This window comes from Isoptericola sp. AK164 (genome assembly GCF_029643425.1).
Taxonomy (GTDB): domain Bacteria; phylum Actinomycetota; class Actinomycetes; order Actinomycetales; family Cellulomonadaceae; genus Isoptericola; species Isoptericola haloaureus.
Genome location: NZ_CP119106.1, coordinates 2388421 through 2446091, shown reverse-complemented (window position 1 = coordinate 2446091; position 57671 = coordinate 2388421). Strand labels below are relative to the sequence as shown.

Annotated in this window: 36 protein-coding genes and 3 rRNA genes (2 of these 39 only partly in view); 33 read left to right on the top strand and 6 right to left on the bottom strand. The window is 71.1% G+C overall.

From position 1 onward, the window contains the following. The 12 genes from glp to PO879_RS11330 all read left to right on the top strand — a co-directional run. Positions 1-247, top strand: partial view of a gephyrin-like molybdotransferase Glp gene (gene glp, locus PO879_RS11385; protein ID WP_278235013.1) — the end only. It extends 1043 nt beyond the left edge of the window; the window shows 247 of its 1290 coding nt (coding positions 1044-1290); the start codon falls outside the window, past its left edge; its stop codon occupies positions 245-247. Positions 248-302: 55 nt separating this feature from the next. Next, a complete protein-coding gene (locus PO879_RS11380) occupies positions 303-755 on the top strand; it encodes a helix-turn-helix domain-containing protein (RefSeq protein ID WP_278235012.1) in 453 nt (150 codons plus the stop codon). Positions 756-758: 3 nt separating this feature from the next. Next, positions 759-1355 (top strand): PIN domain-containing protein, encoded by a 597-nt coding sequence (locus PO879_RS11375; RefSeq protein ID WP_278235011.1) that lies wholly within the window; start codon positions 759-761, stop codon positions 1353-1355. 74 nt (positions 1356-1429) lie between these two features. Beyond that, a complete protein-coding gene (gene moaC, locus PO879_RS11370) occupies positions 1430-1909 on the top strand; it encodes a cyclic pyranopterin monophosphate synthase MoaC (RefSeq protein ID WP_278235010.1) in 480 nt (159 codons plus the stop codon). Continuing rightward, on the top strand, positions 1906-2958 hold the full coding sequence (locus tag PO879_RS11365; protein ID WP_278235009.1) for a molybdenum cofactor biosynthesis protein MoaE: 1053 nt from the start codon (positions 1906-1908) through the stop codon (positions 2956-2958). Before moaC ends, PO879_RS11365 begins: the two co-directional genes overlap by 4 nt. A 124-nt stretch (positions 2959-3082) precedes the next feature. After that, the gene (locus tag PO879_RS11360) at positions 3083-5326 is read left to right on the top strand and encodes a PhoX family phosphatase (protein WP_278235008.1); all 2244 of its coding nucleotides are present in this window, start codon (positions 3083-3085) and stop codon (positions 5324-5326) included. A 310-nt stretch (positions 5327-5636) separates the two neighbouring features. Further along, complete coding sequence (locus tag PO879_RS11355; RefSeq protein WP_278235007.1) at positions 5637-6884, top strand: cysteine desulfurase family protein; 1248 nt, start codon at positions 5637-5639, stop codon at positions 6882-6884. Beyond that, on the top strand, positions 6881-8029 hold the full coding sequence (gene mnmA, locus PO879_RS11350) for a tRNA 2-thiouridine(34) synthase MnmA (protein WP_278235006.1): 1149 nt from the start codon (positions 6881-6883) through the stop codon (positions 8027-8029). The genes PO879_RS11355 and mnmA overlap by 4 nt, the downstream gene beginning before the upstream one ends. After that, positions 8026-9063, top strand: a complete 1038-nt coding sequence (locus tag PO879_RS11345; protein WP_278235005.1) for a hypothetical protein — start codon at positions 8026-8028, stop codon at positions 9061-9063. The genes mnmA and PO879_RS11345 overlap by 4 nt, the downstream gene beginning before the upstream one ends. Positions 9064-9257: 194 nt before the next feature. Continuing rightward, positions 9258-11987: a bifunctional acetaldehyde-CoA/alcohol dehydrogenase gene (gene adhE, locus PO879_RS11340; protein ID WP_278235004.1), complete on the top strand. Its 2730-nt coding sequence runs from the start codon at positions 9258-9260 to the stop codon at positions 11985-11987. Positions 11988-12135: 148 nt separating this feature from the next. After that, positions 12136-12876, top strand: coding sequence for an HAD-IA family hydrolase (locus PO879_RS11335; RefSeq protein WP_278235003.1), 741 nt, complete (start codon positions 12136-12138; stop codon positions 12874-12876). Continuing rightward, positions 12873-15350 carry a glycosyl hydrolase family 65 protein gene (locus tag PO879_RS11330; RefSeq protein WP_278235002.1) on the top strand — a complete coding sequence of 826 codons (2478 nt, stop codon included), beginning with the start codon at positions 12873-12875 and terminating at the stop codon, positions 15348-15350. The genes PO879_RS11335 and PO879_RS11330 overlap by 4 nt, the downstream gene beginning before the upstream one ends. Before the next feature lie 18 nt (positions 15351-15368). Here the strand turns inward: PO879_RS11330 and PO879_RS11325 are convergent, their stop codons facing one another. Next, the gene (locus PO879_RS11325; protein WP_278235001.1) at positions 15369-17540 is read right to left on the bottom strand and encodes a prolyl oligopeptidase family serine peptidase; all 2172 of its coding nucleotides are present in this window, start codon (positions 17538-17540) and stop codon (positions 15369-15371) included. Positions 17541-17693: 153 nt separating this feature from the next. Between PO879_RS11325 and PO879_RS11320 the strand changes: the two genes are divergently transcribed. From PO879_RS11320 to PO879_RS11300, 5 genes are read left to right on the top strand one after another with little or no spacing between them, the layout of a single operon-like run. Next, the gene (locus PO879_RS11320; RefSeq protein WP_278235000.1) at positions 17694-19091 is read left to right on the top strand and encodes an ATP-binding protein; all 1398 of its coding nucleotides are present in this window, start codon (positions 17694-17696) and stop codon (positions 19089-19091) included. Further along, complete coding sequence (locus tag PO879_RS11315) at positions 19069-19491, top strand: roadblock/LC7 domain-containing protein (RefSeq protein ID WP_278234999.1); 423 nt, start codon at positions 19069-19071, stop codon at positions 19489-19491. Before PO879_RS11320 ends, PO879_RS11315 begins: the two co-directional genes overlap by 23 nt. Before the next feature lie 11 nt (positions 19492-19502). Next, the gene (locus tag PO879_RS11310) at positions 19503-19856 is read left to right on the top strand and encodes a DUF742 domain-containing protein (protein WP_278234998.1); all 354 of its coding nucleotides are present in this window, start codon (positions 19503-19505) and stop codon (positions 19854-19856) included. After that, positions 19837-20466, top strand: coding sequence for an ATP/GTP-binding protein (locus PO879_RS11305; RefSeq protein WP_278234997.1), 630 nt, complete (start codon positions 19837-19839; stop codon positions 20464-20466). Before PO879_RS11310 ends, PO879_RS11305 begins: the two co-directional genes overlap by 20 nt. After that, positions 20463-21692 carry a hypothetical protein gene (locus PO879_RS11300; RefSeq protein WP_278234996.1) on the top strand — a complete coding sequence of 410 codons (1230 nt, stop codon included), beginning with the start codon at positions 20463-20465 and terminating at the stop codon, positions 21690-21692. The genes PO879_RS11305 and PO879_RS11300 overlap by 4 nt, the downstream gene beginning before the upstream one ends. Positions 21693-21702: 10 nt before the next feature. Here PO879_RS11300 and PO879_RS11295 read toward each other — a convergent pair whose 3' ends face one another. Both PO879_RS11295 and PO879_RS11290 read right to left on the bottom strand, forming a co-directional pair. Further along, positions 21703-23199, bottom strand: a complete 1497-nt coding sequence (locus PO879_RS11295) for an NAD(P)/FAD-dependent oxidoreductase (RefSeq protein WP_278234995.1) — start codon at positions 23197-23199, stop codon at positions 21703-21705. A gap of 93 nt (positions 23200-23292) precedes the next feature. Beyond that, positions 23293-24069 carry a hypothetical protein gene (locus PO879_RS11290; protein WP_278234994.1) on the bottom strand — a complete coding sequence of 259 codons (777 nt, stop codon included), beginning with the start codon at positions 24067-24069 and terminating at the stop codon, positions 23293-23295. 151 nt (positions 24070-24220) lie between these two features. Here PO879_RS11290 and PO879_RS11285 point away from each other — a divergent pair, with 151 nt between their 5' ends. Together PO879_RS11285 and ligA are read left to right on the top strand one after the other, a co-directional pair. Further along, positions 24221-33859, top strand: a complete 9639-nt coding sequence (locus PO879_RS11285) for a SpvB/TcaC N-terminal domain-containing protein (RefSeq protein ID WP_278234993.1) — start codon at positions 24221-24223, stop codon at positions 33857-33859. 40 nt (positions 33860-33899) lie between these two features. Continuing rightward, on the top strand, positions 33900-36332 hold the full coding sequence (gene ligA / locus PO879_RS11280) for an NAD-dependent DNA ligase LigA (protein ID WP_278234992.1): 2433 nt from the start codon (positions 33900-33902) through the stop codon (positions 36330-36332). A 36-nt stretch (positions 36333-36368) separates the two neighbouring features. Here ligA and PO879_RS11275 read toward each other — a convergent pair whose 3' ends face one another. After that, positions 36369-37517, bottom strand: coding sequence for an ROK family protein (locus tag PO879_RS11275; protein WP_278234991.1), 1149 nt, complete (start codon positions 37515-37517; stop codon positions 36369-36371). A gap of 178 nt (positions 37518-37695) precedes the next feature. Between PO879_RS11275 and PO879_RS11270 the strand changes: the two genes are divergently transcribed. The 5 genes from PO879_RS11270 to PO879_RS11250 all read left to right on the top strand — a co-directional run bounded on the left by PO879_RS11270 (position 37696) and on the right by PO879_RS11250 (position 43834). Next, on the top strand, positions 37696-39216 hold the full coding sequence (locus tag PO879_RS11270) for a sugar ABC transporter ATP-binding protein (RefSeq protein ID WP_278234990.1): 1521 nt from the start codon (positions 37696-37698) through the stop codon (positions 39214-39216). A gap of 71 nt (positions 39217-39287) precedes the next feature. Next, positions 39288-40247: an ABC transporter permease gene (locus PO879_RS11265; RefSeq protein WP_278237512.1), complete on the top strand. Its 960-nt coding sequence runs from the start codon at positions 39288-39290 to the stop codon at positions 40245-40247. 73 nt (positions 40248-40320) lie between these two features. Next, on the top strand, positions 40321-41391 hold the full coding sequence (locus PO879_RS11260; protein ID WP_278234989.1) for a substrate-binding domain-containing protein: 1071 nt from the start codon (positions 40321-40323) through the stop codon (positions 41389-41391). A gap of 111 nt (positions 41392-41502) precedes the next feature. After that, positions 41503-42681 carry a Gfo/Idh/MocA family oxidoreductase gene (locus PO879_RS11255; RefSeq protein ID WP_278234988.1) on the top strand — a complete coding sequence of 393 codons (1179 nt, stop codon included), beginning with the start codon at positions 41503-41505 and terminating at the stop codon, positions 42679-42681. Between the two features lie 151 nt (positions 42682-42832). Further along, positions 42833-43834: a sugar phosphate isomerase/epimerase family protein gene (locus tag PO879_RS11250; protein ID WP_278234987.1), complete on the top strand. Its 1002-nt coding sequence runs from the start codon at positions 42833-42835 to the stop codon at positions 43832-43834. A 10-nt stretch (positions 43835-43844) separates the two neighbouring features. Here PO879_RS11250 and PO879_RS11245 read toward each other — a convergent pair whose 3' ends face one another. Then, positions 43845-44426 (bottom strand): N-acetyltransferase, encoded by a 582-nt coding sequence (locus PO879_RS11245; protein WP_278234986.1) that lies wholly within the window; start codon positions 44424-44426, stop codon positions 43845-43847. Positions 44427-44958: 532 nt separating this feature from the next. Between PO879_RS11245 and PO879_RS11240 the strand changes: the two genes are divergently transcribed. From PO879_RS11240 to PO879_RS11210, 7 genes are all read left to right on the top strand, one after another. Further along, positions 44959-46484 (top strand): 16S ribosomal RNA (locus PO879_RS11240). A 507-nt stretch (positions 46485-46991) separates the two neighbouring features. Then, positions 46992-50104: ribosomal RNA gene (locus PO879_RS11235) — 23S ribosomal RNA — on the top strand. Positions 50105-50228: 124 nt separating this feature from the next. Further along, positions 50229-50345 (top strand): 5S ribosomal RNA (rrf, locus tag PO879_RS11230). Together the 16S, 23S and 5S rRNA genes form the textbook arrangement of a ribosomal RNA operon. A 235-nt stretch (positions 50346-50580) precedes the next feature. After that, positions 50581-50877: an Asp-tRNA(Asn)/Glu-tRNA(Gln) amidotransferase subunit GatC gene (gene gatC, locus PO879_RS11225; protein WP_278234985.1), complete on the top strand. Its 297-nt coding sequence runs from the start codon at positions 50581-50583 to the stop codon at positions 50875-50877. A gap of 1 nt (position 50878) precedes the next feature. After that, positions 50879-52399 carry an Asp-tRNA(Asn)/Glu-tRNA(Gln) amidotransferase subunit GatA gene (gene gatA, locus PO879_RS11220; RefSeq protein ID WP_278234984.1) on the top strand — a complete coding sequence of 507 codons (1521 nt, stop codon included), beginning with the start codon at positions 50879-50881 and terminating at the stop codon, positions 52397-52399. Between the two features lie 16 nt (positions 52400-52415). Then, positions 52416-53918 (top strand): Asp-tRNA(Asn)/Glu-tRNA(Gln) amidotransferase subunit GatB, encoded by a 1503-nt coding sequence (gene gatB, locus PO879_RS11215; protein WP_278234983.1) that lies wholly within the window; start codon positions 52416-52418, stop codon positions 53916-53918. Then, on the top strand, positions 53915-54490 hold the full coding sequence (locus PO879_RS11210; protein WP_278234982.1) for a GNAT family protein: 576 nt from the start codon (positions 53915-53917) through the stop codon (positions 54488-54490). The genes gatB and PO879_RS11210 overlap by 4 nt, the downstream gene beginning before the upstream one ends. 9 nt (positions 54491-54499) lie before the next feature. Here PO879_RS11210 and PO879_RS11205 read toward each other — a convergent pair whose 3' ends face one another. Beyond that, positions 54500-55873 (bottom strand): deoxyribodipyrimidine photo-lyase, encoded by a 1374-nt coding sequence (locus PO879_RS11205; RefSeq protein WP_278234981.1) that lies wholly within the window; start codon positions 55871-55873, stop codon positions 54500-54502. A gap of 70 nt (positions 55874-55943) precedes the next feature. Between PO879_RS11205 and PO879_RS11200 the strand changes: the two genes are divergently transcribed. Together PO879_RS11200 and ilvD are read left to right on the top strand one after the other, a co-directional pair. Beyond that, positions 55944-57461 (top strand): peptide MFS transporter, encoded by a 1518-nt coding sequence (locus PO879_RS11200; protein WP_278234980.1) that lies wholly within the window; start codon positions 55944-55946, stop codon positions 57459-57461. Positions 57462-57569: 108 nt separating this feature from the next. Continuing rightward, on the top strand, positions 57570-57671 hold the 5' portion of the coding sequence (gene ilvD / locus PO879_RS11195) for a dihydroxy-acid dehydratase (RefSeq protein WP_278234979.1). 1761 nt of this gene lie beyond the right edge of the window; the window shows 102 of its 1863 coding nt (coding positions 1-102); its start codon is at positions 57570-57572; its stop codon lies off the right edge, out of view.

Sequence of the window (57671 nt, the reverse complement as noted above, 5' to 3'; positions counted from 1 at the left end):
CACCGGCGCGGTGCCCGCGCACCGGCCCCCCGGCCGGGCGCCGCTCGCCGAGGCGGTCGACTCACCCGAGCATCTGCACCAGGTCCGCCGGGGCCGCCTCGACGCCGACGGCCGTGTCGAGATGGTCGGCGGGCCGGGATCCCACCTCCTGGCCCACCTCGCGATGGCTACGCTGCTGGTACACGTGCCACCCGGCGTCGCGCACGTCGACGCGGGGGACGACGTCGACCACTGGGAGATTCGCTGATACCGACCGCTCCACAGGACTACTGGTTTCGTTTTGTTCGAGTTAGACTCGTGTCATGACTGCAGTGGTTGAGCACACCGTCCTCCCGCCGCGGCAGGAGAGTGAGCTCGTCGGCCTCCTGGAGGTGCTTGAGTCGACCGATCAGGGAGCGTTGGTCGCGCCCGACGGCACGCAGGTCTCCTTGCCCGGCGAGGTCTACGAAGTCCTCCAGGACGTCGTGCGCGCCATGGTGAGGGGTCAGGCGATCACCGTCGCGCCGCACCACACCGTGATGACGACGCAGGCAGCAGCGGATTTTCTGGGAGTCTCGCGACCCACGTTGGTGCGGATGCTCGAGGAGGGGCAGATCCCCTACACCCAGCCCAGCCGCCACCGTCGTGTCTTGCTTGCCGACCTCGTGGAGTATCAGGAGCGGACTCGCCGAGACCGGCGTGAGCTGCTGGACGAGATGACCCGGGAGTCGGCCGGCGACGCGAACCTCGGTAGCGGGTTCGTCTCAACGCGATAGCCCGTGCCGTTCGCCGTCGTCCTGGACGCCTGTGTCCTCGTTCCGCTCGGTCTCTGCGACTCGCTGCTGCGTCTCGCAGAGACCGGGCTGTACCGGCCGCTATGGTCGGACGAGATCCTCGAGGAAGTGCGTCGCACGCTCGCCAACAAGCTCGGTCTGGGTGACGATCGCGCTCGGCGGCGCGTCGACGCGATGCGTCGGGCCTTCCCGGATGCCCTCGTCGAGAACCACGAGAGCCTCATCGCCGCGATGACCAACGACCCGAAGGACCGGCATGTCTTGGCGGCGGCAGTTCGAGCAGATGCGGCACTGCTGGTGACAGCGAACGTCAAGGACTTCCCGCCGGCCTCCGTCGACCCGTACGACATCGACGTCGTCCATCCGGACGACTTCCTGCTCGACCAGCTCGAGCTCGATCATTCGGGTGTCTTGACCTGCCTCCGCGAGCAGCGAGCGGCCTACCGGGACCCTGCGATGGACGTCCATCAGTTCTACGAGATGCTCTCCGGGACCGTTCCCCTGTTCGCTCGTGCTGCGCGGTCTATCGAGCAGCAACGTCATTCTGCGGACGTCGAGGAGCTGGGGCGTCGAGAACCGTAGGCTGGCGTTGCGCACGTGCCACCCGACGTCGGGCACCTCGGCGCGGGGGACGACGTCGACTACTGGGAGATCCGATGAGCGACCTGTCCCACTACCGCGACGACGGTGCCGCCCACATGGTCGACGTCACCGCCAAGGACGTGACCAAGCGCCGCGCGACCGCCCGGGGCGTGCTGCGCACCCGGGCCGACGTCGTCGACCGGATCGCGTCCGGCGATCTCCCCAAGGGGGAGGCGATCGCCACCGCCCGGATCGCCGGGATCATGGGCGCCAAGCGCACCCCGGACCTCGTGCCGCTGTGTCACCCGCTGCCGCTCTCCGGTGTCGACCTCGACCTCACGCCCATCGGCGACCACGTCGAGATCACCGCGACCGTGAAGACCACCGGCCGCACCGGCGTCGAGATGGAGGCGCTGACCGCCGTCACCGTCGCCGGGCTCACGCTCTACGACATGATCAAGGCCGTCGACAAGGCCGCCGTGCTGACCGACATCGAGGTGGTGGCCAAGTCCGGCGGGAAGTCGGGCGACTGGACCCGGGAGGAGCAGGCATGAGGGTCGCGATCGTCGTCGCCTCGCAGCGCGCCGCCGCCGGCGTCTACGAGGACCGTTCCGGACCGGCCGCCACCGAGTGGTTCACCGCTCGGGGCTGGGACGTGCTGCCCGTCGTCGTCGTGCGTGACGGCGAACCCGTCCGGGACGCCCTGCTCGAGCTGGTCGAGGGGGACGACGCCGCCCCGGACGTCATCATCACGTCCGGTGGGACGGGGATCTCGCCGACGGACGCCACCCCCGAGGCCACCCGCGCCGTGCTGGACCGCGAGGTGCCCGGCATCGCCGAGCTCGTGCGCGCCCGGTCGCTGGCGCCCACGGACCCGGCGAAGAAGGTCGTCCCCGGTGCCGCGCTCTCGCGGGGGATCGCCGGGGTCGCCGACCGCACGCTGATCGTCAACCTGCCGGGGTCGGTCGGGGGTGTGGTCGACGGGCTCGACGCCCTGGCCGACGTGCTGCCGCACGCCGTCGAGCAGCTCGCGGGGCGCGACCACGAGCGCCCCGGGCACGACGGGCACCACGGGCACCATGAGCGGCACGGGCACGACCCGCACGACGAAGAGGTCGCGCACCCGGAGCATCAGCCCGCCGAGACGTCGACGAGCAACGCGACCGTCCTGCGCGCCGACGTGCTCGACACCCCGCTGGACGGCCTGCTCGTCGAGCTGAGCGACCTGGTCCGCGACGACACGTGCGGCGCCGTCGCCACGTTCGTCGGGCACGTCCGCGACCACGACGAGGGGCGCGGCGTGACCGCGCTGCACTACGAGGCGCACCCGCTGGCCGCCGAGGTCCTCCGCGAGGTCGCCGAACGGGTGACCACCCGCACGGCCACGGTCACCGGCGACACCGTGCGCACCGCCGTCGTGCACCGCATCGGCGACCTCCAGGTCGGCGACGTGGCCGTCGTGGCCGCCGTCGCCTCCGGGCACCGCCAGGCCGCGTTCACGTGCGCGAGCGACCTGGTCGAGGAGTTGAAGGCCGAGGTGCCCATCTGGAAGGAGCAGGGGTTCACCGACGGCTCCAGCGAGTGGGTGGCGTCGCTCGGCTGACCCGACAGGTCACCCGGGCACTCATCTGCTGTTCACCCGGGTGACAGGTGGGCGACGCCGTGCCGCCACGGAGCGTTCCTAGCGTCGGGGCTGGTCATGCCCCCTCTGCCTCAGGAGAGCTTCGATGACGATCACGCCCGAGTCTCGCCCGCAGCTTCCCGTGGTGGCCACGCCCCACTACGCCCGGGGCAAGCGTGCCGCGGCGACCTGCCACTTCAAGTGCGCCGACGCCTGCGCGCACCCCGCGCCGAACCTCAGCGCCAACGAGTACTTCCGTGACGTGGCCTCGCAGGCCCTGAGCCGCCGCGTGATGCTGGGCGGTGCCGCCGCCGCGGCCGCCGCCGTCGTCGTCGGCGCCCAGGTCATCGGTGCCCAGTCCGCCGCGGCCGCCCCCGTCGCCGGCAAGAAGCCGGTCAAGGGCCTCGCGTTCGGCGCCATCGCCGCGCAGCCCATGGAGCAGGACGACGTCATCGTGCCCGAGGGCTACGAGTGGTCGCCGATCATCCGGTGGGGCGACCCGATCCTGCCGGGCGGACGCGCCTTCGACCCCGCGCACCAGACCCCCGAGCAGCAGGCCAAGCAGTTCGGCTACAACTGCGACTACCTGGACATCCTGCCCGAGGACCCGAAGCACATCCGGTCCATGGTGGAGACCCGCCGTGGCACGAAGGGTGTGCTCGTGTCCAACCACGAGTACACCAACCCGCACATCATGTTCGACGCCTCGTACGACGACGTCACGCGGCGGGCGATCGAGCGGGCCGCGCACGGCATGTCCGTGGTCGAGGTGACCCGCGAGAAGACCGGCATGCCGTGGGAGTACTCCCGCATCGCGCCGCTGAACCGCCGCATCCACCTGGGCACCGAGTTCACGATCGACGGCCCCGCCGCCGGCGACGACCTGCTCAAGACCGTCGACGACCCGACGGGCACGAAGGTCTTCGGGACGCTGAACAACTGCGCCGGCGGCACGACCCCGTGGGGCACCGTCGTCTCCGGCGAGGAGAACTTCCACGGGTACCTGCGCGTGAACGGCCAGGACCCCCGCGACGCCCGCTACGGGCTGCGCGACGCGGCCACCCGCTACGGCTGGGAGCTGGACGACCCGCGCTTCGACGGCAACAATCCCGGCTACGAGAACGAGAACCGCCGCTTCGGCTGGGTCGTCGAGATGGACCCGTACGACCCGACCGCCGCGCCCGTGAAGCACACCGCGCTCGGCCGGTTCAAGCACGAGGGCGCGAACGTCATCATGGCCGACGACGACCGCGCCGTCGTCTACATGGGCGACGACGAGCGCTTCGACTACGTCTACAAGTTCGTCTCGACCGACCGCATGCGCCACGGCAACAGCGACGCCGCCCGCGCGCACAACACCACGCTGCTCTCCTCGGGCGACCTGTACGTCGCGCGGTTCGACGGCGACTCCCCGGCCTCGGAGATCGACGGCTCGGGCGCGGTGCCCTCCGACGGCGCCTTCGACGGCACCGGCCAGTGGCTGCCGCTGGTGCTCGACGGCGCGTCGCAGGTGGACGGCATGTCGCTGGCCGAGGTGCTGGTCTTCACCCGCGTGGCGGCCGACACCGTCGGTGCCACCAAGATGGACCGCCCCGAGGACGTCGAGCCGAACCCGTTCACGGGCCGCATCTACGTCGCCTGCACCAACAACTCCAACCGCGCCCGCGACGGCTACCCGGGCGTCGATGAGGCCAACCCGCGCGGCTCCAACCGCGACGGCCACGTCGTGGAGATCATCGAGGACGGCGGCGACCAGACGGCGACCACGTTCACCTGGAACCTGCTCATCGTGGCGGGCGACCCCGAGGTCAACGACTCGACCTACTTCTCCGGCTTCCCGGCCGACAAGGTGTCGCCGATCTCCTGCCCGGACAACGTCGCCTTCGACGCTGACGGCAACCTGTGGATCTCCACGGACGGCCAGCCGTCGTCGATCCAGAAGAGCGACGGGCTGTTCAAGGTGACGCTCGACGGCGCCGAGCGGGGGCGGGTCGAGCAGTTCCTCGCTCTGCCGCGACGTGCCGAGACCTGCGGACCGGTCGTCGACGTGCGCGACTCGATGGCGTACGTCAACGTCCAGCACCCGGGCGACGACGGCAGCTGGGGCGCGCAGACGTCCTACTTCCCGGACTACCTGGCCGAGGGCGAGACGGTCCCGGCCGGTGCCTGGCGCGGGCCGAGACCGTCGACGATCCAGGTCTTCCCGGCCGGTGCCGGCGAGCACCCTGGTCGCGGGAAGGACTCCGAGCACCAGGGTCCCGGGCCGTTCCCGTCCTCCCGCGGGGGCCAGGGCCGTGGCTCGCAGAACCGCCCGACGTTCGCCGAGACCGGCGAGCAGTTCCGCGGCTGACCGCGAGGTAGGCAAGTTCTCGCCGAGGTAGGCAACCTTCCGCCGAGGTAGGCAACCTTCCGCCGAGGTAGGCAACTCTGCGGCGAGGTAGGCAAGTTCCCCGCGAGGTAGCACGCCCCGAGTGCTACCTCGCGGGGAACTTGCCTACCTCGGCCGGGTCTTGCCTACCTCGGCCGGAACTCGCCTATCTGGGCCCGAAGTTGCCTACCTCGGCCCGAGGTTGCCTACCTGGCCGGGGAGTTGCCTACCTCGGCCAGGAGGTGCCTACCTCGCGGAATGCGGGGCGGGGTCCGCGCGGTTCGTAGACTTGATGACCGTGACAGTCCCCCAGGCGCCCGGCGCCTACCTCGACCACGCCGCCACGACACCCATGTCGTCGGCGGCGCTCGAGGCCTACGTCGCCGAGGCCTCCCGCACCGGGAACGCCTCGTCCCTGCACTCGGCCGGCCGTGCCGCCCGCCGCACCGTCGAGGAGTCGCGCGAGACGGTCGCCGCCGCCCTCGACGCGCGCCCCAGCGAGGTGATCTTCACCGGCGGCGGCACCGAGTCCGACAACCTCGCCGTCAAGGGCATCTTCTGGGGGCGGCGCTCGCAGGACTCCCGCCGACGCCGCGTGCTGATCTCCGCCGTCGAGCACCACGCCGTCCTGGACCCGGCCTTCTGGCTGGCCGGGCACGCCGGCGCCGAGATCACCCTGCTCGACGTCGACGACACCGGCCGCATCGACCTCGACGCGCTCAAGGCGGAGCTCGCCGTCGGCCCCGAGGAGATCGCGCTCGTCTCGGTCATGTGGGCGAACAACGAGGTCGGCACCGTCCAGCCGATCCGCGACGTCGTCCGTCTCGCCCACGCCCAGGGCATCCCGGTGCACACCGACGCCATCCAGGCCGTCGGGCAGGTCGAGGTCGGCTTCGCCGCCTCGGGCGTGGACGCGCTGACCGTCACGGGGCACAAGCTCGGCGGTCCGGTCGGCGTCGGCGCGCTGCTGGCCCGCCGCGACCTGCCGCTGGAGGCCGTCTCCCACGGTGGCGGCCAGGAGCGCGGCGTCCGCTCCGGCACGCTCGACGGTGCCGCCATCCGCTCCTTCGCCGTCGCGCTGCACGACGCCGTCACCCGCCGCGCCGAGCGTGCCGCCCGGTTCGCCGGGCTCCGCGACGCGCTGGTCGAGGGTGTCCGCGCAGCCGTGCCCGACGCCGTCCTGCGCGGCCCCGACCCGGCCGCGGTCACGCCGTCGGGCGCCCCGGCGCGGCTGCCCGCCAACGCCCACTTCACGTTCCCCGGCGCGGAGGGCGACTCGCTGCTGTACCTGCTCGACTCCGCCGGGGTGCACGCCTCCACCGGGTCGGCCTGTCAGGCGGGGGTGCCGCAGCCCAGCCACGTGCTGCTCGCCATGGGTGTCGACGAGGCCGACGCCCGCGGCGCGCTGCGGTTCTCCCTGGGTGACACCTCCACGCGCGCCGATGTCGACCGGCTCTGCGAGGCACTGCCCGGAGTCGCGGACCGTGCTCGCGCCGCCGGGCTCGTCTCGACCCGCCCGCTGACCGGAGGTACCGCATGAGGGTTCTGGCCGCCATGTCCGGGGGAGTGGACTCCGCCGTCGCCGCAGCGCTCGCCGTGGAGGCCGGGCACGAGGTCGTCGGGGTGCACATGGCCCTGAGTCGCAACCGCGACCAGTTCCGCACCGGCTCACGGGGCTGCTGTTCGATCGAGGACGCCGGGGACGCCCGCCGCGCCGCCGACGTGCTCGGCATCCCGTACTACGTGTGGGACCTGTCCGAGACCTTCGAGGAGACCGTCGTCGCGGACTTCCTGTCCGAGTACTCGGCCGGCCGCACGCCCAACCCGTGCGTGCGCTGCAACGAGCACATCAAGTTCACCGCCCTGCTGGACAAGGCCACCGCACTGGGCTTCGACGCCGTCGCCACCGGCCACTACGCGCGCATCGAGCACGGCCCGGACGGCCCCGAGCTGCACCGCTCGCCCAACGACGCCAAGGACCAGTCCTACGTGCTGGCCGTCATGGGGCCGGACCGTCTCGCCCGCTCGGTGTTCCCGCTGGGCCACTTCGCCTCCAAGGACGAGGTGCGCGCCGAGGCCGAGCGTCGCGGGCTGTCCGTCAGCGCCAAGCCGGACTCGTACGACATCTGCTTCGTGGCCGACGGCGACACCAGCGGGTTCCTGCGCGACCGGCTCGGCGAGCAGCCCGGCGACGTGGTCGACACCGACGGCACGGTCGTCGGGGAGCACCGCGGCGCCTACGCCTACACGATCGGCCAGCGCAAGGGCCTCGGACTGGGCCGCCCCGCCGCCGACGGCAAGCCCCGCTACGTCGTCGACGTCGACACCACGTCCAACACGGTGGTCGTGGGCCCGTCCGAGCTGCTCACCGTCGACCGCATCGACGCGGCCCGGGCGACCTGGCTCGTCCCGGCCCCGAGCGAGTGGACCGACGTCACCGTCCAGGTGCGCGCGCACGGCCGCGCCGTCCCCGCCCAGGTCCGGGCCACGTCCGACGACGGCGACCCGGCCCTGGAGGTCCGCCTCGGCGAGCCGCTGCGGGGGATCGCGTCGGGGCAGTCGATCGTCGTCTACCGCGGCACGCAGGTGCTCGGACAGGGCACCGTCGCCGGTGCCCGCCGCGAGCGTGCGTCAGCCGCTGCCACGTCGTCCGCGGAGCCCACGGCCGCCGCGGCGCGCGCATGACGGCGGTCAGCGGGCACGGGCCGTGGCCCGGGGGAGAGTGCGACGTGCTGGAGGCCCAGCAGACCGTGCTGGGCGACCTGTCCGAGCTGCCCACCGGCGTCCAGGCGGTCCCGTTCCTCGTCCAGCTCACCGGCCGCGGTCCGGGCACGGGGGCGACCGCCCGCACCGCGCTGCTGCTCGCCGAGCACGCCGTCGAGCTCGGTCCGCACGGCTGGAAGCTCGCCGACCACGAGGGCGTCGACGCCCGGCGTGCCCGCTCGCTGCTGGCCGAGGACCTCGCCACCCTGGCGATCGCCGCCCACGGGTACACCGGACCGTTCACCGTCGAGGTGACCGGCCCGTGGACCCTGGCTGCCGAGCTGTGGTCCGCGCGGGGCGACCGCGTGCTGGCCGACGTCGGCGGTCGGGCGGCGCTGGCGGAGGCGCTGGCCGTGGGCCTGGCCGACCACGTCGCCCAGGTCCGCGACCAGGTGCCCGGCGCGGACGTCGTCGTGCAGCTCGCCGAGCCGCTGCTGGGACAGGTGCACGCCGGGGTGCTGCCGACGTTCTCGGGCTACTCGCGCCTCCGCGAGGTGCCGGGTCCGGAGATCGTCGAGGGTCTGCGCCCGGTGGTCCAGGCGGTGCACGACGCCGGTGCCCGGGTCGTCGTGCACCTCGGCGGCACGTGGGTGGGGATCCCGCCGGTGGTGCTCGCCGGTGCCGACGCCGTCGGGCTGGACCTGGCCGAGATGGGCCCCGAGGGCTGGAACGAACGGGCCTGGGAGCTGGTCGCCCGGGCGACCGAGCGGGAGGTCGGGCTCTGGGCCGGGCTGCCGCCGGCCACTGTGTCGCAGTGCGCGGGGCCGGAGCTGGGCGGGCTCGTGCGGCTCGTCGCCGAGCCGTGGCGCCGCATCGGGCTGCCCGCCGCGGGCCTCGACGGGGTCACCGTGCTGGCCGCACCCCGCCGCACGCTCGCCTCCGTGGACGACCACCGGGCCGGCCTGGCGAACCTCGGCCGGGTGGCCGAGACGCTGGCGGAGCGCGCCGAGTCCTGACCGGGGGTGCTGACCGAACCCACGGGTGACGGTTCCGGATCCTCGTCGTTCGCAACGCCCTGACCAGCCCGGAAACAGGCAATGTGTTCTGCGTCTCACCCTCTCCCCTTGTGGTCTGACCACACTTGTGAAAACCTTCACTTGTCAGCACAGGAGGCCGGGAGAACGGCCACAGCCCCTCAGGGGAGGGCGACATGAGCACCGACACCACTACGAGCACCGTCGCAGAGGTCGCGCCGACCGACGTCCCGGCACCTGAGAGCGACGCCCCCGCACCGGAGGTCGCCGTCGACGCGATGGTCCAGCGCGGACTGAAGGCACTGGCCGCCTACGCGGCACTGACCCAGGAGGACGTCGACCGGATCGTCAAGAAGGCCTCCGTCGCGGCGCTGCACGAGCACGGCAACCTCGCCCAGCTCGCCGTCACCGAGACCGGGCGAGGCGTCTTCGAGGACAAGGCCACCAAGAACATCTTCGCCTGCGAGCACGTCACCCACTCGATGGCCGACCTCAAGACCGTCGGCGTCGTCGGACGCGACGAGCTGCGCGGCATCGTCGAGATCGCCGAGCCGGTCGGCGTGGTCGCCGGCGTCACCCCGGTGACGAACCCGACCTCGACCGCGATCTTCAAGAGCCTCATCGCGCTCAAGACCCGCAACCCCATCATCTTCGCGTTCCACCCGAACGCCCAGCACTCCTCGTCGGAGGCAGCGCGCATCGTCCGTGACGCGGCGATCGAGGCCGGCGCCCCCGAGGACTGCATCCAGTGGGTCACCGAGCCCAGCCTCGCGGCGACCAGTGCGCTCATGCACCACGACGGCGTCTCGCTCATCCTGGCCACCGGCGGCAACGCCATGGTCCGCGCCGCCTACTCGGCCGGCAAGCCCGCTCTCGGCGTCGGCGCCGGCAACGTGCCCGCCTACATCGAGTCCACCGCGAAGATCGGCCGCGCGGTCAACGACGTCGTGCTCTCCAAGGGCTTCGACAACGGCGTGGTCTGCGCCTCGGAGCAGGCCGCGATCGTCGACGACGAGATCTACGACGAGGTGATGACCGAGTTCCAGCGGATGCACGCCTACGTGGCCACGCCCGCGGAGAAGGCCCTGCTCGAGGAGTACCTCTTCGGCGCGTGCGCGGACTCGGCGGCGTGCAGCGGGGCGAAGCTCAACGCCGCCGCGGTGGGGAAGTCGGCGTACTGGATCGCCGAGCAGGCCGGCTTCTCGGTCCCCGAGGACACCTCGGTGCTGCTGGCGGAGATCTCCGGCGTCGGCCCCCAGGAGCCGCTGAGCCGGGAGAAGCTGTCGCCCGTGCTCGCCGTGCTGCGCTCGCGCAGCACCGACGAGGGCGTCCGCCTGGCCGAGCAGATGGTGGAGTTCGACGGCCTCGGGCACTCCGCGGCGATCCACACCACCGACGCCGCGCTCGCCGAGCGGTTCGGGCACGCCGTCAAGGCGGTCCGCGTGCTGTGGAACCAGCCGAGCGCCCTGGGCGGCATCGGCGACATCTACAACGCGCTGGTGCCCTCGCTGACGCTCGGCTGCGGCTCCTACGGCCGGAACTCGGTGTCCAACAACGTCAGCGCCGTCAACCTGGTGAACATCAAGCGGGTCGCGCGGAGGAACAACAACATGCAGTGGTTCAAGGTGCCGCCCAAGACCTACTTCGAGCCGAACGCGATCCAGTACCTGGTCGACATGCCCGAGGTCGAGCGCGTCACCGTCGTCACCGACCGGGTCATGTCCCAGCTCGGCATCGTCGACAAGGTGCTCGACGTGCTCCAGCGCCGCGCCACCAAGGTCGCCGTGCAGATCATCGACACCGTCGAGGCCGAGCCGAGCGTCGAGTGCGTCGAGCGCGGCGCGCTCCTCATGCGGGACCACCGCCCGGACACGATCATCGCGATCGGCGGCGGCTCGCCGATGGACGCCGCCAAGGTGATGTGGCTCAAGTACGAGCACCCCGAGGTCGCGTTCAGCGACCTGCGCGAGAAGTTCTTCGACGTGCGCAAGCGGGCCTTCCGCTACCCGCAGCTCGGGGAGAAGGCCCAGCTGGTCTGCATCCCGACCTCGTCGGGCACCGGGGCCGAGGTGACGCCGTTCGCCGTCATCACCGACAACTCGACCGGGTTCAAGTACCCGCTGGCCGACTACGCGCTGACCCCGTCGGTGGCGATCGTCGACCCGGTGCTCACCGCCACGATGCCCGCGAGGCTCGCCGCGGACTCCGGCATGGACGCCCTGACCCACGCCACCGAGGCGTTCGTGTCGGTCTACGCGAACGACTTCACCGACGGCCTGGCGCTGCACGCCATCAAGCTGGTGTTCGAGAACATCGCCGCCTCCGTCAACGAGGGCGGCGAGGCGCCCGAGGCGCGGGAGAAGATGCACAACGCCGCGACGATGGCCGGCATGGCCTTCGGCAACGCGTTCCTCGGCATCGTGCACGCGATGTCGCACACGGTCGGGGCCACCTTCAAGCTGGTCCACGGCCGCACCAACGCGATCTTCCTGCCGCACGCGATCCGCTACAACGGCCTCATGCCGGGCAAGGTCACCGGCTGGCCGAAGGCGGAGAAGTACGTCGCCCCGGAGCGGTACCAGCAGATCGCGCAGCACCTGGGCCTGCCGGCCGCGACCCCGGCCGAGGGCGTCGAGTCGTACGCCCGGGCCGTCGAGGAGCTGACCCGGAGCATCGGCATCGAACCGTCCTTCCAGGCGCAGGGCGTGTCCGAGCAGGCGTTCGTCGGAGGCCTCGACACCCTGGCGATGCGGGCCTACGAGGACCAGTGCGCCCCGGCCAACCCGCGCCTGCCGATGCTGCAGGACATGAAGGACATCATGGTCGCGGCGTACTACGGCACCACCCAGCAGGCGGCCGCCGAGGCGCGGAAGTCCGACGGCGGGTACACCTCGCTCGGTCGCTGACCGGGTCCGCCGCCCTCGTGGCGGGGACCGGCCCCGTGCCGGTCCCCGCCACGAGGGCGTCCGGGCGGCTTCGCTCGCCGGTGCGACCGCCGGTGCATAGCCTGGTGCGAGGGCCGAGCGGCCCCGGTGCCGACCTGAAGGAGTGCGGATGCCTGCCCTGCGTGCCGTCCTGTTCGACCTCGACGGGGTCCTCACCCCGACCGCCGAGGTGCACATGCGGGCCTGGGAGCGGCTCTTCGCCCCGTGGACCGCGCAGCACGGCCTGGAGCCCTACACGGCGGCCGACTACTTCGCCCACATCGACGGCAAGCCGCGCTACGACGGCGTGGCGGCGTTCGTCGGGTCCCGCGACGTCAGGCTCCCGTGGGGCGCGGACGGCGACGCTCCGGGCGAGGGCACGGTGTGCGCGCTCGGCAACCGCAAGGACGAGATCGTCAACCGGATGTTCGTCGAGGAGGGCATCGAGCCGTACCCCGGGTCGGTGCGGTTCCTCGACGCCGTGACCGGCGCGGGCGCGCAGGTCGCCGTCGTCTCGTCGTCGCGCAACGCGGCGGCCGTGCTCGCCGCCGCGGGCCTGGCCGACCGGTTCGACGTCGTCGTGGACGGCAACGTCGCGACCCGGGAGGGCATCGCGGGCAAGCCGGCTCCCGACACGTACGTGCGCGCCGCCGAGCTGCTCGGTGTGCCCGTGGGGGAGTCGGTGGTCGTGGAGGACGCGATCTCCGGCGTCCGGGCCGGTGCGGCCGGCGCCTTCGGTCTCGTCCTGGGCATCGATCGCGGGGTGGGGGCCGACGTGCTGCGCGCGCACGGTGCCCACCTGGTCGTGGCCGACCTGGACGAGCTCGACGCGTCGGTGCTCGACGCGCCGCGGGCCGGGGGCGCCGCGTGAGCCCGAAGACCCCCGACGAGCAGAGCACCGTCGACCGGCGGCGATTCCCCGCGGACCCGTGGCGGCTCGTCGAGACGCGGTACTCGAGCGAGGACCTCGGCGTCACGGAGACGATGTTCTCGGTCGCCAACGGCTACCTCGGCATGCGGGGGAACGTCGAGGAAGGGCGCGAGTCCCACGCGCACGGCACGTTCGTCAACGGTTTCCACGAGACCTGGCCGATCCGTCACGCCGAGGACGCCTACGGTTTCGCGAAGGTCGGCCAGACGATCGTCAACGTGCCCGACACCAAGGTGATCCGGCTGTACGTCGACGACGAGCCGCTCCTGCTGCCCGTCGCCGACCTGCTCGAGTACGAACGGTCGCTCGACCTGCGCGACGGGATCCTGCGCCGTGAGCTGCTGTGGCGCACGCCGTCGGGCAAGCGGGTGCGGGTCCGCTCGGACCGCATGGTCTCGTTCGTCGAACGGCACCTCGCCGTGATGTCCTTCGAGGTCACGCTCCTCGACGCGGCGGCACCGGTCGCGATCTCCTCGCAGATCCTCAACCGGCAGGACGGTGAGGACGAGTACCACGTCCCCTCCGCCGCGCTCGGCGAGGGCTTCGACCCGCGCAAGGCCGAGGACTTCACCGGGCGTGTCCTCCAGCCCCGCGGACACTGGGGCGACGACGAGCGCCTGGTCCTGTCCTACCGCTGCACCGACTCCGGGATGACGCTCGCGGTGGCGGCGGACGACCGGCTGGAGACCGAGAACGCGTGGGACGTGCGCACCCAGGTCGAGGAGGACCTCGCGAAGCACGTGTTCCGCATCCGGGCGGAGCCGGGACGTCCGGTGCGCCTGACGAAGACCGTCGCGTACCACACGTCGCGCGGCGTGCCCCCGCGCGAGCTGGTCGACCGGTGCCGACGGACGCTGGACCGGGTGGCGGACGGCGAGCTCGAGGAGCCGTACGCCGACCAGCGGGCCTGGCTGGACGCCTTCTGGGAGCGGTCGGACGTCGAGGTCGGCGGCCAGCAGGAGATCCAGCAGGCGGTGCGCTGGAACCTCTTCCAGCTCGCCCAGGCGACAGCGCGGGCCGAGGGCAGCGGAGTGCCGGCCAAGGGACTGACCGGGTCGGGCTACGGCGGGCACTACTTCTGGGACACGGAGATCTACGTCCTGCCGTTCCTGACCTACACGAGCCCGCGGTTCGCCCGGAACGCGCTGCGCGTGCGCTACCACATGCTCGACGCGGCGCGACGGCGGGCCACCGAGCTGTCCCAGCGCGGGGCGCTCTTCCCGTGGCGGACGATCAACGGCGAGGAGGCGTCCGCCTACTACGCGGCCGGCACGGCGCAGTACCACATCGACGCCGACATCAGCTACGCGCTGATGCAGTACGTCGTGGCGACCGACGACACGGACTTCCTGCGCCGTGAGGGGGTGGACGTCCTCGTGGAGACCGCCCGGCTGTGGGTGGACCTGGGTTTCTGGCGCGCCAACGGCGACCACTCCTTCCACATCCACGGCGTCACGGGGCCCGACGAGTACACGACGGTCGTCAACGACAACCTGTTCACGAACGTCATGGCACGGTTCAACCTGCGGGCCGCGGCGCGCGTGGTGGACGCCCTGCGCGACCGGTTCCCCGAGGACCACGCCCGCCTCGTCGAGCAGCTCGGGCTCGAGCCCTCCGAGCCGGTCGCCTGGGCCCGGGCCGCCGAGCGGATGGCCGTGCCCTTCGCGGACGAGATCGGGATCCACCCCCAGGACTCGCACTTCCTCGAGCGAGAGATCTGGGATGTCGGACGCACCCCTCCGGACCGGCGGCCGCTGCTCCTGCACTACCACCCGCTGGTGATCTACCGCTTCCAGGTGCTCAAGCAGGCTGACGTCGTCGCCGCCCTGGTCCTGCAGGGCAACCACTTCACGCCGGAGCAGAAGCTCGCCGACTTCGAGTACTACGACCCGCTGACGACCGGGGACTCGACGTTGTCCGGCGTCGTGCAGTCGATCGTCGCCGCCGAGGTCGGCTACCAGGAGCTGGCGCTCGAGTACTTCCGGTCGTCGGTGTACGTCGACCTCGCGAACCTGCACGGCAACGCTGCCGACGGCGTGCACGTCGCCTCGGCCGGCGGGTCGTGGGGAGCGGTCGCCTTCGGTTTCGGCGGCACGCGGGACCACGACGGCGATCTCACGTTCGACCCGAGACTCCCGTCGGGCTGGGACTCCCTGACGTTCCGCATCACGTGGAAGGGGTCCCGGCTGCGGGTCACCGTCCTGCCCTCGTCGCTCGAGCTCGTGGCGGAGACGGGCGAGGGGGCGACCGTCGGTGTCCGGGGCGAGCGGGTCACGGTCCGGTCCGGCGAGCCCGTGACGGTCCTGCTCGACGGTCAGGGCCCCGTCCGCGCAGGGCGACCGGGCCTCCGGGCCCTGTCGGGCAACCGCCGCGAGGACGGCACCCTCATCACGGCGATCGTCCCGCACCCCTGACCCCGAACCCGCCGGGCGTCAGGTGATCCGGCCGCGCAGGAACGTCCAGGCGAGGGCGGCCATGTGCGCGGCCTGGGCGTTGTTCGCCGCGCCGCCGTGGCCGCCCTCGACGTTCTCGTAGTACGTGACGTCCTGACCGGCGGCGAGCATCTTCGCCGCCATCTTGCGCGCGTGGCCCGGGTGCACGCGGTCGTCCTTGGTCGACGTCGTCAGCAGCACCGGCGGGTACCGGCGCTCCGGGTCGTGCAGGTGGTACGGGGAGAACGTCCGCAGGAAGTCCCAGTCCTCGGCCACGTCCGGGTCGCCGTACTCGGCCACCCACGAGGCGCCGGCCAGCAGACGCGAGTACCGCCGCATGTCCAGCAGCGGGACCTGGATCACCACGGCGCCGAACAGCTCGGGGTACTGCGTGAGCATGTTGCCGGCGAGCAGGCCGCCGTTGGACCCGCCCTGGACGCCGAGGTGCTCCGGGGTGGTGATCCCCCGCGCGACGAGGTCGCGTGCCACGGCGGCGAAGTCCTCGTAGGCGCGGTGCCGCTTCTCGCGCAGCGCGGCCTGGTGCCACCGCGGTCCGTACTCGCCCCCGCCGCGGATGTTGGCCACGACGTACACCCCGCCGCGGGCGAGCCACGCGCTGCCCACCGTGCCGGAGTACCCCGGCAGCAGCGGGATCTCGAACCCTCCGTAGCCGTACAGCAGGGTGGGCGCGGCGCCCGGTGCGGAGTCGTCCGCCGGTCGCACGAGGTCGGCGCGGCCGACGACGAAGTACGGCACGCGCGTGCCGTCGTCGGACGTCGCGAAGTGCTGGGCGGCGACCATGCCCGCGGCGTCGAAGAAGGCGGGAGCGGTCTTGAGCACCTCGGGCTCACGGGGCGCGTCACCGGGGCCGACGACGGTCGTCACGGCGAGCGTCGACGGCTCCAGGTAGCCGCTGCGGGTCACCCACACGTCGTCGCTGTCGACGGCGGAGACCGCGCCGACGCCGATCGTCAGCAGCTCGCCGCCCACGGGCAGTTCGCCGCGGGCCCAGGGCGCGCGGGCGTCGGCGCCGTCGGTCAGGTCCGGCGGGGTCAGGACGTGCGCGGCGTGCGCGACGTCCTCGAGCACCGTGACGACGAGGTGGTGCCGCGTCCACGTCGCGCCGACCAGCGAGGTCGACGGCGTGGGCTCGAAGAGCACCGTGAGGTCGCGCGAGCCGGCGAGGAAGTCGTCGAGCACCACGCCGAGCAGGGAGCCGCCCGGATAGGTGCGTCCGCCGGTGTGCCAGTCCTCGCGCAGCTCGACGGTCAGCCACTCGCGGTGCAGGCCGACCTCGGCGCTCTCGGGCACCTCGAGCCGGACCAGGCGCTGCTCGGGGATGCCGACGTCGTCGACGAGGAACACCTCGGAGCGGTAGAAGGCGATCGAGCGCCGCACGAGGTCGCGCTCGAAGCCCGGCGTCCGGGAGCGGCTGCCCATGATGTACATGTCGTCGACCGAGCCCTCGTACACGACCGGGGCCGACGCCAGCGGCGTCCCGCGCCGCCAGAGCACGACGGTCCGGGGGTAGCCGGACGACGTCGTGGTCCCCTCGCCGAGGTCCGTGAACGCGTACACGGTGTCCTCGTCGGCCCAGGCGAGCCCGCCCTTGGCCAGCGGACGGTGGAAGCCGCCCTCGGCGGGCGGCACGAACCGCTTCTCGACGAGGTCGAACTCCCGCGTGACGTCCGCGTCCGAGCCGCCGGGGGAGAGGTCGACCAGCGCCCGGCGCCAGGGCTCGCCGGCCGCGAGCTGCTCCGGCGTGGGACGCAGCACGGACGCGCCGTGCCAGACCCAGGACTCGTCCTCGTCCGCCGCCAGGGCGTCCAGGTCGAGCACGGTCTCCCACGCCGGCTCGGCACGGCGGTACGAGTCCGGGGTGGTCCGTCGCCAGAGCCCGCGCTCGTGGTCGGCGTCCCGCCAGAAGTTGTACAGGTGGTCGCCGATCCTCGAGACCGCCGGGATGCGGTCGTCCGAGTCCAGCACCTCCCTGATCGCCGCCCGCGTCGTGACGAGGTCGTCCCCGCCGAGGGTCTCCTGGGCGTGCTCGTTGCGCTGCCGGACCCAGTCCAGCGGCTCGTCGCCCGAGACCTCCTCGAGCCAGCCGAACGGGTCCGCGCCCTGGGTCGGCAGGTCGGCGTCGGACGGGGGCAGGAGCGGGTCGGCACTCATGCCGGGACCCTATCCCGGCCCCCGTCCACGCCGGTGGCCCGCCCTTTCGCCACGGGGTGCGCTGTGGTAGAAACTCCTGGTCAGGGCCACGATGCCCGCGTCACGCTGTCCGAGGGTCCGCAGGACCCACCAGAGCCTGCCGACGGGGGTGCGGTGAGCACGACGACCTCAGCCAGACCGCCCGCGGTCGGCCGCGCCCTGCCCTGGATCTGCGTCGCCGTCATGGTGCTCTGCGTCGCGGCCCTGCCCGTGCTCGGACAGCGCGGACCCACCTGGTCCGTCTGGGTCGTGGCCGCCGCGGCGCTGGTGCTGCCGGTCGTGGCCGCAGCCCTGCTCTCCCGCGCCGCGCGCCGCGAGGAGGAGGCGTTCCGTGCCCTGGTGATCGAGCGCGACGGCCTCGCGGCCGGGCTCGCCGAGGCGTCCCGCGCCCTGGAGGACGCGCACGCCGACCGTCAGCGCACGCAGGATGAGCGGGCCGACGAGCGCGCCGCCGTCGAGACGGCCGTCGTCGCGCTGAGCCGCAAGGTGCAGGCGTCCGCGCACCGCGTCCAGGAAGAGGCGACGCGCATGGCCCAGCGCCACGCCGCCGACCATGACGTGCTCGAGACCTCGATGCGCATCGACCACGCGGCCGCCCAGCACGCGCGGCAGGCGCAGAGCCTCGTCGCCCTGTGCGGCCGCCGGCCCGGGCAGACCTGGGACGCCCCGCTCGCCCTGCCCGACGTGGTGCGGGCCGCCGCCGGACGCATCACCGCCTACGGACGCGTCGAGGTCTCCGGTGACCCCGGCCTGGCCGTCACCGGCCGGGCCGTCGAGCCCCTCGTGCACGTCGTGGCCGAGCTGCTCGCGAACGCCACCCAGTGCTCCCCGCCGAACACCCAGGTGCTGGTCGTCATCCGGCAGGTCCAGCGCGGGGCCGTCGTCGAGATCGACGACTGCGGGGTGGGGATGGACCCGCGCGAGCTCGCCCGGGTGCGACGCATCGCCGCCGGTGAGGACCCGGTGACGATCTCCGACCTCGGGGAGGTGCCGCAGACGGGCCTCGCCGTGGTGGGGACCTACGCCCGGTTCCTCGGTCTGCACGTCGAGCTCACGGACTCCGTCTACGGCGGGCTGCGGGCGGTCGTCCGCATCCCCGGGGAGATCACGGAGACCGCCGCCGGCGTGCCCGACACGCTGGCGGCCGGCGTGGAGGAGGCGTCGCCGGTGCCCGCGCCGACCGGTGCCGAGCCGCGCGACCCGCTGACCGCGCCCGTGCCGGCGCCCGCCGTCGACCCGGCGTCGGGCCCGCCCGCGCTCCCGCAGCGCCGGTCACGACGGGCCGCGATGGACCGCACCCCCACGGCCGGCCACGGCACGCCCCGCGTGCCCGAGCCCTCCGCAGGACTGTCGGAACCCCGGCGCCCGGAGCAGACGGCCGAGGAGGCGGGGGCGTGGATCGGCGCGTTCTTCGCCGCTACCGACCCCGCACCGCCGCACGACCCGGACACCCATGACCCGTCCGTCGGGACGGGACCTCGGAGGACAGATGACGACGCAGACCAGCGGTGACGCACCGCTCGCCACGGACCACCCGGACAGCTGGATGCTCGACCTGGTCGCCGGCGTCCGCGGCGTCCGCCACGCCGTCGTGCTCAGCTCGGACGGCCTGGTCAAGGTCCGCACCGACGTCACCGACCCGGACACCGCCGACAAGGTCGCCGCGGCCTGCGCCGGGCTGGTCGCGCTCGGGATGTCGATGGGCCGTGAGTTCGGAGAGGGCGACCGGCTGCGCCAGGTGGTCGTCGAGTTCGAGGGCGGGTTCCTCTTCGTGCGCGGCGCCGGCGACGGGTCGCGGCTCGCCGTGGTGACCGACGCCGGGATCGACCCCGGTCTGGTCGCCCAGCAGATGCAGGCCCAGGTGCTCATGATCGGCGAGCGGGCGCTCGGCACGGATCCGGTCGAGGACTGAGGGGAGGGGCGATGACCGCCGAGGGGTACCACGACCACCCGGTGCGCTCGTACGTCCTGACCGGCGGGCGGTCGCACCCCACCCGCAACACGCTGCGTCCCGAGACGCTGCTGTGCACCGTCGACGACGGCCGTGAGCTGCCCGGTCACGCCGGCCGCCACCAGCACGCGCTGCTGCGCACCTGCCGCGGGACGCTGGCGCTGGCCGAGGTCGCCGCCTACCTGCGCCTGCCCGTCAGCCTGGCCGCCGTGCTCGCCTCCGACCTGCTGGACGACGGCTACCTGGCCCTGCGGTCCACCCCGACGCACGGCCTGCCGGACACCACGCTGCTCGAGGAGGTGCTCGATGGACTCCGCCGTCTCTGAGCCCCAGGGCCGCGGCGCCCACCGCGCGCGGCACCTGGCCGCGGCCGTCGACCGGTCGGTCAAGGTGCTGGTGGTCGGCCCCTTCGGCGTGGGCAAGACGACGCTGATCGAGGCGGTCAGCGAGATCCCGATGCTCCGCACGGAGGAGACCATCACCACGGCGAGCGTGGGGGTCGACCCGCGCGTGGGCGACAAGCGCACGACCACCGTCGCGATGGACTTCGGCCGGCTCACGGTGGGCGGGGACACCGCGCTCTACCTGTTCGGCACCCCCGGCCAGCGCCGGTTCTGGGACCTCTGGTCTGGTCTGGCCGACGGCGCGGTGGGCGCTCTCGTGCTCGTCGACACCCGGCACCTCGCGGACAGCTTCGAGGTCCTGGACCAGCTCGAGGAGCACACGCAGCTGCCGCTGACCGTCGTGGTCAACGAGTTCCCGGACGCGCCGCGGCACAGCGTCGACGAGGTGCGCACCGCCCTGGACCTGCCCGCCGACACCCCGGTCGTCGCCGGGGACGTCCGGGGGCGCCCGCAGGCCGTCGAGGCCCTGACCACTCTCGTGGCCCACGCGCTGCGGCAGCGGGAGCGGGCCGACGAGGAAGCCGCCGCATGAGCATCACCGCCGCCGGACGTGTCGTGCGGCTGGAGGACGTCGCCGACCGGCCGCTCCTGGCCGACCTCGCCCAGGCCGCCGACCCGCACGCCCGCTACGACGCGCTGCGCTCGCGCTGGGGCGCCGTCGCGCCGGTCGACCTGGAACCCGGCGTCCCTGCCTGGCTGGCGCTCGGGTACGACGAGGTCAGCGCCGTCCTGCGCGACGAGGTGCACTTCACGCGCGAGTTCGGCCGGTGGAGGTACGAGGCGGAGCGGCTGATCGCCTGGCGCTCCCCGGTCCGCGCCGTGCTCGCCGCGCGCGACGCGCTGCTCGACCGCGACGGCGCCGAGCACCGCCGCCTGCGCGGACCGGTGCAGGACGCGCTGGCGACGCTCGAGGACAAGCGCCTCACACGCACCGTGGCGGTAGCGTGCACCTCGGCGCTCGACCGGGCGGCGGCGCGCGGCTCGGCGGACCTGATCGCCGACTACGCCGTCGACGTCCCCGTCCGGGTCCTCGCCGACCTGCTGGGGATGAACCTCGCCGACGCGCGCCGGATGCACGAGCTCAGCGTCGTGCTGGGGGCGGGCGGCGACGACGCCGCGGACGCGGCCGACGAGACCGAGAACCTGCTGGCGACCTTCGTCGCGGCCCGGCGGGCCGAACCCGGCGACGACCTCGCCTCGGGCCTGATTGCCGACCCACGGCACCAGCACGACCTGGAGGTCATGGGTGCCGTCGGAGCGCTCTTCCGCACCGCGCACGACGCCACGATCGCGGCCTCGGCGACGGCGATCCACCGGATCGTGACCGACCCCGGGTTCGGCTCCCGGCTGCACGGCGGGCGCCTGTCCCTGGAGGACGCCCTGGACGAGATCGCCCGCCGCGATCCGCCGATGCCGCACCTGCTGCCGCGGTACGCCGTGACGGACACGGTGCTGGGGAACCAGCCGATCGCGGCGGGCGACGCCGTGGTCCCGGCGGTGGCCGCCGCCAACGCGGACGGCGCCGTGCAGGCCGTCGACCCGTGGGAGCAGGTCGACTCCCGGTTCCACCTGACGTGGGGGCTCGGCGCGCACTCCTGCCCCGCGCACCGCACGGCGCCGCTGATGACGCGGCTGATCGTCGGCCACGTGGTGGCACGGGTCGGCAGCATCGAGACGGCCGCGGCACCGGACCGGGTGCCGTTGGTGCGGTCCGCTTGGTTCCGCTACCCGCGCGAGCTCCCGGTCCGGTTCCGCTGAGCCGACGTCCTCAGACCGTCGCCGCGACCCGGTCGCGCACCGTGGTGGACACCCGGCGGTAGGCGGCCGGGTCCACGGGCAGCAGCCACTGGGCCACCTGCGTGCGGCGGGGCAGCGCGACGTCGAGGTCGCGCATCATCTCGTCGATCTGGTGCAGCGAGAACGGGATGACGTTGGTGCCGCGGGCGTGCCGGCCCTCGGTGCGCTTCTCCATCCAGTCCACGCGGTCGGCGACGTGCTCGCGCCGGACCTCGTCCGGCGGCAGGTCCAGCGCTCCAGCCAGGTAGGCGGCGGTCCAGACGGCGGCCATCTCGGCCGACAGCGGGCTGAACAGCGACGAGTTGTACCCGGCGAACGTCAGGTGCGGCACGTCGTGCGGCAGCACCTGACGGTAGAGCTGGAAGTTGCCGCGCTCGTCGAGCAGCCGCGCGGTCAGGTCGGCGTCGAGGAACGGCACGCGCTGGTGGAACCCCGTGCCGCACACGACCAGGTCGGCCCGCACGGTGTCACCGTCGCTGAGCACGGCGACCGGGGCGCCGTCGTCGTCGGTCGCGAACCGCTCGATCTCGGTGTCGCGGTGCACGGTGATGGCGCCGTCGGCCACCTGCTCGTAGAAGCCGTCGGTGGCCAGCGACACCGTCGACCGGGCGATGTCGGAGAACTCGCCGCGCGGGACGAGGCCGAGGTCGTCGAGCCGGAGCTGCTTGCGCGAGACGGCGCCGACGCTGGAGACCATCGAGCGGCGGACCGGGTCACCGGGGCCGTGCAGGAAGCGCTCCGCCGAGCTGTCGAGCGTCTGGTACCGGAACAGGGCCTCGCCGAGGCGCGTCAGCAGCAGGTACTTGTAGTTCAGCGCCTTGCCGAGCTTCTTGGGCAGCTTCCACAGCAGCTGGCGCGCCACGACGGACGTCGAGGCGGCGACCGGCGCGACCTCGGCCGCGACGTCGCAGGCGGACTTGCCGTAGCCGACCACGACGACGTGCTTGCCCCGGGCGTCCTCGACCGACCCGAGCTGGCCGGAGGCCACGACCTTCCCCCCGGCGCGCAGCAGCGTGGCCATGCCCTCGAACGGGGGGATCACGGGGTCGGAGAAGATGCCGTTCGCCACGACGAGGTGGTCGAACCGCTCGGGGTCCCGCACCGCCTCACCGGAGCGGCGTGCGGTGACCAGCCAGCCGTCCTCGGCCTCGGTGAGCTCGGCGCGCACCACCTCGGTGGACAGTCGCAGCGAGTCCGCCAGCGCGTTCACCTCGACGTACTGCTCGAGGTAGGCCTGCACCTGCTCCCCGCTGGGCCACTCGGGGAAGTGCTTCGGCATCGGCAGGTCGGTGAACGAGTACGAGTCCTTGTTGTTCTGGGTGTACAGACCCTGGTACCGCCGCGTGGAGCTCCAGACGCCGCCGACGTCGGGCGCCTTCTCGAACACGGCGACCTCGTGGCCGAACTCGCGGAGGGTCTTCGCGCTGGCCAGTCCTGCGAACCCGGCCCCGACGACGGCGATCTTCATGTGTGTCCTTGGTGTCGATCGATTCGGTCTCAAACGCCTGAATCGTAGCGGGGCGGACACACCCGGCGATAGGTCTGACCTGGGACGATCCGGTCAGGCGGCGGGGTCGAGCCACTCCAGCCCGGTGTCGACGACCCGGTCGCGCTCGATGAGATGGGCCCGGACGCGGTCGCGCAGCCGCTCGTCCCCGGCGAGCCGGCGCGCGACCTCGCGGTGGCCCCCGCGCCCGGTCAGCGCCGCCAGCGCGGAATCGAGGTGGAGCAGCTCCCACAGCTCGGACTGGGTGCCGAGCGGCAGGGCCGACCCGTCGTCGCCGGAGATCGCGCCGATCTCCGAGACGTAGAGCGACCACGCGCCGTCGTGCCCCGCCAGGTGCAGGCCGTCGGTGCCGGTGCGACGCACGTAGCTGTGCTCGGTGACGTCGAGCGCGGCGACCTGGTCGGGCGTGAGCAGCGAGACGACGACGGCGCTGCGGACGTCGGGCGCGGACCGGGGGACCGCGGCGACGTACCCGGCGGGGTTGACGCGGGGGATGTGGCCGACCGACACGTCGGTGAGGGTGCCGTGCACCATGGGCACCGTGGTGCTCACCCCCAGCCGGGTGAACTTGCGGTGCATGACGCCCGGCGCGGCGTTCGAGCCGATGGCGACCACGGCCTGGCGGTCCTGCGTCCCGGCGACCCGGGCGCGGTGCAGCAGCTCGTCCAGGGTGGTGCCGTCGTCGGACACCCACGTGCCGCCGTCGTGCTGCAGCACGCCGAACGTGCCGCCGTGCAGCAGGCCCGACGTGGGGGCGACGGGGCCCGGGTAGCGCCACGGCGTGGCGCGCAGGTCGACGTCGATCTCCAGGTCGGCGAGCGTCGTGGACATGTCCTCCATCGTGGCAGAACCGTCGGACGGCCGGTCTTCACCCGGGTGAGAACCGTGGATCCGCCCCAACTTGCCTGGCAGTGGTGCAGATCACACCCCTAGGTTGAAAGACGGTCGGGCAGGGCGTTCGGCCGTGCAGAAGGGGATTCCCATGCTCGCAGGCACCGCCCGGCAGGAGACGCGCACGGTCGCGCGTCGGTGGACGACGGCGACGGCGATGATGGCCTCGGCCGCGCTCGTGGTGACGCTCAGCGCCGCGCCCGGTACCGCCGAACCGCTCGCGGACCCCTCCGTCGGTGCGCTCGACGACGTCCCCGGCACCTCGCCGGACGACCTCGGCGGCGTCGACCTGACCGACCTCGACGACGGCGACCCCACCGAGGCGCTCTCGCTGGTCACCGAGCCCGAGCCCACCAACGCCGGCTCCGTGCAGACCTCCATCCCCGTGCTCGTGCCGCCGGGCCGGGCCGGCATCGAACCCGATCTCGACCTCGCCTACGACTCCTCGGGCGGCAACGGCTGGCTGGGCCTGGGCTGGGACCTCGACGCCGGGGCGATCGCGGTGGACCCCACCTTCGGTGCGCCGCGTTTCTCGGCCGACGTCGAGACCGAGACGTACACGCTCGACGGTGCGCGGCTGTTCCCGCACTCGATCGTGCCCGGCGGTGACTACGGCGCGCGCCAGGACGGCCCCCGCAGCGACTTCGTGCGGCAGACCGAGACCGAGTTCGAGCGCGTCGTCCGGCACGGCGACGGCCCCGGCGCCTACTGGTGGCAGGTGACCGACAAGGACGGTACCGACCGCTGGTACGGCGGCGACCCGGACGGCCAGGGCCAGGTGCTCTCCACGGTCGGCGGGAACGCGTTCCACTGGCCGCTGACCTACGTCGAGGACATCTCCGGCAACGTCATGGAGTACGAGTACGACACGGCGACGGGTGTCGGGTTCGGCGGTTCGTCGACCGGCCCGGGCCTCGAGATGTACCTGCGCGAGATCACCTACACCGGGTTCGACGTCGAGCCCGGCTCGACCGGCGTCGTCGACGAGCCGCCCTACAGCGTGTACTTCCTGCGCGACAGCGACGTGGGCGTCAGGACGGTCGCCTCCGGCGGCTCGGTGAGTGCCCGGCCCGACGCCCTGGTCGACGCGTCCGGCGGCGCACCGGTGGTCACCGCTGACCTGCTGCGCGAGATCCAGGTGCGGCACTTCCCCGCAGGCGCTCGCACGGACGACGCGCCCGGCGCGATCGACCAGACCAATCTCGGCGAGCTGCTCGGCGGGTACGTGCTCGAGTACGAGACCAACCCGTTCGACAAGTCCCTGCTGAAGCGCCTCGGCCAGTTCGGCGGCGACGGCGCGGTCGCGGCCACGCACGCCCTGCGCTGGTACGACGACGTCCCCCGCAAGGACAACGGTGGTCTGGACCTCTTCGGCGACCCCGTGCGGTGGGGTGCGAGCGACGACAGCACGGGCTCGAACGTCTCCGCCTCGAGCGCGCTGTCGACGTCCTTCCGCGGTGGGGCCGAGGGCGGTGCCTACATCGGTTTCAACCCGGTGGCGCCCAGCAAGATCGGGTCGTTCGGAGGGTCCTTCAACCTCTCCGGCGGCAACAGCGAGGACGTGACGACCCTCATGGACATGGACGGCGACAGCCTGCCGGACCGGGTCTGGGTCGACAACGGGGCCGTGAAGTACGCCCGCAACCTCTCCCAGCCCGGTGACGACCTGTCGGTCGACGACACCCGGTTCGGGTCGGAGCGGACGATCGACGAGGCCAAGCTCGGCACCGGGACCGACTTCGGCGTCGACCTGCACGCCGAGTTCTACCCGTTGGTCTCCATCCAGGTCGGCGGTTCCTTCGGGTTCGACTGGGCCGACCGCTACTTCTCGGACGTCAACGCGGACGGGCGGCCCGACCTCATCAAGCAGGGGTCCGACGGGTGGCAGGTGTTCTTCAACATCCTCGACCCCTCGGACGGGTCGATCGAGTTCGTCGCCTCCTCCGCGGGCACCGCGGTGCCGATGGGCGACTTCTCCTCCGAGCTCGCCGCCGCCGAACCGGAAGGGGTCGCCGAGCTGCTCGAGGCCTCGGCGCCCCGCTACGACAGCGTGCGCCGGTGGGTCGCGCCGTTCGACGGCACGGTCGACGTCACCGGCACCCCGACCCTCGCCGCCGGCAGCTACGACGGTGACGGCGTCCGCGTCATGATCGAGACGCTGGACACCACCCCGAAGCGGCCGTTCGACGAGACGCTCGACGGCGGGAGCACGAGCGCCGCCCACGACGTCTCGGTGACCGTCGACGCCGGCGACGAGATCTTCTTCCGCACCCACGTGATCGACAACGGCCAGCGCGACCTCGTCGACTGGGCGCCGGCGATCGTGTACACCTCCGTCTCCTCGGGCGTGTCCACCAGCGCCCCCCTGCTGGACGCCCAGGGCCGCGACGTCTTCTCCTACGACGCCGCCGAGGACTTCACCCTGTTCGGACGCGACGGCGGCCGGACGGCGCTGTCGAACCCGGGCGAGGCGACGCTGACCGTCACCCTGGAGCGCACCGGGCTGCTCACCGACGACGTGAAGGTCGTCGCGAGCCACGGGGTCAACGCCGGGTTCATCGAGGGCACGTCCGAGGTCCTCACGCTCACCCCCGACGGGGCGGACACCGAGGAGCTGCTGGGGGCCGGACCGGCACCCGGGGACGAGCCCGTGGCGGCCGAGGGCGAGGACCCGATCGAGATCGCCCCCACCTCGGTCGAGCTCACCTACACCTTCGACGTCTCCGAGGTCGGCAAGGTCGCCGAACCGTTCGGATGCTACGACGACGGCGACGCCGAGGACTGCGACTCCGTCACGGACAACCCCGACTGGCTCGCGCTCGACATCGTCTCCGACTCGCCCGTCGACCCGCGCTCGGTGGCCCTCGACGTCCAGCTCGAGGTGGCCGACCCGGCCACGGAGTCGGGTCCGAACGGCGAGGCCACCCCGGACGACCTGCCCGCCGACGCGGTGCTGCCGTCCTCGACGGGCCCCGTGGTCATCCCCTCGGTCCGTGTCTTCTCCGTCTCCGACGAGGTCGCCGGACCGTACGTGCCGTGGTCGCCGGACGCCGACGGGACCTTCTCCCTCGAGGTCGACGTGGTCGCCGACAAGATCTGGAACTATCTCGAGGTGGAGCCCGACGACGAGGCCTGGGCGTCCTCCTCGGCCGTGGTGACCGTGAAGAGCGAGGACGAGCACGGCATCGTGGGCGTGGTCGCGAGGTCCGCGGAGTTCACCGTCGAGCACAACCACGACGACGGACCGTTCACGCTGCCGGCCGAGTACCAGGTCGAGGGCTCCACCGCCCTGGACTTCGACGCCGTGACCGGCCAGGACTACTGGGTCGAGGTGTCCCTGCACGACGCCCCGCTGGCGGCACACGTGCTCGAGAAGGGCGGCGTGAGCGTCCAGGCGACGTCGGACGACGACGAGGACGACAAGGGCGCCGACGACCTGACGGCCCGCCTCGTGGCCCCGGACGTCCAGTCCGTCTTCGCCTCCGGCAACCGCGGGTGGACCGCGGCCGGCTACGACGCCGACCACCCCGACGTCCCCCGCGACGAGGCCGACGAGCCCCGGGGCGACGCCCTGCTCCAGCGCGAGCACTTCGAGCTCGAGCCGGAGGGGGTCGACGACTTCGACGAGGACACCGAGATCCCCGACGCGAAGCCCGCGACGGACGTCGTCGGGGAGCCCGGCGACCTGTCCGGGTCGGCGGACGAGGTGGCGGACTCGTTCGACAAGGCGCTGCCGTACTTCCCGCTGCCCGGTCCGGACGGCGGACCGGCCGACCGTTGGCGCGCGGCGAGCGAGGAAGGGCTGTTCGTCACCGCCACCGGCATCCGGTCGACCCGGATCGGCGAGGAGATCGCCGTCCTCGACCCGAAGCCCGAGGAGGGGTCGACGAGCGCCGGCAGCAGCGGCGACGCCCGCCCGGCGCCACGCGTGCTGACCATCGACGGCGACTTCAACGCCGCACTCGGTCTCGGACCGGCCAGCCTGAGCGGCGCCATCGGCGGAGGCCGGACCGTCACCGACTTCCAGGACCTCAACGGCGACGGGTTCCCGGACATCCGCTCCGAGTCCGACGCCGACTACACCGGACCCCGCGGAGGCAGCCTCGACAGCGGCTCCGAGCTCGAGAACACCGTCTCGACCGCGGTGTCGGTCGGGGGCGGCCTGGGCGGCTCGCCGGTCTCGATCGAGGGCAGCGAGCAGACCAAGACGTCCGCGGGCAGCGCCACCGTCGGCGCGGAGAACGGGACCTCCAAGAACAAGTCCCGTGGCATGAGCATCGGTCTGGGCTTCACCGTCCAGGGTCAGTGGACCAACCCGTTCGGGGACAACACCGAGGGTCTCGACGGCGGGGTGTCCGACCTGCTGCCCGACGACGAGAGCACCGGGCAGGGCGTCCAGGTCAGCGTCGACCTCGACGACGTCAACGGCGACGGCGTGACCGACCTCGTGGAGACCTGGTCCGGGTCCGGCGTGCAGGTGGCGCTGGGCACCGGGTACGGGTTCGCCGACCCCGTGAAGTGGTCCGACGGCGTGTTCGAGGCCTCCGAGAGCGTCTCCGGCGCGCTCTCCGGCGGGTTCCAGCTCAACGCCTACGAGTTCGGCGGCGGTGTCGGCGGGTCCGAGGGCGGCTCCCTCGCCGAGGCGTCCTGGGCGGACGTCGACGGCGACGGCGTCCTGGACCGCATGGTGTACGCCGACGGCAACGAGAGTGCGCCGACGACGATCTTCGGCGCGGCCGAGGGCAACGACCGCGACCCCGAGGTGCTGGGGACCTACGCGTCGCCCGACTTCGGCGTGGGGGACCTGACGATCGACAACCGCGCCGACCTCGGTCGCAGCACGTCGGTGAACGGCGGGTTCGACTTCACGGTCTCCGTGGGCCCGATCTGCCTCGTGGCCTGCTACATCATCATCAACCCCGGCGTGCACGGCGGCTACGAGCGCTCGCGGACCGTGGTCGACATGGTCGACATGAACGGTGACGGCTACCTCGACGTCGTCGAGAGCCTGAACGAGGAGCACGTCGAGGTCCGCCTCAACCAGGCCGGGCGCACCGGCCTGCTCAAGGCGGTCGAGAACCCGCTCGGCGGCACGATCCGTGTCGACTACGAGCGCACGGGCAACATCGAGGAGCAGCCGAACTCGCTGTGGGTCATGAGCGAGGTGGAGTACGACGACGGCCGCCCCGGCGACGGCACCGACGTCCAGCGGCGCGAGTTCTCCTACGACGGCAACGCCTACGACCACCTGCACCGCACGACGCTCGGCTTCTCCGAGGTGGTCCAGCACGAGATCGACGTCGACGCCGACCCGGCCGTCCCGGGAGCGGAGCTCCTGCGCATCACCCGGTGGGACTACCGCAACCAGAGCCCGTTCGACGCGGGCCTGCTCGAACGCACCCGGCTGCTGGCACCCCACGTCGGCGGGACACCCACCCTCCTCGAGCTGACGGAGACGACCTGGGAGCACGCGCACGTCGTCGTCGGCGATCCCGGCTCCGGCCCCGCCAACGGTGACGTCTTCACCGACGTGGTGCCCGACGTCGGCGACCCGGCGCGGACGGCGCTGTTCGACCTGGCGCTCGCGCCCCGGCTGGCGACGGAGACGTTCACCCGCTACGACGGCGACGGGGACGCCCACGCCCGCACCACGGACTTCACCTACGACGGGCTGGGCAACACCGTCCAGGTCGTCGACCACGCCGAGACGGGCACCACCGACGACGACACGACCACGGTGACGACGTACCCGCCGTGCACCACGGCCGACCGCGACGCGGACACGTCCTGGGTCCAGGTGTCCGCCACAGTGGCGGTGCACGCCGGCACCGACGACTCCGGCGAGCTGCTCAAGTACCGCGACGGCAGCCTCGACCTGTGCGCCAACGCCGTCCCGGTCCGGATCGTCGAGACCCAGGGCCAGGACGTCTGCGGTGACGACATCCTCGCGGTCACCGAGCTGGCGTTCGAGCCCTACGGCAACTACGACGCCGTGCGGTACCCCGCGAACGTGCTCACCGGCGAGACCGACGAGTCGGCCTGCGGCGGTGCGCCGCCGGCGCTGCCCGACGAGCCCGTGTTCGACGGCTGCGTGCCGGCGTCCGACGCCCCGGACGCGGAGAAGGCGGCCGCCCAGCAGGCGGCCGACGAGCAGCGCTACTGCGTGGACTACGTCTACGACGACCACCGCGTGACCGACATCGCGCAGGTGACGGACTCCCACGGGGTGACGTCGACCGCGACGTACGACCACACGGTCGGCCTGCCGGCGACGACCACGGACGCGAACGGCCACACCACCGAGTACTGCTACGACGCGCTCGGGCGCATCGCCGCCGTGGCGACGCCGCGGGAGTCGGGCGACTTCGCCTGCGACGGCAGCGGGTCCGGACCGGCGACCGTCACCTACGCCTACGGAGGTCTGCGCATCGGCACGAACGCCTCCGACGGGCACGCGTGGGCCGTCGCCCGGCACCACGACGCCGTGCGCGCCGACGGGACGCCCGCGGCCGACACCCTGGACACCGCCACGTTCGTCGACGGCATGGCCCGGGTGGTCCAGCGCAAGCGGGACGCCCAGGTCGTCGCGCTCGGCGACACTCCCGCCGTCGTCGTCGAGGGCGCGGTCGACTTCGACGCCCTGGGCAAGGAGGTGCGGGAGTGGTACCCGGTCGTGGAGGAGGCCACCTACCCCGGCGGAGGCGACCTGCCGCCGCACCTGACGACCTACAACACGTTGAACTCCTCGATGGACCCGGCCGACACGCACGTGCCGCGGACGGCCCCGACGATCCGTGAGTACGGGTTGCTCGGCGGCCCCACGCGCACCGAGCTGCCCGACGGCAGCGTGGTGACGTGGACCTACGACACGACCGAGCCGCCGCACCTGGACTTCAAGGTGCCCAGCACGACCGTGACCGACCCGCTCGGCCGCGCCGTGCAGCGCTTCTCGGACGTGCGCGGCGCGGTGCTGGCCGTGGTCGAGAACCCGGCACCCACCGAGGGCACGACCGACGGGCTGCTGGACGCCCTGCCGGCCGCGGGGATCGGGGACTCCCGGATCGTGGAGTCCGCCCGCACCGGGACGGACCCGTTGATCACCACGTATGCGTACGACCCGATCGCCCGGCTGACCCAGGTCACCGACACGGCGGGAGCGGTGACCGGCTACGAGTACGACATGCTCGACCTCGGCACGGCGGTCGAGACCCCCGACTCGGGTCTGCTGGAGCGGGCGTGGACCCCGGCCGGCGACGTCGCCGAGACCGTCGACGAGGTGCGGCGTGCCGACGGCACGTCCGTGGCCTACGCCTACGACTTCGACCGGCTGCGCAGCATCACCTACCCGGACGACACCGGCGACGTGGAGTACACCTACGGTGACGAGCTGGGCGCCGCGGCACCGGGCAACAGCCAGGGCCGGGTCGCGCGCGAGGCCACCCCGGCCGTCGCTCGGGAGTACGCCTACGACGTCGACGGCAACGTGTCCACCGAGGCGGTGACCCGCGGCGTCGACCCGTTCGGGATCGGGCAGGACGAGCCGCAGCCCACCTGGGCCACGCGGTGGCAGTACGACTCGCTGCAGCGTCTCGTCCGGCTCACCTACCCGGGCGACGACGGCGGGCACGGGGAGGTGCTGCACCACGAGTACGACCTCGGCGGTCAGGTCTCCGGGCTGTGGTCCGAGGCCCCGCAGCACGACGCCTACACGGTCGAGGGCGACCCCGTGCCCCGCGAGGACCGCGAGATCGAGTACGTGGCGCACGCCGGGTACGACGAGTTCGGCGACCTCCGCACCGTGACCACCGGTACCGGCGTCACCACCGAGCACGACTACGACCCGGACCGCCGGTTCCTCACCGGGGTCGCCACCGACGTCGCGGCGCAGGAGCAGTGGGACGGCACAACCTCGGTCGCCCGCGAGCTGCAGGAGCTGCGCTACTCCTACGACGTCGTCGGCAACGTGATCGACGTCGCCAACGCGCTCTACGACGGCGGCTCGGCCGGCACGCTGGACGAGCTCGACGACATCCCGGCGAACAACCTGCCCGGTCCGGCGCAGCAGTCCTACACCTACGACCAGCACTACCGGCTGGCCGCGGCGGAGGGCCGCTACATCGACCGGCAGGAGGACCGCAGCTACACCTACGCCGCGGACCGGACGCCGAACGGCAACCTGGTCGACGTCTCCCAGGCGACCGTCACCGAGTCGACCACCGGCAAGGGCGGCGGCAAGGGCCCGGGCCGGTCGCAGCAGAAGACGAACTCCAAGAAGGGCGACGGTTCCCTGCCCGAGGACGGCTCCACGGACGAACCGCAGTGCGACCCGTACAGCGGGTCCGGCGGCGGCTCGGACAACCAGGACCCGGAGTCGACGCACGCGTGGCTGGACCAGCAGTTCGACCCGGACCACCCGCACCGGGTGGTACAGGCGGGCGGCCGGACGTACACCCACGACGCCAACGGCAACATGACGGGCTGGACGGAGCCGTGCGCGAGCTCGGACTCCTCCGAGCTCGACCGCCGCATGGTGTGGGACGCCGAGGACCGCCTCGTCGAGATCGGCGAGGACGGCAACGACACCGAGTACCGCTACGACGCCGACGGCAACCGGGTCCTCGAACGGGGCCCCGGAGGCACCTACTTCTTCGTCAACGAGACCTGGCGGCTGCACAACGACGGCCACCGGTACGCGGAGATCTACCTGGGCACCACGAAGGTCGCCAGCCACCGCACGGCCCCGGCCCCGGAGCCGCCGGTGGGCTGCGACCCGCTGGTGGACGAGAACTGCGTGTGCGACCCGGAGACGCAGGCCTGCGCCTGCGACGTCGGGGACACCGACGGGGACGGCCTGTGCCCGCCGGTCGAGGACCTCACCGTGCACTTCTTCCACACCGACCTGCAGGGCAGCCTGCGCGTGGTGACCGACGAGGTCGGCAGCGTCTACCAGTACCTGGAGTACCTGCCGTCCGGCCAGAAGTGGGTGGCGGGCCAGAGTCGCATCAAGGACACCCCGCATCTCTTCGCGGGCGGGTGGACCGACAGCACCTACAAGACGGTGAACTTCGGCGAGCGGTGGTACTCGTGGCGGGACCAGCGGTTCCTGTCCACCGAGCCGCTGCTGACCGAGGACCCGGACGCGGTCGTCGCCGATCCCGGCCTGCTCTCGGCCTACACCTACGCGGCGGCCAACCCGCTGCGGTACGTCGACACGACCGGACGTGCCCCGTTGCCGGCCAGCAAGGACCCGAGCAAGAGCGACTACCAGCTGAACGAGCAGGGCACGTTCACGGTCACCGACTCCACCCGGGCGAACCGGCCCTCGCCGGCCAAGTTCGGGCAGCTGCTGCTCAGCTACGACGAGGCGGGCCAGGCGCGCGCCGCGAAGTGGGGCAAGAAGAGCGAGAAGATCGACAAGTACACGACGTTGATCCGCCTGAAGGCGTCGGGGTCGCTGAAGAAGCCGTCGGTCAAGCTCGATGGCATCCTCGGGTGGGACATCGGCCAGTCCTCCGACTCGTCCGGTGCACCGTCCGGAGGCGGTCAGCAGGGCGGCTCGTCCACCGGACCGAACCCCGGCCCGGGCAGCTCCGGCAGCACCGGCGGCACGGGGGCACCGCCGGCGGGCTCGACGAGCAGCCAGTCGTCCGGGGGGAACGGAGGCTCGTCCGCCTCGTCCACCTCGTCGTCGGGCACCAGCGCCACCTCCCTGCGGAAGCAGAAGCCGTGACGGGACGCGCCGTGTGGGTGTCCCACGGCAAGATGGGGGCGTGACCGACACCGACGCCACCGTCGACCCGTCCGCGCTCGACGAGGGCTCGGCCCAGCGCCGCTGGGCCGAGCTCGTCGCCCTCGTCGAGGAGGACCAGGCCGCCTACTACCAGCACGACGCCCCGAAGGTGTCCGACGCCGCGTACGACGCGCGGATGCACGAGCTCGAAGCGCTCGAGGCCGCTCATCCGGCGCTGCGCCGGCCGGACTCGCCGACCCAGCGCGTCGGTGGGCAGGCCTCGACCGCGTTCGCGAACGTCGACCACCTCGAGCCGATGCTCTCGCTCGACAACGTGTTCAGCACGGACGAGCTGCGCGCCTGGGACGCCCGCGTCGCCCGGGACCTCGACGTGCCCGGCGGCGCCGTCGGCTACCTGTCGGAGGTCAAGATCGACGGCCTGGCGATCGCGCTGCTGTACGAGCAGGGTCGCCTTGTCCGCGCCGCCACCCGCGGGGACGGTCGCACGGGCGAGGACATCACCGCCAACGCGCTGCGCATCGCGCAGATCCCGCACCGGCTCGACGGTGACGAGCACCCGGACGTCGTCGAGATCCGCGGGGAGGTGTTCATCCCGACGGCGTCCTTCGCCCGGCTCAACGAGCTGCAGGTCGAGCTGCGGGACCGTGCCGTCGGCGAGGCGCGGGAGCGTGCGGCCACCCGCGAGTTCGACGAGGAGCGCGCCCGCGTGGCCGCGCTGCGCCGCTTCCCCCAGTTCGCCAACCCGCGCAACGCCGCCGCCGGCGGGCTGCGTCAGCTCCTGGACAAGAAGACCGGGCTCGAGCACGAGGCGGGGCTCGCCCGCATCGAGGCGCTGCGCCTGTACGCGCACGGCGTCGGCGCGCTCCAGTGGACGGAAGGGCAGCACGAGGAGCTGGCCAACCTCTCGGACGCCTACGACCTCTTCGCGCGGTGGGGCATCCCGATCTCGCCGCACAACCGGGTCGTCGAGGGCGTCGACGCGGTGCTCGAGATGATCGACCACTTCGGCGAGCACCGCCACGACATCGAGCACGAGCTGGACGGCATCGTGGTGAAGGTCGATGCCCTGGCCGACCAGCGCCTCCTGGGCGCCACCAGCCGTGCGCCGCGCTGGGCGACGGCCTACAAGTACCCGCCCGAGGAGGTGAACACCCGCCTGCTGGCCATCCAGGTCGGCGTCGGGCGGACCGGTCGGGCCACGCCGTACGCCGTCATGGAGCCCGTCCTGGTGGCCGGCTCCACGGTGCGGCAGGCCACCCTGCACAACCAGGACGTCGTCAAGGCCAAGGGGGTGCGCATCGGCGACATGGTAGTGCTGCGCAAGGCCGGCGACGTCATCCCCGAGATCCTCGGTCCGGTCACGGCGCTGGCCGACGACGGGTACCCCCGCGAGGACTTCGTCATGCCCGAGCGGTGCCCCGAGTGCGGCACGCCGCTGCGGCCGATGAAGGAGGGCGACGTCGACCTGCGGTGCCCGAACGCCGAGTCCTGCCCGGCGCAGGTGCGCGGGCGCGTCGAGCACATCGGCTCGCGCGGCGGACTCGACGTCGACGCGCTCGGCGAGGTCACCGCGGCGGCGCTGACGCAGCCGTTGGAGCCGAGCGACCCGCCGCTGCGCACCGAGGCGCGGCTGTTCGACCTCACGCTCGACGAGCTCGCGCCGATCCGGGCCGTCGTGCGGGACTCCGAGACCGGCCTGCCGAAGGAGTGGGACGGTCGGGGGGAGTCGGCCGAGTACGAGATGCCGGACGGTTCCGTCCAGACGGTCAAGGCCGTGCGGCCGTTCCAGAAGAAGCGCAAGCTGTCCAAGGCCGACGAACGAGCAGCCGTCGAGGCGGGGGAGTCGCTGTACGAGCCCAACGCCCAGGCCACCAAGCTCCTCGACGAGCTCGACCGGGCGAGGACGAAGGACCTCTGGCGGATCCTGGTCTCCCTGAACATCCGGCACGTGGGGCCGGTGGCGGCCCGGGCGCTCGCGGACTGGTTCGGCTCCCTCGACGCCGTCCGGGAGGCCTCCCGGGAGGACCTCGCCGCCGTGGAGGGCGTCGGCCCGGTCATCGCGGACGAGGTCGTGGCCTGGTTCGACGTCGGCTGGCACCGCGAGATCGTCGACAGCTGGGCCCGCGCCGGCGTCCGCTTCTCGACCCCGGGGCACCCCGGACCGGCGGCGATGGCCGAGCGGGCCACCGAGGAACCCACCGGCCCGCTCGCCGGGCTGACGGTCGTCGTCACGGGCTCGTTGGAGGGCTACTCGCGCGACGGCGCCAAGGAGGCCATCCTCCAGGCCGGCGGCAAGGCCGCGGGGTCGGTCTCGAAGAAGACCGACTACGTCGTGGCGGGGGAGAAGGCCGGCTCCAAGGCGGCCAAGGCCGAGCAGCTCGGCGTGCCGGTCCTCGACGAGGAGCGGTTCACGGCGTTGCTGACCGGCGGTCCGGAGGCGCTGGGCGAGTGACCGTGCCCGGGCCGCCCCGCCGGACCGCGGTGTGTCTCAGGCGCTCTCGGCCGAGGCGATGAGGGCGTCGATCGACGGTGCCGCGAGGTACTGCTCGGTGACGAGGAACGCCGCGCCCACGACACCGGCCTGCGCGCCGGCGCCGGTGGTGGCGATCCGCAGGTGCTGGGTCGCCAGGGGCAGGGAACGCTGGTAGACGATCTCGCGGATGCCGGCCATGAGGTGCTCGCCGGCGTCGGACAGGATGCCGCCGATGACGATGCGCGCCGGGTTGAGCAGGCTCACGGAGGCCGCCAGCACGCTGCCGATGTCGCGTCCGGCCTGGCGGACCGCCTGTCCGGCCGCGACGTCCCCGGCCCGTACGAGGTCCACGACGTCGCTGGTGCTGCTGACGTCCGCGCCGCGGGCCCGCAGGTCCGCCACGAGGGCGGCGCCACCGGCCACGGCTTCGAGGCATCCGGTGTTCCCGCACCGGCAGGGGATGTCCGAACCGCGCGGCACGGTGATGTGACCGAGGTCGCCGGCGGCGCCCTGGGCGCCGCGCCGCAGCTCGCCGTCCATGATGACGCCGGCCCCGATGCCCGTCGCGACCTTGACGAACAGCAGGTCGTCGACCGAGGCGCACACCGTGCGGTGCTCGCCCAGAGCCATGATGTTGACGTCGTTGTCCACGAGGACGGGCGCTCTGAGCCGGGCGAAGAGCTCGGCCGGGACGTCGGTGCCGTCCCAGCCGGGCATGATCGGCGGGTTCACCGGTCGGCCGGTGGTGTGGTCCACGGGTCCGGGGAGCCCGATGCCGATACCGGCGAGCTCGTCGACCCGCCGACCGGCCTGCGCGATAACCTTGGAACCCGCTTCGGCGACCCAGTCGAGCACGGGCGCGGGGCCGTCGGCGATCGACAGGGGCTCCTGGAGCACGCCGATGGGCTCTCCGGCGAGGTCGGTGATCGCGAGGCGTGCGTGCGTGGCGCCGAGGTCCACGCCGAGCACGATCCGCGACGTCGGGTCGAAGGCGAAGGTGGACGGCGGGCGACCGCCGGTGCTCGAGGCCTCGCCCGCTGGGGCGAGCAGCCCGACGGCGCGCAGCGCGTCGATGCGCGCGGCGACGGTGGAGCGCGACTGTCCCGTGGCGGCGACCAGGGACGCTCGTGTGCGGGGTCGACCGTCCCGGAACAGCTGAAACATCGCTCCGGCCCCTGTCGGGCGCGGGGGAAACTTCGCCAACCCTTCCATAAGCACAGTCAACCACGCCTCTCATCTCCGTCGCATGTGTCAACCCGTACTGCATCACAGCGGGGTAACGATCCGAAAGTACCGGAACTTATGATTGACGACGAGCAGAAGTTGCCCTTAGAGTCGTCGCATGGTCACAGAAGACCCCGCAGCGCCGCTGCTGCAGATGCAAGGGATCGTCAAGCACTTCCCGGGCGCCAAGGCCCTCGACGGTGTGGACCTCGACGTCCGCGCCGGCGAGGTGCACTGTCTGCTCGGGCAGAACGGTGCCGGCAAGTCCACGCTCATCAAGGTGCTGGCCGGCGCCCACCAGCCCACGTCCGGCACCATCCGATTCGACGGCGAAGAGATCGCCATCCCGCACCCCGACGCCGCGCTCGAGCACGGCGTGGCCACGATGTACCAGGAGCTGGACGTCGTCGACGGTCTGACCGTCGCCGAGAACATCTTCCTCGGTCACGAGCTGGCCTCGGCCGGGTTCACCAAGCGCCGCTTCGCCGCGCAGCGGACCCGAGAGCTCATGGCCCGGCTCGGGCACCCCGAGATCTCGCCGCACCGCGAGGTCGGGTCGCTCTCCGCCGCGGGCAAGCAGATCGTGTCGATGGCCCGTGCGCTGTCGCGCGACGTGCGCGTGATCGTCATGGACGAGCCGTCGGCCGTCCTGGACTCGGGCGAGGTCGACAACCTCTTCCGCGTCGTCGCCGAGCTCACCGAGCAGGGCGTCGCCATCGTCTACATCTCGCACCGGCTCGAGGAGATCCGCCGGATCGGCGACCGGATCACCGTGCTCAAGGACGGCGTGACGGTGGGGCGCAACCTCGACGTGGCGACCACGCCGACGGACGAGCTCATCAAGCTGATGACCGGCAAGTCGATGGAGTACTCGTTCCCCGAGCGCCCCGGCGTGCCGGACGACGCCCCGTTGCGGCTCCAGGTCGAGAACCTCTCGCTGGCGGGCGTCTTCTCCGACGTGAGCCTGTCCATCCGTGCCGGGGAGATCGTCGGCCTGGCCGGTCTGGTCGGCTCGGGGCGCTCCGAGATCCTCGAGACGATCTACGGTGCGCGCCGGGCCACGCACGGTCGCGTGGAGCTGGACGGCAAGAGGCTCCGCCGCGGTTCCGTGGGGGCGGCCGTGGCCGCCGACATCGGCCTCGCACCCGAGGAGCGCAAGAGCCAGGGGCTGCTGCTCGACGAGCCCGTCTACCGCAACATCACCCTGTCCTCCTTCGCGCGGACCGCCCGGGGCGGCTGGCTCGACGAGAAGGCGGAGAAGGCCGCTGCCGAAGAGCAGGCGAAGGCCCTGGACCTGCGGCCGCCGGACGTCGACCGCGCCATCCGCACCCTCTCCGGCGGAAACCAGCAGAAGGCGATGCTCGCCCGCTGGCTGGTCCACGGCTGCGAGGTGCTGCTGCTCGACGAACCGACCCGCGGCGTCGACGTCGGCGCGAGGTCCGAGATCTACGACCTGGTACGACGGCTCGCCGACGCCGGCACCGCCGTGCTGGTCGTCTCCAGCGAGATCCCCGAAGTTCTGGGCCTCGCCGACCGTGTCCTCGTCATCTCCGACGGACAGGTCGTGCACGAAGGGTCCGCCGAGTCGATCGACGAGCACCAGGTGCTCGACATGGTCATGGAAGGAAGTGCCGCGTGAGCGAGCAGCAGACGCCGTCGAGTTCGGCGACAGAAACCCCCACGAACCACAAGGAGAGCTCCCGCTCCCGCCTGGGGCTCTCGGGAACGACGGTCCGGAACCTCGGTCTGGTCGCCGCCCTGGTCCTGCTGTGCCTGGTCGGGCTCCTCACCGGCGGCGACCGGTTCGCCAGCGTGCAGAACCTCATGATCGTGCTCAGCCTCGCGTCGGTGACCGGCGTGCTGGCGATCGGCATGACCTTCGTCATCACCACCGGCGGCATCGACCTGTCGGTCGGCTCCGTGCTCGGCCTGACCACCGTGTGGGCCTCGACCCTGGCCACGCAGACCATGGCCGACCAGTACGGCTGGATCGTCATGGTCGGCTGCGCGCTCCTGGTCGGCCTCGCCGCCGGGCTGGTCAACGGCGTGATCATCGCCTACGGCAACGTGGTGGCGTTCATCGCCACGCTGGCGATGCTGGTCGCGGCCCGCGGGCTCGCCGAGCTCATCGCCAACCGGCGCACGCAGATCGTCGACCAGTCGTCGTTCGAGAGCACCTTCCAGGGTGACCTGCTCGGCGTGCCGAAGATCGTCTGGATCTTCGTCGTCGTCGCCATCGCCGGCTGGTTCCTGCTCAACCGGACCACCTTCGGGCGCCGCACGGTGGCCATCGGCGGCAACCGGGAGGCGGCCCGGCTCGCCGGCATCAACGTCAAGCGCCACCTGCTCTACGTCTACGGCTTCTCGGGCCTGGCGGCCGGCATCGGCGGTGTGATGATGCTCGCCCGGACCGGAGCGGGGTCGTCCACCAACGGTCTCCTGATGGAGCTCGACGTGATCGCCATGGTCGTCGTCGGCGGCACCCTGCTCGCCGGTGGGCGCGGCACGATCATCGGCACGATCATCGGCGTCCTCATCTTCGCGACCCTGCAGAACGTCTTCATCATCAACAACGTCGACAGCTCGGTGCAGCAGATCGCCCGCGGCGCGATCATCGTCGCCGCCGTGCTGCTCCAGCAGCGGTTCGCCGGCCGCTCCAAGTCCAGTTGACCCCGACCTGTCCCACCGACCCCTACCTGTCCTGCAAGTACACGTCAGTACCCGGACCGAATCGAGGATGATCATGTCCGCACGAACCATGCGCCGTCGTCTCATCGCGGCACCGCTCGCCCTGGCCGCCTCGGCTGCCCTGCTGGCCGGTTGCGTCAGCAACGAGCCTGCCGAGGAGGAGGGCACCGACTCCTCCGAGGAGATGAGCTCCGAGGGCGGGGCCGCCGGCACCGCCAACGACGAGCCGGGGGAGCCCGTCACCATCGGCTTCTCCGCCCCCGCCGCCGACCACGGCTGGATGGGTGCGATCACCTCCGCCGCCGAGGCCGAGGCCGACAACTACGAGGACGTCGAGCTCCGCGTCGCCGAGGGCACGAACGACGTCAACGTCCAGATCAGCCAGATCGAGACGTTCATCGCCGACGGCGTGGACGCCATCGTGCTCCTGCCGTTCGACGGCGCCGCGCTGACCGACGTCGCGATCGAGGCGATGGAGGCCGGTATCCCGGTCGTCAACGTCGACCGCGAGTTCACCAGCCCGTTCGCCGCCCGCACCACCGTGCTCGGCGACAACTACGGCATGGGCGTCAGCGCCGGCACCTACATCTGCGAGCAGCTCGGCGACCAGCCCGACGCGGTCATCGCCGAGATCCAGGGCATCGCCTCGCTGCCGCTGACGCAGGACCGTTCGCAGGGCTTCGCCGACGCGCTGTCCGACTGCGGCCTCGACGTCGACAACCAGGTCTCCGCGGAGTTCACCGTCCAGAGCGGTGAGCAGGTGACCGCCAACCTCCTGCAGGCGGCGCCCGAGATCGACGCCATCTGGAACCACGACGACGACCAGGGTGTCGGCGTCCTGCAGGCGATCGAGAACGCCGGTCGCGACGAGTTCTTCATGGTCGGCGGCGCCGGCTCGCTCGACGTGATGGAGCACATCCAGTCCGGTGACACCGTGCTGCAGGCCACGGTCGTCTACCCGTCGACCCAGGCGGCCGACGGCATCAAGCTCGCCCGCCTGATCGCGCAGGACAAGAACATGTCCGACCTGGCCTCGGCGGCCGTCCCGCGCACCGTGCAGCTCTTCGCCCCGGTGGTCACGGCGGACAACGTCGACCAGTACATGAGCATCGGGTTCCGTTCCTGACCTGACCCGGTCGACCCACACCACGGCGGCGGGGCGTGACACGCCCCGCCGCCGCGGACTCGTCCGCCCTCGTGGTGGCTCGAGCCGCACGAGGACAGAAAGGACACACCAATGGCTGCAGCAGACGGCGCTCGCCTCGGCGTCGGCATGGTCGGCTACTCGTTCATGGGCGCGGCGCACTCCCACGCGTGGCGCACCGCCCCCCGCTTCTTCGACCTGCCGCTGCGCACGGAGATGACGGCGGTCGCCGGCAGGGACCCGGAGAAGGTCGCGGCGGCCGCGGACCGGCTCGGATGGCAGTCCTCCGAGACGGACTGGCGTCGCTTGCTCGAGCGGGACGACATCGACCTCATCGACATCTGCACACCGGGCAACACCCACGCCGAGATCGCCGTCGCGGCGCTCGACGCCGGCAAGCACGTGCTGTGCGAGAAGCCGTTGGCCAACTCGGTCGCCGAGGCCGAGCAGATGGTGGCGGCAGCAGACCGCGCGGCGCAGCGGGGTGTGCACGCCATGGTGGGGTTCACCTACCGGCGTGTCCCCGCCATCCAGCTCGCGCGCCAGCTCGTCGCCGACGGTCGTCTCGGCCAGGTCCGGCACGTGAGGGCCCAGTACCTGCAGGACTGGCTGTCGGACGCGTCGACACCGCTGAACTGGCGCCTGCAGAAGGACAAGGCAGGGTCGGGTGCGCTCGGTGACATCGGTGCGCACGTCGTCGATCTCACCCAGTTCATCACCGGTGAGCGGCTCACGGGCGTCGCCGGGATGCTCGAGACCTTCGTGCCCGAGCGCCCGGTGGCCACCGAGTTCTCCGGGCTGTCCGGCACGGCGGGCACGGAGACCGGTCCGGTGACCGTCGACGACGCCGCCGTCTTCTTCGGCCGCATGTCCGGCGGGGCCATGGCCAGCTACGAGGCCACGCGCTACGCCAACGGCCGCAAGAACGCCATCCGCATCGAGATCAACGGGTCGGCGGGCTCTCTCGCCTTCGACTTCGAGGACATGAACGTCCTGCACTTCTACGACGCGACCGAGCCGCCGGCGACGGCAGGGTTCCGCAGGATCGTGGTCACCGAGGCCGAGCACCCCTTCGTGGCGGCCTGGTGGCCCCCGGGCCACGGCCTGGGCTACGAGCACGCCTTCACCCACCAGGTCGTCGATCTGGTGGGAGCGCTCGCAGCCGGCGACGAGCCGGCGCCGTCGTTCGCCGAGGGGCTCGCCGTGCAGCGCGTCCTCGACGCCGTCGAGCGCAGCGCGTCCGACAAGCACCGCTGGATCGACCTCTCCTGATCGGATCGAGACAGTCCAGGAGGTGCGCGCCACCAGGACCGGGGTGTGCGCCGGAGGCCCTGTTCCCCGGCGCGCACCCCCTGCCAAGGTTGCTGGCGAGGACCCGCCGCGCCGGGTGCCCGGCCGACGTTGACGAACGAGAGGAAGAACGATGACACGACCGATCAGCCTGTTCACCGGTCAGTGGGCCGACATGCCGCTGGAGGAGCTGGCGGGTCTGGCGTCCGGCTGGGGCTACGACGGCCTCGAGCTGTGCTGCTGGGGGGACCACCTCGACGTGACCCGCTGGGACGACGCCGAGTACGTCCAGGGACGCAAGGACCTCATGGCCCGGCACGGTCTGCAGATCGTGGCGATCTCCAACCACCTCACGGGTCAGGCGGTCTGCGACGACCCGATCGACCGGCGGCACGAGGAGATCCTCTCGCCGGAGGTGTGGGGGGACGGCGACCCGGAGGGCGTCCGGCAGCGGGCCGCCGAGGCGATGAAGGACACCGCGCGCATGGCCGCGAAGCTCGGTGTGCGCACCGTCGTCGGATTCACCGGCTCCTCGATCTGGAAGACCGTCGCGATGTTCCCGCCGGTGCCCGCGGACATGGTCGAGGCCGGCTACCAGGACTTCGCCGACCGCTGGAACCCCATCCTCGACGTCTTCGAGGAGGTCGGTGTGCGGTTCGCCCTCGAGGTCCACCCGAGCGAGATCGCCTACGACTACTGGACCACCCAGCGCACGCTCGAGGCGATCGGGCACCGGGAGTCGTTCGGCCTGAACTGGGACCCGAGCCACATGGTCTGGCAGGACGTCGACCCCGTGGGCTTCCTCTGGGACTTCCAGGACCGCATCTACCACGCGCACTGCAAGGACACGAAGAAGCGCCTCAACGGCCGCAACGGCCGGCTCTCGTCGCACCTGGCGTGGGCGGACCCGCGGCGCGGCTGGGACTTCATCTCGACCGGCCACGGTGACGTGCCGTGGGAGGACTCGTTCCGGATGCTCAACGCCATCGGGTACGACGGACCGCTCTCGGTCGAGTGGGAGGACGCCGGGATGGACCGTCTCGTCGGGGCGCCCGAGGGTCTGGCCTTCGTGCGCCGGCTCGCGTTCGACGCCCCGGACGCGGCCTTCGACGCGGCCTTCTCCTCCAAGGACTGACCCGCAGGGATCAGGAGCGCGCCGCCTGCGCACCGGGGGTGTGCAGCATGACCACGTCGTCGTGCTGCACACCCCCGACGTCGTAGGTGCGGCTGCCGACGACGGTGAACCCGTGCTTGCGGTAGAAGGCCTGGGCGCGCCCGTTGTCCCCGTTGGTGCCGAGCCAGAACGGACGATCGGGTGCGAGCTCGTCCGCCGTCCGGACGGCTGCGGACATCAGCGCGTTCGCCGTGCCGTCTCCCTGACGAGCGGGGTGGACGTAGATCTTCGACAGCTCGACGTAGGGACCGGGCCCGACCGTGGACCGCAGAACGTCCCGCTCGGCGTCCCCGTCCGGCTCGCCCCGCAGCAGCAGCACGTAGCCGGCGGGCTCCTCAGACTCGCTTCCGTCGGCCACGAGCAGCGCGCAGCCGGGGTCGCGGCTCCACGCGCGGAAGCGCTCCGGCGTCAGGTGCTCGGCGATGTGCCGGGCCATGGTGGCCGTGGAGGTCCCCGGCGGGCACGCGAGGGGGAACGTCAGGGCGGCGAGCCAGGCGAGCTCGGCGGCCTCGTCGGGACGGGCGGGACGGACGACGACGGATGGTGCGGTCACGCTGCGAACCTAGCGCGGACGGCGTCGTTCCGCGGTCGGGGGGAGGTGGTGCGACCTGCGACGACGGGGCGGCAGGGCACTGTGCGCCGGGTCACCCCGTCAGGAGTTGGACTCGGTGCCCAAGCCGTGTAATGTTCTCTGACGTCAGCCCGACAGGGAACGGACACCGCGAGGTGGCCGCCGGGGCTGAAACTCTCCTCGAACGGACAGGGTGCTTCGTGCGCCCCGGATTCGGGAGGGGCTGGACCTCGAGCAGGTCGCCCACGGTTCGCAGAGCGGACTGGACAGGGCGGATCGGTTCGGGTAAGGTTGAAGGGTTGCCCCGGACGGGGTCGGGACAGAGGTTCCGGTCTTGGATGGTGTGTGTCGGTTGTTTGAGAACTCAACAGTGTGCTTGATAGTCAATGCCAAATTTTGAACCTTCATTGGTTCCTTTGGACTAGATTGGACAGCTAGTTTTGCTAGTTTGTTTGGTCTGGCCAGTATCGATATGGCATCGCCGGCCCGTGGTGGTTGGTGGTGTTTTCTCTCTTTTACGGAGAGTTTGATCCTGGCTCAGGACGAACGCTGGCGGCGTGCTTAACACATGCAAGTCGAACGGTGAAGCCCAGCTTGCTGGGTGGATCAGTGGCGAACGGGTGAGTAACACGTGAGCAACCTGCCCTCCACTTCGGGATAAGCCTTGGAAACGGGGTCTAATACCGGATATGAGCGCCTGCCGCATGGTGGGTGTTGGAAAGTTTTTCGGTGGGGGATGGGCTCGCGGCCTATCAGCTTGTTGGTGGGGTGATGGCCTACCAAGGCTTCGACGGGTAGCCGGCCTGAGAGGGCGACCGGCCACACTGGGACTGAGACACGGCCCAGACTCCTACGGGAGGCAGCAGTGGGGAATATTGCACAATGGGCGAAAGCCTGATGCAGCGACGCCGCGTGAGGGATGACGGCCTTCGGGTTGTAAACCTCTTTCAGCAGGGAAGAAGGCCTTCGGGTGGACGGTACCTGCAGAAGAAGCGCCGGCTAACTACGTGCCAGCAGCCGCGGTAATACGTAGGGCGCAAGCGTTGTCCGGAATTATTGGGCGTAAAGAGCTCGTAGGCGGTTTGTCGCGTCTGGTGTGAAAACCTCAGGCTCAACCTGGGGCGTGCATCGGGTACGGGCAGACTAGAGTGCGGTAGGGGAGACTGGAATTCCTGGTGTAGCGGTGGAATGCGCAGATATCAGGAGGAACACCGATGGCGAAGGCAGGTCTCTGGGCCGCAACTGACGCTGAGGAGCGAAAGCATGGGGAGCGAACAGGATTAGATACCCTGGTAGTCCATGCCGTAAACGTTGGGCACTAGGTGTGGGACTCATTCCACGAGTTCCGTGCCGCAGCTAACGCATTAAGTGCCCCGCCTGGGGAGTACGGCCGCAAGGCTAAAACTCAAAGGAATTGACGGGGGCCCGCACAAGCGGCGGAGCATGCGGATTAATTCGATGCAACGCGAAGAACCTTACCAAGGCTTGACATGCACCGGACGCTGCCAGAGATGGTGGTTCCGCAAGGTCGGTGCACAGGTGGTGCATGGTTGTCGTCAGCTCGTGTCGTGAGATGTTGGGTTAAGTCCCGCAACGAGCGCAACCCTTGTCCTATGTTGCCAGCGGGTTATGCCGGGGACTCATGGGAGACTGCCGGGGTCAACTCGGAGGAAGGCGGGGATGACGTCAAATCATCATGCCCCTTATGTCTTGGGCTTCACGCATGCTACAATGGCCGGTACAGAGGGCTGCGATACCGTAAGGTGGAGCGAATCCCAAAAAGCCGGTCTCAGTTCGGATTGGGGTCTGCAACTCGACCCCATGAAGTCGGAGTCGCTAGTAATCGCAGATCAGCAACGCTGCGGTGAATACGTTCCCGGGCCTTGTACACACCGCCCGTCAAGTCACGAAAGTTGGTAACACCCGAAGCTCACGGCCCAACCGGTTTTCCGGGGGGAGTGGTCGAAGGTGGGACTGGCGATTGGGACTAAGTCGTAACAAGGTAGCCGTACCGGAAGGTGCGGCTGGATCACCTCCTTTCTAAGGAGCACATACCTTCTGCCGGTCGGCCCCTGGGGGGTCGGTCGGGTCGCAGGGGGTCATGTACAGCCGCTGTAGGCGCCGAACGTGCGTCTGGTGGTTGCTCTGGGTGGAACATTGACCGTACGGCCGCCTGCGGGTGGGTCGGATCAGTACACCGCGTGCGGTGCCTCCTTGGGGGGTGCCGGTTCGCGGTCGGAACGTCCGGGCTGCTGGTGGGGGGTCGGTAGAGCACACTGTTGGGTCCTGAGGCAGCCGGCCACGTTGTTGGTCGGGGTCTTTGATGGATACGGGTCGTCGGTCGGTCGCAGACCGTCTTCATGCTGTTGCTGGTGGCGCGAGCTGCTGGTGGGTGTGGGGGTAGGTGCGCATCGTGGGCCGGCGGGTTCGTCCGTTGCTTGAGAACTGCACAGTGGACGCGAGCATCCCAGATGTTCAAGTACATCCCCATCGTCGTTGACGGTGCGGGGTGTGTTTTCTTGGATTTCTGTAGCAATTTTGTAGTGTGTCGAAGTTTTGAAGGGCACATGGTGGATGCCTTGGCACTAGGAGCCGAAGAAGGACGTTGTAGCCTGCGATAAGCCTCGGGGAGCTGGCAAACGAGCTGTGATCCGAGGGTGTCCGAATGGGGGAACCCGGCCGCAGTCATGTGCGGTCACCGACGCCTGAATGTATAGGGCGCCTGGAGGGAACGCCGGGAAGTGAAACATCTCAGTACCGGCAGGAAGAGATATTCCGTGAGTAGTGGCGAGCGAAAGCGGATGAGGCCAAACCGTATGCGTGTCAAGCTGTCAGGCGTTGCGTGTGCGGGGTTGTGGGACCTTCTAGGAGTCTCTGACAGGACTCCGGCCAGTAAGAAAGTCGTGTGATAGTCGAACCGCATTGAAAGGCGGACCGTAGAGGGTGTGAGTCCCGTAGACGAAATCGCGCGGCCTGGTGGAGGGGATCCCAAGTAGCACGGGGCCCGTGAAATCTCGTGTGAATCTGGTAAGACCACTTGCTAAGCCTAAATACTACCTAGTGACCGATAGCGGATCAGTACCGTGAGGGAACGGTGAAAAGTACCCCGGGAGGGGAGTGAAATAGTACCTGAAACCGTGTGCCTACAAGCCGTCGGAGCCTCCTTGGTGGGGGTGACGGCGTGCCTTTTGAAGAATGAGCCTGCGAGTTAGTGCTCGGTGGCGAGGTTAACCCGTGTGGGGAAGCCGTAGCGAAAGCGAGTCCGAACAGGGCGATTGAGTCGCCGGGTCTAGACCCGAAGCGAAGTGATCTAGCCATGGGCAGGTTGAAGCGCCGGTAAGACGGCGTGGAGGACCGAACCCACTTAGGTTGAAAACTGAGGGGATGACCTGTGGTTAGGGGTGAAAGGCCAATCAAACTTCGTGATAGCTGGTTCTCCCCGAAATGCATTTAGGTGCAGCGTCACGCGTTCCTTGCCGGAGGTAGAGCTACTGGATGGCCGATGGGCCCTACCAGGTTACTGACGTCAACCAAACTCCGAATGCCGGCAAGCCAGAGCGTGGCAGTGAGACTGCGGGGGATAAGCTTCGTAGTCGAGAGGGAAACAGCCCAGACCACCGGCTAAGGCCCCTAAGCGTGTGCTCAGTGGGAAAGGATGTGGAGTTGCCCAGACAACCAGGAGGTTGGCTTAGAAGCAGCCACCCTTGAAAGAGTGCGTAATAGCTCACTGGTCAAGTGATTCCGCGCCGACAATGTAGCGGGGCTCAAGTACACCGCCGAAGCCGTGGCGCTCACACAAGCCCAGCAGCGACTTGATCGCTGTTCAGGTGTGTGGGCGGGTAGGGGAGCGTCGTGTGGGCGGTGAAGCCGCGGAGTGATCCAGCGGTGGAGACCACACGAGTGAGAATGCAGGCATGAGTAGCGAAAGACGGGTGAGAAACCCGTCCGCCGAATGACCAAGGGTTCCAGGGCCAGGTTAATCCGCCCTGGGTAAGTCGGGACCTAAGGCGAGGCCGACAGGCGTAGTCGATGGACAAGGAGTTGATATTCTCCTACCGGCGAAGAACCGCCCATACCGAATCCGGTGATGCTAACCACCCCGAACCACCACCGACGTCCTTCGGGACGTCACCGGTGTCTAGGCGTGGGACCCGAACCGGTACTAGGTAAGCGTGTTAACAGGGGTGACGCAGGAAGGTAGCCCGGCGTGGCGATGGTTGACCACGTCCAAGGCCGTAGCCCGTCTCGTAGGCAAATCCGCGAGACACCAAGGGTGAGAGTCGACGGTGACCGCGTATGCGGGAAACGGGTGATCCTCAGCTGCCAAGAAAAGCCTCGACGCGAGGTTCTAGCCGCCCGTACCCCAAACCGACTCAGGTGGTCAGGTAGAGAATACTAAGGCGATCGAGAGAATCGTGGTTAAGGAACTCGGCAAAATGCCCCCGTAACTTCGGGAGAAGGGGGGCCTGATCCGTGAACCCACTTGCTGGGGGAAGCGGTGAGGGCCGCAGAGACCAGGGAGAAGCGACTGTTTACTAAAAACACAGGTCCGTGCGAAGTCGCAAGACGATGTATACGGACTGACGCCTGCCCGGTGCTGGAAGGTTAAGAGGACGGGTCAGCTTCGGCGAAGCCCAGAATTTAAGCCCCAGTAAACGGCGGTGGTAACTATAACCATCCTAAGGTAGCGAAATTCCTTGTCGGGTAAGTTCCGACCTGCACGAATGGCGTAACGACTTCTCCGCTGTCTCGACCACGAACTCGGCGAAATTGCACTACGAGTAAAGATGCTCGTTACGCGCAGCAGGACGGAAAGACCCCGGGACCTTTACTACAGCTTGGTATTGGTGTTCGGTGCGGTTTGTGTAGGATAGGTGGGAGACTATGAAACCGGCGCGCCAGCGCCGGTGGAGTCGCCGTTGAAATACCACTCTGACCGCATCGACCATCTAACCTCGGTCCGTGATCCGGACCAGGGACAGTGCCTGGTGGGTAGTTTAACTGGGGCGGTTGCCTCCCAAAAAGTAACGGAGGCGCTCAAAGGTTCCCTCAGCCTGGTTGGCAATCAGGTGTCGAGTGCAAGTGCACAAGGGAGCTTGACTGTGAGACCGACAGGTCGAGCAGGGACGAAAGTCGGAACTAGTGATCCGGCGGTGGCTCGTGGAAGCGCCGTCGCTCAACGGATAAAAGGTACCCCGGGGATAACAGGCTGATCTTCCCCAAGAGTCCATATCGACGGGATGGTTTGGCACCTCGATGTCGGCTCGTCGCATCCTGGGGCTGGAGTAGGTCCCAAGGGTTGGGCTGTTCGCCCATTAAAGCGGCACGCGAGCTGGGTTTAGAACGTCGTGAGACAGTTCGGTCCCTATCCGCTGCGCGCGCAGGAAACTTGAGAAGGGCTGTCCCTAGTACGAGAGGACCGGGACGGACGAACCTCTGGTATGCCAGTTGTTCCGCCAGGAGCACCGCTGGTTCGCTACGTTCGGGAGGGATAACCGCTGAAAGCATCTAAGCGGGAAGCCTGCTTCAAGATGAGGTTTCCAACAGGCTAGACCTGTGAAGGCACCCAGCTAGACCACTGGGTAGATAGGCCGGAAGTGGAAGACAGGACCAACGACTGTCGCAGCTGACCGGTACTAATCAGCCGACAACTTCAACACACCTACACTGCTTGCTCCGCGTCCACTGTGCGGTTCCCGAGAAACGGGCACCACCCCCACCCCCCCCGCCACCCTGCGTGGCACCCCGGGGAAACCCGGTGGGGACCCGACAACTCGATACTGTTACGGCGGTCACAGCGAAGGGGAAACGCCCGGTCCCATACCGAACCCGGAAGCTCAGCCCTTCAGCGCCGATGGTACTGCCCTGGAGACGGGGTGGGAGAGTAGGACGCCGCCGGACACCCTTCACAGCAGGCCCCCAACCCCTCACGGGTTGGGGGCCTGACTGCTTTCCCCCCACCACACGCCCACCGCGCCACCCGGCCGACCTCCGGGCCCCGGCTGCCCCGCGGCCGGGCCCCCGACCGGTCTCACACCGCCGGCCGACCGAGCGCCCTCCCCGACGGGACGCGTGTCACATCCGCGGTCGGCTCCGTGTCATCGGGCCGTCACGTCGGCCCACTAGACTGGCGGCCATGTCCACCATCTCCCGTGACGAGGTCGCGCGTGTCGCCGCGCTGGCGCGGATCGAGCTGCGCCCTGACGAGCTGGATCGGCTCGCCGGCGAGCTCGACGTGATCGTCGAGTCCATCGCCAAGGTGAGCCAGGTCGCGACCCCCGAGGTCCCCGCGACGAGCCATCCGCTGCCCATGTCCAACGTGTTCCGTCCCGACGTGCCCGAGCCGGCGCTGCCGGTCGACGACGTGCTCGCGGGTGCGCCGGAGGCCGAGGACGGCCGCTTCGCGGTGCCGCAGATCCTCGGGGAGGAGTGAGATGACCGACCTGACCCGCCTGTCGGCCGCCGACCTGGCGCAGAAGTTGCGCCGGCGTGAGGTGACCAGCGTCGAGGTGACGCAGGCGTTCCTGGACCGGATCGCCGCCGTGGACGGTGCCGTCCACGCCTACCTGCACGTCAACGCCGAGGAGGCGCTGGCGACCGCTCGCGACGTCGACGCCCGCCGCGAGGTCGGCGAGGAGCTGCACCCGCTGGCCGGCGTGCCGATCGCCGTCAAGGACGTCGTCGTCACCCGTGGCATGCCCTCGACGGCCGGCTCCAAGATCCTCGAGGGATGGGTGCCGCCCTACGACGCCACCCTCGTCGAGAAGATCCGCGACGCGCGCATGCCCATCCTGGGCAAGACCAACATGGACGAGTTCGCCATGGGCTCCTCCACCGAGCACTCGGCCTACGGCAACACGCACAACCCGTGGGACCTCGAGCGCATCCCGGGCGGCTCGGGCGGTGGCTCGGCCGCCGCGCTGGCGTCCTTCACCGCGCCCCTGGCGATCGGTACCGACACCGGCGGCTCCATCCGCCAGCCGGGCGCCGTCACCGGCACGGTCGGCGTGAAGCCGACCTACGGCAGCGTCTCGCGCTACGGCCTCATCGCGCTCGCCTCCAGCCTCGACCAGGCGGGTCCGGTCACCCGGACCGTCATGGACTCGGCGCTGCTGCACGAGCTGATCGGCGGGCACGACCCGCGGGACTCGACCTCCATCCCCGAGCCGCTGCCCGCGCTCGTGGAGGCCGCCGCGCAGGGCGCCGGCGGCGACCTGTCCGGCGTGCGGGTCGGCGTCGTCAGCCAGCTGCAGGGCGAGGGCTACCAGGAGGGCGTCCAGGCCCGGTTCACCGAGTCGCTCGAGCTGCTGCGCCGGGCGGGTGCCGAGGTCGTGCAGGTGTCCTGCCCGCACTTCGAGTACGCGCTGGCCGCGTACTACCTGATCCTGCCGGCCGAGGCCTCCAGCAACCTCGCCAAGTTCGACGGTATGCGCTTCGGCCTGCGGGTCGAGCCCGAGGACGGCCCGGTGACCGCCGAGCGCGTCATGGCCGCCACCCGGGGCGCCGGCTTCGGCGACGAGGTCAAGCGCCGCATCATCCTGGGCACCTACGCGCTCAGCGCCGGCTACTACGACGCCTACTACGGCAGCGCGCAGAAGGTCCGCACGCTCATCCAGCAGGACTTCGACGCCGCGTTCGAGCAGGTCGACGTGCTCGTCTCCCCGACGGCGCCGACCACGGCGTTCAAGCTCGGCGAGAAGCTCGACGACCCCCTGGCGATGTACCTCAACGACGTCGCCACGATCCCGGCCAACCTCGCGGGCATCCCCGGCATCTCGGTGCCGAACGGCCTCGCGGAGCCCACCGACGGCGGTGCCGCCATGCCGACCGGCTTCCAGGTGCTGGCCCCCGCCAAGGCCGACGACCGCCTCTACCGCGTCGGCGCCGCCCTCGAGGCCGCCCTGGAGAAGTCCTGGGGCGGTCCGCTGCTGGACCGCGCGCCCGAGCTCGGCTGACGGACCCACGAAGGAGATGACTGTGACCCAGCTGGTCGACTACGCCGACGCGGTCCGACGGTTCGACCCGGTGCTCGGCATCGAGGTGCACGTCGAGCTCGGCACCCGGACCAAGATGTTCTGCCCGGCCGAGGTGGAGTTCGGCGGCGACCCGAACACCCAGACGACCCCCGTCAGCCTCGGGCTCCCCGGTGCGCTGCCCGTCGTCAACGGGACGGCCGTCGAGTACGCGATCCGGATCGGCCTGGCGCTCAACTGCCAGATCGCCGAGTCCTGCCGCTTCGCCCGGAAGAACTACTTCTACCCGGACGTGCCGAAGAACTTCCAGACCTCCCAGTACGACGAGCCGATCGCCTTCGACGGCTGGCTCGACGTCGAGCTCGAGGACGGCACGGTCCACCGTGTCGAGATCGAGCGGGCGCACATGGAGGAGGACGCCGGCAAGAACACCCACGTCGGGGGTGCCGCCGGCCGGATCCACGGCGCCGACTACTCGCTCGTGGACTACAACCGTGCGGGCATCCCGCTGGTCGAGATCGTCACGAAGCCGATCACCGGCGTCGGGGACCGTGCCCCCGAGGTGGCCCGCGCCTACGTGCAGGCGCTGCGCGACATCTTCCGGGCGCTGGACGTGTCCGAGGCCCGCATGGAGCGGGGCAACGTGCGTGCCGACGTCAACCTCTCGCTGCGTGCTACGCCGGACGCCCCGCTCGGCACCCGCACCGAGACCAAGAACGTCAACTCGTTCCGGTCGGTCGAGCGGGCCGTGCGCTACGAGGTCTCCCGGCAGGCCGCGATCCTCGACGCCGGGGACACCGTGGTCCAGGAGACCCGGCACTGGCACGAGGACACCGGCATCACCACCTCGGGCCGCGTGAAGTCCGACGCCGAGGACTACCGGTACTTCCCCGAGCCGGACCTGGTGCCGGTCGAGCCGTCCCGCGAGTGGGTCGAGGAGATCCGCGCCGGGCTGCCGGAGCTGCCGCAGGCGCACCGCCGTCGGCTCCAGGACGAGTGGGGCTACGCCGACGCCGAGATGCGCGACGTCGTCAACGCCGGCGCCCTCGACCTCATCGAGGCGACCGTCGCGGCGGGGTCCAGCCCGGCCGCGGCGCGCAAGTGGTGGATGGGCGAGCTCGCCCGCCGTGCCAAGCAGGACGAGGTCGAGCTGGCCGACCTGGCCATCACGCCGGCCCAGATCGGCGAGCTGCAGGGTCTGGTCGACTCCGGCCGGATCAACGACAAGATCGCCCGTCAGGTCCTCGACGGCGTGCTCGCCGGCGAGGGCGACCCGGAGCAGGTCGTGGTCGACCGCGGCCTCGAGATCGTCTCCGACGACGGCGCGCTGCTGTCCGCCATCGACGAGGCGCTGGCCGCCCAGCCCGACGTCGTCGAGAAGGTCCGCGGCGGCAACCAGGGGCCCGTCGGCGCGATCATCGGCGCCGTGATGAAGACGACCAAGGGGCAGGCCGACGCCAAGCGCGTGCGCGAGCTCATCCTCGAGAGGATCGGCTCGTGACACCCCCGGTGCTGCCGGGGGAGATGGTGCGGCTGCGTCCGCTCGCGGCCCGCGACGCCGACCGCCTCTGGGAGTCGCTGCACGACCCGGAGGGCATGCGCCTGACGGGGACGACGGCGAGCTTCACCCGGGAGCAGATCGACGAGTGGGCGTCCTCGGTCGCCGGGCGCGACGGCCGGTTCGACTGGGCCATCACGCCGGCCGCGGTACGGGACGGCGAGCTGGTCAGCGACGAGCTGATCGGCGAGATCGTGCTCAACGACATCGACCCGGTCAGCCGCAGCGCCAACCTGCGCCTGCAGATGCTGCCGGACTACCGGGGCCGCGGCTACGGTCGCGAGGCGATCGAGCATGTGCTCCGCTTCGCCTTCGAGGCCGACCAGCTGCGCCTGCACCGGGTGGGCCTGGACGTGCTGAGCATCAACCCGCGGGCCAAGGCGCTGTACGCGTCGCTCGGCTTCGTCGAGGAGGGGCGGCTGCGCGACGCCTACCGCGACGGGGACGACTGGTCCGACGCGATCGTGATGAGCCTCCTCGAGGACGAGTACCGGGCGATGGTGCGCACCGCCTGAGGCCTCGCCTCACCGGCCCCGCTGGAAGTCGTCGAGGCTGACCCTGCGCTCGTGCGCGTGGTCGACCAGCGGTGCCGGGTAGTCGGCCGGCGGGGTGTCCAGCTTCCAGGGCTGGTGCACCCGCCGGCCGGCCACGTCGCCCAGCTCGGGCACCCAGCGGCGCACGTACCCCCCGTCGGGGTCGAACTTCTCGCCCTGCGTGACCGGGTTGAAGATGCGGAAGTAGGGCGCGGCGTCGTGCCCGGTCCCGGCGACCCACTGCCAGTTGAGCTGGTTCTGGGACACGTCGCCGTCCACGAGGTGGGCCATGAAGTGCTCGGCCCCGCGCTGCCAGCGCACGTGCAGGTCCTTGACGAGGAACGACGCCACCACCATCCGCACGCGGTTGTGCATCCAGCCGGTGGCGAGCAGCTGGCGCATCCCGGCGTCGACGAACGGATAGCCGGTGCGCCCGTCCCGCCACGCCGTCAGCCACTCGTCCTCCTGCTCGCCCCGCGTCCAGGCGTCGTCGGGCACGACGGCGCGCAGCGAGCGGGTGCGGGCGTCGGGGCGGTGGTGCAGCACGTCGGCGTGGAACTCGCGCCACGACAGCTCGGAGCGGAACGTCGCCACGGCGTCCGGGTCGACACCGTCGCCCTGCGCGGCGGCGAGGTCGGCGAGCATCGTGCGCGGGTGGATCTCCCCCCAGCGCAGGTGCACGGACATCGCCGAGGTCCCGGCGAGGTCGGGGCGGTCCCGGGCGTCGGGGTAGTCGGCGAGCCCGTCGGCGAGGAAGTCCCGCCAGCGGCGCCGCGCCGCGTCCTCGCCGGCCCGGGGCAGGTGCGCGGTGGGCTCCGGTCCCTCCGGCAGGGCGTCTCCGTCCAGCGCGGCCCACGGGACCTGCCGCGGACGGCGGGCCGGGGACGGCCAGCCGTGCTCCAGCCACGCCCGCCGGAACGGGGTGAACACCTGGTACGGCCCGCCGGTCTGCGTGAACAGCCGCCCCGGGGACACGGCGTAGGCCGACCCGGTGCGCTCCAGGGACACTCCGAGGTCGTCGAGGGCGGCGGCGACCTCGGCGTCCCGGCGGCACCCGTACGGCTCGTGGCTGGCCGCGACGTGCACGGCACCGGCCCCGGTCTCGCGCACCACCTGCGGCACGATCTCGGCCGGGTCCCCGCGGCGGACCACGAGCCGTCCGTCGCAGGCCTCGTCCAGGGCCTGCAGCGACGCGCGCAGGTAGGCGAGCCGGTTGGCGCCCGCGCTGCGCCACAGCGTCTCGTCGAGCACGTACAGGGCGACGACGGTCGCGTCGTCGTCCCGCGCCGCCTCGACGGCGGCGAGCAGGGCCGGGTTGTCGGCCAGGCGCAGGTCGCGCCGGAACCACATCACGGTCGTCGGCATGGCGCCACCGTACGGCCCGGCCGGGCCCGCCGCGCTCGCAGGTCGGGGGCCGGGGTGCCAGAGTCGTGCCATGACGGATTCCGCGGCCGGCTCGGGCCGCCCCGCCCAGCCGGCCGAGCGGACCTTCTTCGGGCACCCGCGCGGGCTGCTGACGCTGTTCACCACCGAGGCGTGGGAACGGTTCAGCTACTACGGGATGCGCGCCATCCTGGTGCTGTACATCACCGACGCGGTGGTCGACGGCGGGCTCGGCTACGACGAGACGACCGGCAACGCGATCGGGTCGATCTACGGCAGCTCGGTCTACCTGCTGTCCATCGTCGGCGGCTGGCTGGCCGACCGCGTCATCGGTGCCCGGCGTTCGGTGCTGTACGGAGGCATCGTCATCGCCGCCGGCCACGTGGCCCTCACCGTCCCGCAGGCCGCGTTCACCTGGCTCGGTCTGGTCCTCGTGGCCACGGGCACCGGCCTGCTCAAGCCGAACGTCTCGGCGATGGTCGGCGAGCTCTACGACCGGCGCGACCCGCGCCGCGAGGCCGGGTTCTCGATCTTCTACATGGGCATCAACTTCGGGTCGTTGTTCGCGCCGCTCGTGGTGGGCAGCGTGCAGCGGCTCTGGGGCTACCACGCGGGATTCCTCGTCGCCGCGGTCGGCATGGCGGTCGCCCTGGTCTTCTTCGTCGCCGGCCGCCGCTACCTCCACGGTGCCGGCGACGCCGTACCGAACCCGGTCCGGCGCGAGGAGCGGGGCACCATCGCACGGATCATGGTGGCGGTCGTCGCCGGCGTCGGCGTGCTCTACCTCGTGGCGGTCGCGGTCTCGGGCGGCTGGTCCGGAGGAGCGTTCGTCGACACCCTCAGCTACGTCGCCCTGGTGACCCCCGTCGTCTACTTCGTGGTGATGTACCGCTCGCCGAAGGTCACCGACACCGAGCGCCCGCGTCTGCTGGCCTACATCCCGCTGTTCGTCGCCGCCATGCTGTTCTGGATGATCTTCGAGCAGGCCGCCACGACCCTGACGACGTTCGCCCGCGACCGGACCCAGCTCGACGTCCTCGGGGTGGAGATCAGCCCGGCGTTCTTCCAGTCCGTGAACCCGGCCTCGATCATTCTGCTCGCCCCGGTGTTCGCCTGGCTGTGGCAGCGGACCGGCGGGCGCCCGCCCACGCCGTACAAGTTCGCGCTGGGGCTGGCGCTGGCCGCGGTGTCGTTCCTGTTCCTGGCGGGGGCCTCGGAGGTCGTCGGGGACGACCGCGCGCCGGCGTGGGTGCTGATCGTCGTCTACGTGATCCAGACCCTCGGCGAGCTGTGCCTGTCCCCGGTCGGGCTCGCGGCCACGACCCTGCTGGCGCCGCAGGCGTTCCGCGGGCAGGCGATGGCGCTGTGGTTCCTGGCCAACGCCTCGGGCCAGGCGATCACCGCGCAGCTCGTCCAGGCGACCGCCGACGTCTCCGACACCGCCTACTTCGGCGGGATCGGCGTCGTGGCGCTCGCGGTGGCGGGGCTGGTCTGGGCCGTCTCGCCGTGGGTGGTCCGGCAGATCCGGGCCGCCGACGAGGCCGAGGGCGTGCACACGGCGGGCGCCTGATCCCGACCATCACCTGGGACGGGCGTCCCAGCATGCGGCACGACGGCGTACCCTGCGGGAGCACGTCGCTCACGGCGCGTCCGTGAGCCGGTCCGAAGGAGCATGCAGATGAGCCGCCCCCTGCGTTCGCGCACGTCGACCCACGGCCGCAACATGTCCGGCGCCCGCGCCCTGTGGCGCGCCACCGGCATGGGGTCGGAGGACTTCGGC

What these genes read in the sequence shown, in the direction of transcription:
- PO879_RS11205 (WP_278234981.1), bottom strand. Translation starts at nt 55,873, where the DNA reads ATGCCGACGACCGTGATGTGGTTCCGGCGCGACCTGCGCCTGGCCGAC.
- PO879_RS11255 (WP_278234988.1), top strand. Translation starts at nt 41,503, where the DNA reads ATGGCTGCAGCAGACGGCGCTCGCCTCGGCGTCGGCATGGTCGGCTAC.
- gatC (WP_278234985.1), top strand. Translation starts at nt 50,581, where the DNA reads ATGTCCACCATCTCCCGTGACGAGGTCGCGCGTGTCGCCGCGCTGGCG.
- adhE (WP_278235004.1), top strand. Translation starts at nt 9,258, where the DNA reads ATGAGCACCGACACCACTACGAGCACCGTCGCAGAGGTCGCGCCGACC.
- PO879_RS11355 (WP_278235007.1), top strand. Translation starts at nt 5,637, where the DNA reads ATGACCGTGACAGTCCCCCAGGCGCCCGGCGCCTACCTCGACCACGCC.
- PO879_RS11290 (WP_278234994.1), bottom strand. Translation starts at nt 24,069, where the DNA reads ATGTCCACGACGCTCGCCGACCTGGAGATCGACGTCGACCTGCGCGCC.
- PO879_RS11325 (WP_278235001.1), bottom strand. Translation starts at nt 17,540, where the DNA reads ATGAGTGCCGACCCGCTCCTGCCCCCGTCCGACGCCGACCTGCCGACC.
- PO879_RS11305 (WP_278234997.1), top strand. Translation starts at nt 19,837, where the DNA reads ATGGACTCCGCCGTCTCTGAGCCCCAGGGCCGCGGCGCCCACCGCGCG.
- gatB (WP_278234983.1), top strand. Translation starts at nt 52,416, where the DNA reads ATGACTGTGACCCAGCTGGTCGACTACGCCGACGCGGTCCGACGGTTC.
- PO879_RS11300 (WP_278234996.1), top strand. Translation starts at nt 20,463, where the DNA reads ATGAGCATCACCGCCGCCGGACGTGTCGTGCGGCTGGAGGACGTCGCC.
- PO879_RS11380 (WP_278235012.1), top strand. Translation starts at nt 303, where the DNA reads ATGACTGCAGTGGTTGAGCACACCGTCCTCCCGCCGCGGCAGGAGAGT.
- PO879_RS11285 (WP_278234993.1), top strand. Translation starts at nt 24,221, where the DNA reads ATGCTCGCAGGCACCGCCCGGCAGGAGACGCGCACGGTCGCGCGTCGG.
- gatA (WP_278234984.1), top strand. Translation starts at nt 50,879, where the DNA reads ATGACCGACCTGACCCGCCTGTCGGCCGCCGACCTGGCGCAGAAGTTG.
- PO879_RS11365 (WP_278235009.1), top strand. Translation starts at nt 1,906, where the DNA reads ATGAGGGTCGCGATCGTCGTCGCCTCGCAGCGCGCCGCCGCCGGCGTC.
- PO879_RS11360 (WP_278235008.1), top strand. Translation starts at nt 3,083, where the DNA reads ATGACGATCACGCCCGAGTCTCGCCCGCAGCTTCCCGTGGTGGCCACG.
- PO879_RS11310 (WP_278234998.1), top strand. Translation starts at nt 19,503, where the DNA reads ATGACCGCCGAGGGGTACCACGACCACCCGGTGCGCTCGTACGTCCTG.
- moaC (WP_278235010.1), top strand. Translation starts at nt 1,430, where the DNA reads ATGAGCGACCTGTCCCACTACCGCGACGACGGTGCCGCCCACATGGTC.
- PO879_RS11250 (WP_278234987.1), top strand. Translation starts at nt 42,833, where the DNA reads ATGACACGACCGATCAGCCTGTTCACCGGTCAGTGGGCCGACATGCCG.
- PO879_RS11275 (WP_278234991.1), bottom strand. Translation starts at nt 37,517, where the DNA reads ATGTTTCAGCTGTTCCGGGACGGTCGACCCCGCACACGAGCGTCCCTG.
- PO879_RS11345 (WP_278235005.1), top strand. Translation starts at nt 8,026, where the DNA reads ATGACGGCGGTCAGCGGGCACGGGCCGTGGCCCGGGGGAGAGTGCGAC.
- PO879_RS11315 (WP_278234999.1), top strand. Translation starts at nt 19,069, where the DNA reads ATGACGACGCAGACCAGCGGTGACGCACCGCTCGCCACGGACCACCCG.
- PO879_RS11260 (WP_278234989.1), top strand. Translation starts at nt 40,321, where the DNA reads ATGTCCGCACGAACCATGCGCCGTCGTCTCATCGCGGCACCGCTCGCC.
- PO879_RS11200 (WP_278234980.1), top strand. Translation starts at nt 55,944, where the DNA reads ATGACGGATTCCGCGGCCGGCTCGGGCCGCCCCGCCCAGCCGGCCGAG.
- PO879_RS11270 (WP_278234990.1), top strand. Translation starts at nt 37,696, where the DNA reads ATGGTCACAGAAGACCCCGCAGCGCCGCTGCTGCAGATGCAAGGGATC.
- PO879_RS11295 (WP_278234995.1), bottom strand. Translation starts at nt 23,199, where the DNA reads ATGAAGATCGCCGTCGTCGGGGCCGGGTTCGCAGGACTGGCCAGCGCG.
- PO879_RS11335 (WP_278235003.1), top strand. Translation starts at nt 12,136, where the DNA reads ATGCCTGCCCTGCGTGCCGTCCTGTTCGACCTCGACGGGGTCCTCACC.
- mnmA (WP_278235006.1), top strand. Translation starts at nt 6,881, where the DNA reads ATGAGGGTTCTGGCCGCCATGTCCGGGGGAGTGGACTCCGCCGTCGCC.